Raw genomic sequence first — 55291 nt, 5'->3', positions numbered from 1 at the left:
GCGGGGTGCCCTTGCCGACCCTCACCAGGCGTTCATTGTCTTCGCGCGAGAGCATGGTTTGCCTCCTTCAATTGCGGGTGGTCGGACCGGCCGCACTACCCAGCAGCGCGGCGACGCGGTCGGAAAGCCCGAGGTCCTGTGCGGTCCAAAGCGGGTCGGATGCGGCGAGCGGCTTGCGTGGAATGGGAGGTTGCCTGCCCTCCTCCACCAGGCCGACGATCAGTTCGATGCGACGCCGCTCGAGCTCCCCGAGCGCGTCCTCGACGACGGCCGCCTCGGCCGTACATCCCGGCAGCTCCGGATAGGCGAGACGAACCCGCCAATGTCCCGGCTCGGTTTCGACCGCCTCGGCCTCAAGCAGATAGGGAATCGACAGCAGCTCGCGCAGCTCCAACAGCAACCTCCCTGAACGACACCTTCATTTGATACGTATACGTACTACATGATCGGATGGCTGACAAGGGCCGAAAGCCATTGCATCGCGCCGCGAACCGGCCAGGGTGCGATTGACCGCAGGGTTGAGGACGTCAGGCCAAGCTGCTAACGGCTAACGCAAATTCGTGAAATCGGGATCGAACAACGGCATGGCAGCCGACAAGGCGAAGAAGACCAGCTCGGCTGCAGACGTTGCGCGCGACTGGCAACTGGAAGGCGGCGTCGGATTTCTGCTGCGGCTGCTGGAGGCCCGCTACGACGGGCTCTATCAAAGCATGACGCGCCAGAGCGACATCACGCCGCGGCAGTTCGGCGTGCTGATGGCGCTGTACCAGTTGGGTCCGCTCACCCCCTCCGTGCTGGCGGACCGGATCAGTTGCGATCGCAACACGCTCAGCGAAATGCTGAAACGGATGGTGGCGCGCAAGCTGGTCGCGAAGAAGGACAATCCGGACGACCGCCGCTCGCTTCAGGTGCAGATCACCGCCAAGGGCGAGGAAGCGCTGCTGGCCGTGATCCCGGCCGCGGCCGAGTTGCAGGAGATCATGCTGGCTCCGCTGCGCAAGGAAGATCGCGCACATTTCCTGAAATGCCTGCTGGCGATCGCGAAGGCTCCACCGCCGGACGCGTCGTCCGATCGTTGAGATCCCGCTTAGGCCGCAGGCTTCCCAAACGTCCCCGCAGCAGCAAGCGCCGCGATGGCGTCGGGCGACAGTCCCAGGATCCGCGACAGCACGTCATCGCGCTGCGCCCCGATGCTGGGCACGTGGCTGCCGATCGGCGTATCGGCCCCGGACATCTGCCATGGCGCGCTGACGCCGACGAAATCACCGGCACCATCCGTGACCGTCCCGAATACCCCCCGCTGACGCAGATGGGGATCGGTCAGCGCCGCGCCCGGCGCCCGGTATTCGGCGCAGGGGACGCCGGCGTGATCCAGCGCTGCAATGCATTCGGCGGCGGTGTGACGCTCCGTCCATTTCTCGATCACCTGCATCATGGCGGTCCAGTTGGCGCCGCGCGCCGGAATGGTCGCAAAACGCGGATCGTTCGCCAGCTCTTCCTGCCCGGTGACCTCACACAGCGCGGCAAAATTGCGCGGTGTGACCGGCGCGATCAGGATGTCGCCGTCGCGGGTGCGCACCGGCCCATAGGTCGGGCGCGGCGCGCGGATCGGGAATTGCGCCTCCTGGAGTTCGTAGACCAGCAGGTTCAGCATGCAATCCATCAGCGCGACGTCGACGCGCTGCCCCTCGCCCGTCCGCGTGCGCTGGACCAGCGCAGTCTGGATCGCGGAATAGCCGAAGATGCCGCCGAGGATATCGGCGACAAAGATCGCTCCTGCCGCGGGACGCTCGCGGTCACCGGCATAGCGCATCAGCGAGGTATCGAATCCGCTCTCGGCATGCACGATCATGGCATAGGCCGCGCGTTCGGCGGCGGGGCCCGACTGTCCATAGCCCGAGATCGAGCAATAGATCAGCCGCGGATTGATGGCGCGAAGCGTCTCGTAGCCGAGGCCGAGCCGGTCCATCACACCGGGACGGAAATTCTCGACGAGGATGTCTGTCTCCGCGACCATGCGATGAACGAGCTTGATGGCGTCGGCGTTCTTCAGGTCCAGCGCCAGGCTGCGCTTGCCAGCATTGAGCTGGCCGAAATAGGTACTGTGGCCGTCGCGCAGCGGCGTTCGCAGCCGCATGTCGTCACCTTCCGGCGGCTCGATCTTGATGACCTCCGCCCCGACATCGGCAAGCAGCCGTGCGCAATAGGGGCCTGCCACCATGATGGAAAAATCGAGCACGCGTACACCCGCGAGCGGCGCCCTGTCGCCATCCTTCTGCATCCGATCTCTCCTATCTCGGCAGCCCGAGCGCGCGTTGCGCGATCAGGCTGCGCTGGATTTCGTTGGTCCCGATGCTGATGACCCACATCAGCGAATGCCGCAGGTTCTGCTCGAAGCGGCCGTTGTCGATCGCGCCCGGCATCTGCTCGGACAGCGCGGCGCGCATCCCGAGGATGTCGAGCGCAGCCTCGCCGAAGCGTTCCATCAGCTCGCCGGAAAACACCTTGCTGATCGCGCCATATTCCGGCGGCGTCACGCCATCGGCGGCAAGCTCGGCGCAATGCATCATCAATTGCCGGCCGATCTCGATCTCGGAGGCCAGCGTCGCCATCCTGTCGCGGACGATCGGGTCGCCGGCCAGCGACCGATCGCCTTCCCCCGCCATCACATGCGCGCGCAACTGCTCGAAGGCATGCGCGACCTTCAACACGATGCCGCCGCCGACCAGCCCGCGCTCGAACGCCAACGCGCCGGTCAACACTTTCCAGCCGCCATTGATCTCGCCGACGAGGTTCTCGGCGGGAATGCGGACATTGTCGTAGAAGATGTTGGCGAACGTGCCGTCATACATCGTTGCGGACGGACGTATCGTAATCCCCGGCGCATCCATCGGCACGATGAACATGCTGATGCCGGCGTGCGGCGGCTTGGCGTCCTTGTCGGTCCGCGCGGCGAGGAACATGTACTTTCCCCACCAGGTGGTGGTCCAGATCTTCTGACCGTTGATCACCCAATGATCGCCGTCCCTCACGGCGCTGGTGCGCAGCGCCGCAAGGTCGGAGCCCGCCTGCGGCTCGCTGTAGCCCATGCCATGCATCGCCTCGCCGCGCAGGATCTCCGGAAGGTACTGCTGCTGCTGATCCGGCGTGCCGAACATCATCAGCGCATTGGCCTGGATCGCCGCGCCGATCCGCGGCGCCTCGCCCTGCTCCATCGTCTCCATGAACGCGATCTGCTCCAGCGGGGAGCGTGCCTGGCCGCCGAACTGTTCCGGCCAGCCGAGGCCGATCCAGCCGGTGTCGCCGATATCGCGGGCGAAGCCGGCATCGAATTCGCGCTTGGCGAACGGCTTCTGATCGAACACGTCCTTCCGTCGTCCGGACCAGTTTTGCGCGAGCCAGCTTCGGACCTGCTCACGAAACGCATTTCCGGCAGTCCCGAGGTCGTATTGCGGCAGCCCTGCACCACCCGCATCCAACAGCCGGCTGGCCAGCCTGCGCTTTGCATCGGAGGCACCGCCGAGGGCGACCGTATCGAGATGCACGCGCTTGAAATGGATCGGCGCCTCGTGCTCCTCGGCATAGCCGATCGCTCCGAACGTATGCTGCGTCTCCAGCGCGACTTGCCGCAGCGCGCCGCCGGAGAAAGCCGATGCGCAATCGGCGAAGTAGCGCCAATCGACCTCGCCGCCATCGTGCAGCCTGGCGGTGTGATCGAGGATCAGCCTGACTCCTTCGAGCGCTATCAGGCAATTCGCCAGCTTGTGCTGGATCGCCTGGAACTTGCCGATCGGTTGCCCGAACTGGTGTCGCTCCCTGGCGTAGTCAACGGCCAGCTCGAACGCACGCCGCGCAGCGCCGCAAGCGCGCGCGGTCAACATCGCCTTGCCCTTGATGCGGAGCTCGTCCAGGTCGACGCCGCCCGCGGGAATGGGTGTGAGCGGGGCTGCGTTCAGCCGCACCTCATGGAGCCCCCACGCCCCCATCGCACGGGTGGCGACGCATTCGACGCCGGGGCCGCTGAGCTCGATCAGCGCAAGATGAGCCTGATCGAGTGCGACCAGGAGATGCGTGGCACTTCCCGCCGCCTCGACACAGCGGAGCACGCCCGTTGCCGCGCTGTTCGCGGCCTCGATCGAACCGGTGCCGCGATCCGGATCCAACGCGCCGAACGAGAAGGCGACGATCGCCGTCCCGGAATGCAGCCGCGCCAGCAGATCGGTCACGGCGTCGGCCTGCGATCCGGAAATCGCAAGATTGGCCAGTGCCGCCGACCACATCGGCGCCGGACATCCGACACGGCCAAGCTCGGCCATGACGACGAGGATTTCGGCGAGCCCGCCTTCATCCCCCTGCGCCCCGAGAGCGGCTACGCCCTGCCCGACCAGCTTGCGCCAGACCGCCGATATCTCGTCCGGCGAGGACGACGCCGTCGCGCCGCGCGGACGCCAATGCTCATCGAGGAATCCACGCAGGGAATCCCGCAGCATCGCCGTGACGTCGTCGGCTTGTTCGGTCGCCGTCATCGCCCGGCCTAGCCCTGACCGAACCTGGGCTTGCGCTTTTCCTTGAACGACATCGTCGCTTCCTTGTGGTCGGCGGTCTCGAACGTCACCTGCTCCAGCGCCATCGAGGCTTCCAGCAGCATGTTGACGCGCTCCTTGACGATCTGGTTGATCGAGAGCTTGGTCCAGCGAATGGCCCAGGTCGGTCCGTTGGCGAGCTCGATCGCGATCTCACGGGCCTTCGCCAACACCTCCGCGCGCGGCGCGACGTGATTGACCAGCCCGATCCGCTCGGCCTCCTTGCCCTTCAGCAGGGTGCCGCGGATCAGGAACTCCTTGGCCTTGTTGATGCCGATCAGCAGCGGCCAGATCACGGTGCCGCCGTCGCCTGCGACCAGGCCGACGCGGGAGACGTGGGTGTCGCCGATCCGCGCGTCCTCGGCCATCACGGTGATGTCGCAGAGCAGCGCATGGGTCGCCGCCAGGCCGATGGCGTCACCGTTGATCGCCGCGATGATCGGCTTGTCGAGCTCGAGCTGGCGCGTCACGCCGCGCCGGCTGATCATCGGATCGTGCACCTCGCCCTCTTCGAGCACGTCGCCGCCGGGCCGCTCCGACATCGCCTTCACGTCGCCGCCGACGCTGAAGAAGTCACCGGCGCCGGTCAGCACCACGACATTGACGGCGTGATCGTCGGCGAGGTCGTCCCAGATCGTGCGCAGCTCGCGGATCAGCTTCTGATTGATCGCGTTGCGCGCCTGCGGCCGGTTCAAGGTCACGGTCGCGACCTTGTCGGCGACCTCGACCGTCAGACATTCATACTTGGCGTAGTTAGACACGTTTGCCTCCATTGTTATTGCTGTTTGAGTGTTGATTTGTTCGCGGGCTGAGCGCGTTACCGGCGCATCCCGGGCTGCACGTCCGCCAATGCGACGTGGAGCGACATCGCCCCCGGGTCCTGCTCCAGCATCCGCTGCACGGATTCCAGGTGCGACCGCAGCAGCCGGCTCGCCAGCGCCACGTCTCGTTCGCTCAGCGCCGCCAGGAACTGGCGCCGCTTCTCCGTCAGCCGCGCCATCGCAACGCCGCTCGAGGCGACCTTGGCATAGACGAAGCGCATGTGGATCTCGGTGACCGAGTCCACGATCATCGCAATCACCTTGTTGCCGGTCGACGCTGCCAGCAGCTTGTAGAATTCGCGCGAGCATTCGACCCGGTCGAGCAGGCGCCCTTCCCTGGTCGCGAGTTCGGTCCGCTCGATATTGGCTTCCAGCGCATCGAGGTCGGCCCGGCGCGCGTTCGCGCAGGCGAGCTGCACCACGAGGTCGAGCACGTGGACCCGCGCCTCCGACAATTCCCGCACCGAGATCGTCCCGAGGCTCAGCATGTCGCGCATCACCTCGTTCATGCGTCGGGTGTCGCCCTGCTGGATGAAGGCGCCGCCTTTGACACCCTTCTGCAGCTTCAGAACGCCGGCCATTTCGAGGCTGCGCAGTGCCTCGCGCAGCACATTGCGACTGACGCCGAGCTGCTGCGCCAGCTCGCGCTCGGCCGGCAGCTTGTCGCCCGGCTTCAATACGCCGAGCGCCAGCTGCTCGCGAATCCGCTCGCAGATCTCCTCGAATGTCCGCCTTGTGTGGATCGGCTTGAATGTCGGCGCGGCTGCCGCTCCGGCGGCGCGCAGATCGGAGGCCCGCTCCCGCCGGTTCGGCGAGGCGGTACGGGGGCGCCGCGGCGCGCGAGGACTTGACTTGGTGCTCATGCGGTGAATTATTAAATGGATCACCCATTCAATGGAAGCCCCTTTTTCGGCTTCCAGCAAAGAAAACGACGGGGAGTCCGTATGAGTTTTTCCGAAGAGCAGGTCGCGTTCCGCGACAACGTGCGCAGGATGGTCGCCAAGCACGTGGCGCCGATCGCCGCCGAGATCGACGAGACCGACCGCTTTCCGCTGGAGCTGGTCAAGCTGTTCGGCGAGCTGGGGTTGATGCAGCTCTGGGTGCCGGAGCGCTATGACGGCCCGAACGGCAATCTGACCATGGCCTGCATCGCGCGCGAGGAGATCTCGAAGGTCTCGCCCGCCTGCGCCTCGATCGCGGCGCTCAACACCATGTTCATCATGCCGCTGCTGCATTTCGGCTCGGAAGAGCAGCGCCGCAAATACCTGCCGATCATCGCCAAGGGCGGCGTGGTCACGGCGATCGCGATCTCGGAGCCGCAGGCCGGCTCCGACGTCGCCGCGCTCAACACCCGCGCCCGCAAGGACGGCGACAGCTACGTCCTCAACGGCCGCAAGCAATGGTGCAGCTACGGTGTCGTCGCCGACTACATCGTGGTGATGGCGCGGACCAGTGACGGCGCCGGCGCCGACGGCATCAGCGCCTTCATCGTCGAGCCGAAGACAATGCCGGGCATCACGTTCGGCCGCCACGAGCGCAAGATGGGCTTTCGCGGCGCCCCCAATACGCCGATCTTCTTCGACAACGTCAGGGTCCCGGCCGAAAACCTCGTCGGCGAGGAGGGCAAGGGTTTCCGCGCGTCGATGCGCGCGCTCGACCTCAACCGCCCGACCATCGGTGCCCAGTCAGTCGGCCTCGCGCAGGGCGCGCTCGATGCATGCGTCGCCTACGCCAAGGAACGCAAGCAGTTCAAGAAACCGATCGCCGAATTCCAGGGCGTGCAGTTCATGCTCGCCGACATGGCGATGCAGATCGAGGCGGCGCGCGCGCTGGTCTATGAATGCGCCCGGGCCGGCGATGCCGGCGACTGGAAGCGGCTCAACGTGCTTGCCAGCATGGCGAAATGCGTCGGCAGCGACATGGCGATGAAGGTGACGACCGACGCGGTCCAGATCTTCGGCGGCTACGGCTACACCATGGACTATCCGGTCGAGCGCATGATGCGCGACGCCAAGCTGACCCAGATTTTTGAGGGCACCAACCAGATCCAGCGGGTGGTGATCGCCCGCGAGCTGCTGCGCTAACGCAGATTTCAACAAGAAACGAATTACAGGGAGAAACGACCTTGAACCACCTCATCGACCGGGCGTTGGCGGCGATTGCGCTGTCGGCCCTCCTGGCGGCGCCCGCCTACGCCCAGAAGGCCTATGGTCCCGGCGCCAGCGACACCGAGATCAAGCTCGGCCAGTCGACGCCGCTGAGCGGGCCGGCCTCCGCCTTCGGCGCCGGCGCCGGCCGCGCCGTGGTCGGCTATTTCGAGATGCTGAACGCGAAAGGCGGCATCAACGGCCGCAAGATCAACTTCACCCAGCTCGACAACGCCTACAGCGCGCCGAAGGCGGTCGAGCAATCCCGCAAGCTGATCGAGGATGTCGGCGTCCTGGCCGAGGTCGGCACGATCGGCACCGCGCCGAACGTCGCGATCCAGAAATACCTCAACGCCAAGCAGGTGCCGCAGCTGTTCATCACCGCCGGCGGACGGCGTTTCAACGATCCCAAGACCTTCCCGTGGACGGTCCCGCTCTACCCGGACTTCGAAACCGAAGGCCGCGTCGTCGCCAAGTACATCCTGACCGCAAAGCCGGACGCCAAGATCGGCGTGCTGTATCAGAATGACGACTACGGCAAGGACTATCTCAAAGGCCTCCGCGCCGGTCTCGGCGCGAAGACCGAGCTGATCGTCGCCCAGGCCTCCTACGAGCTCGCCGACCCGACGATCGATTCGCAGATCGTCCAGCTCAAGGCCGCCGGCGTCGACACGCTGATCGAGCAGTCGTCGTCGAAGGCCGCCGCGCAATCGATCCGCAAGGTCTACGAACTCGGCTGGAAGCCCCTGCACATCATCGGCGGCTCGACGGCATCGGTCGAGACCATCCTGAAGCCGGCGGGCCTCGAAGCCTCGAAGGGGCTGGTCACCACGCAATTCCTCAAGCAGCCCGGCGATCCGGCCTGGGCCAATGACGACGAGGTCAAGGCTTACAAGGATTTTCTGAAGACCTACGCGCCTTCGGCCAATCCGGACGACTATTCCGTGCTTGTCGCCTATATGAACGTGCACGCCCTCGAGCTGGCGCTGCGCAAATGCGGCGACGACCTGACCCGCGAGAACCTGATCAAGCAGGCGACCTCGCTGAACGGCGAGCGGCTGCCGATGATGCTGCCGGGCATCTCGATCGGCACACGCCCCGGCGACTACACGCCGTTCAGAACCCTGCGGATCGCGACATTCAATGGCGAAAGCTGGTCGCTGACCGGCGAACCGCTGTCGGCGGATTGAAGTGGTCGGCGAGGTCCTTTGAGCGGCGCCTCGCCGACGCCACCTCACGCCCGCAGGCTCGGAAGATCTAGGCCGTTGGCGCGCGCGCACTCGATCGCCGTCTCATAGCCGGCGTCGGCGTGGCGCATCACGCCTGTCGCCGGGTCGTTCCACAGCACGCGCTCGAGCCGGCGCGCCGCCTCCGGCGTGCCGTCGGCGACGATCACCATGCCGGCATGCTGCGAATACCCGATGCCGACGCCGCCGCCGTGATGCAACGACACCCAGGTGGCGCCGCTCGCACAGTTGAGCAGCGCATTGAGCAGCGGCCAGTCCGACACCGCGTCGGAGCCGTCGCGCATCGCCTCGGTCTCGCGGTTCGGGCTCGCCACCGAGCCGCTGTCGAGATGATCGCGGCCGATCACGATCGGCGCCTTCAGCTCGCCGCGCGCCACCATCTCGTTGAAGGCAAGGCCGAGGCGATGGCGATCGCCGAGGCCGACCCAGCAGATTCGCGCCGGCAGTCCCTGAAACTTGATGCGCGCCTTCGCCATGTCGAGCCAATTGTGCAGATGGCCATCGTTGGGCATCAGCTCCTTGACCTTGGCATCGGTCTTGAAGATGTCTTCGGGATCGCCGGACAGCGCCGCCCAGCGGAACGGCCCGACGCCGCGGCAGAACAGCGGACGGATATAGGCCGGGACAAAGCCCGGAAAATCGAACGCCTGCTTGAGGCCCATGTCCTTGGCCATCTGGCGGATGTTGTTGCCGTAGTCGAGCGTCGGGATTCCCTTCGCGTGGAAATCCAGCATGGCCTGGACGTGATCGACCATCGAGATCTTGGATGCCGTCTCGACCGCCTTCGGATCGGCGGCACGCCTGGCTTCCCACTCGGCGAGCGTCCATCCCTTCGGCAAATAGCCGTTGATCGGATCATGCGCGCTGGTCTGGTCGGTGACGATGTCAGGCCGCACGCCGCGGCGTACCAACTCGGGAAAGATCTCGGCCGCATTGCCGAGCAGGCCGACCGAGACCGGCTTTCCGGTCTTGGTCGCGTCGGCAATGATCGTCAGCGCCTCGTCGAGCGTCGCCGCCTGGCGATCGAGATAGCCCGTGCGCAGGCGCATCTCGATGCGGCTCGGCTGGCATTCGACGGCGAGCATCGAGGCGCCCGCCATGGTCGCGGCCAGCGGCTGCGCGCCGCCCATGCCGCCGAGGCCGGCAGTCAGGATCCATTTGCCGGCGAGGCTGCCGCCATAATGGCGGCGTCCGACCTCGACAAAGGTCTCGTAAGTCCCCTGCACGATGCCCTGGCTCCCGATGTAGATCCAGGAGCCGGCCGTCATCTGGCCGAACATCATCAGGCCCTGCCGGTCGAGCTCGTTGAAATGATCGAGCGTCGCCCAATGCGGCACCAGATTCGAATTCGCGATCAGGACGCGCGGCGCATCGGCATGGGTGCGGAAGACCCCGACCGGCTTGCCGGATTGCACCAGCAGCGTCTGATCGCCTTCCAGCTTGCGCAAGGAGGCAGCGATCCGGTCAAAGCTTTCCCAGTCGCGCGCCGCGCGGCCGATGCCGCCATAGACCACGAGCTCGCTCGGACGCTCGGCGACATCGGGATCCAGATTGTTCATCAGCATGCGCAGCGGCGCTTCGGTCAGCCAGCTCTTTGCGCTGATGTCGCTGCCGCGGGGAGCTCGGATGATGCGTTCATTGTCCAGTCGGCGATTCATGGCGGGTGCCCCTGTCGGCTAAGCGAATTTTGGAAACGGATCGGTGGAAAGGGCCGCGAGCGCGGCAGCGGGCAACGTGTCGGCTTCGATCAATCTCGCCGCCCGTGCGAGATCGTCGGCCATGTAGCGGTCCGCGGCGAGCGCCGGAACACGCGCGCGCAAGGCGGCAATCACCGCGCTGAGCGGCGCGCTGGTCGCATGCGGTGCTCGCAGCGTGATGCCCTGCGCCGCGACCAAGAGCTCGATGCCGAGAATGGACGCGAGGTTGTCGGCCATGTCGGACAGCCGGCGCGCAGCATGCGCGGCCATCGAGACGTGATCCTCCTGGTTGGCGCTGGTCGGCGTCGAATCGATCGAGCACGGCATCGCGCGCTGCTTGTTCTCGGCATAGAGCGCCGCCGCCGTGACCTCGGCGATCATGAACCCGGAATTGATGCCGGGTTCGGGCGTCAGGAACGGCGGCAAGCCGAAGTTCAAAGCGGGGTCGACCAGCGTCGCGATCCGGCGTTCGCTGGTGGCGCCGATCTCCGAGAGCGCCAGCGCGATCTGGTCGGCGGCGAATGCGACCGGCTCGGCGTGGAAATTGCCGCCCGAGACGATCTCGTCGGTCTCGACCAGCACCAGCGGATTATCGGTGACGGCATTGGCCTCAATGGTCAGCCCGCGCGCAGCCTGCACGAGCAGATCGAGCGCGGCGCCCACGACCTGCGGCTGGCAGCGCAGGCAGTAAGGGTCCTGCACGCGCTCGTCGCCTTCGAGATGCGACTGTCTGATATCGCTGCCATCAAGCAGCGCAGTCAAGGTCGCGGCCGCCGCGATCTGCCCATCATGGCCGCGCAAGGCCTGGATCTCGGGTCGAAACGGCACCGTGGAAGCCATTGCCGCGTCGACCGACAGCGCACCGGTCACCAGTGCGGCACACGCCAGCCGATGCGCGCGCAGCAGGCCCGAAATCGCATAGGCGGTCGAGAACTGCGTGCCGTTGATCAGCGCGAGCCCCTCCTTGGGGCCGAGCGTCAATGGCGCGAGGCCGGCGGCGGCCAGCGCTTCGTGACCCGGCACGATCTTGCCATCGCGGAACGCCTGTCCCTCCCCGATCATGACTGCGGTCATGTGGGCGAGCGGCGCGAGATCGCCGGAGGCGCCGACCGAACCCTGCTGCGGCACCAGCGGAGTGACGCCGCGTGCCAGCATGCCCTGCAACTGCTCGATGATTTCGCGCCGGACGCCGGACGCGCCGCGCCCGAGCGAGATCACCTTCAACGCCAGCATCAGGCGCACGATCGGCTCGGGCGTGGCCAGACCTACCCCGCAGCAATGCGACAGAATGAGGTTGCGCTGAAGCAGCGCGGTCTGATCGGGCGCGATGCGCGTCGATGCCAGCTTCCCGAATCCGGTATTGATGCCGTAGGCGGGAATGTCGGTCTGCGCCGCCTTCGCCACGATCTCCGCCGCGGCGTCGACGCGCGGCCAGAACGATGCGTGGAGCTCGACGCTCGCCCCCGCGAGCACGCGCGCGAGCACATCAAGGCCGACTGTCCCGGGCGTCACGACGATGGGCGCATCCCGATCGCTCATTGGCCCCTCCACACCCGGCGGTGCAACGGATTGAAGCCGATCCGGTAGACCAGTTCGGCGGGACGCTCGACGTCCCAGATCGCCAGATCGCAGGATTTGCCGGCCTCGAGCGTACCGGTCTCGGCGAAAAGGCCGAGCGCCCGGGCCCCTTCCCGCGTCACACCTGCGAGACATTCGGCGACCGTCATCCGGAACAGTGTCGCACCCATGTTCATCGCAAGCAGCAGCGAGGTCAGCGGCGAGCTGCCGGGATTGCAGTCGGTCGCCAGCGCCATCGGCACGCCGTGCTTGCGGAACAGCTCGACCGGCGGCATCTGCGTCTCGCGAATGAAATAGAACGCGCCGGGCAGCAACACGGCCGCTGTTCCTGCCTTCGCCATCGCAGCGGCGCCGGCTTCATCGGTATGCTCAAGATGATCGGCCGACAGCGCCGAGAATTTCGCGGCGAGTGCCGCACCGCCGAGATTCGACAGCTGGTCCGCGTGCAGCTTCACCGGCAATCCCAACGCGCACGCCGCCGCGAACACGCGAGCCGTCTGCTCTCCGGAAAATGCGATGCCTTCCATGAACGCGTCGACGGCATCGGCAAGGCCGGCCTTTGCCACGGCTGGGAGCATCTCGTTGCAAACCAGATCGATGTAGCGATCCTTGTCGCCATTGGCTTCCGGCGGCAGTGCATGCGCACCGAGGAAAGAGGTGCGGATCGCAACCTTTCGCAACCGGCCGAGCGCGCGGGCGGCCGCCAGCTGGCGCATCTCGGTCCCGGCATCGAGACCATAACCGGACTTGATCTCGACGGTGGTTGCGCCCTCACCGATCAACGCGTCGAGCCGCGGCAGCGCGCCGGCAACGAGCTCGGCTTCGGTCGCCTTGCGTGTTGCCGCCACTGTCGAGACGATGCCGCCGCCTGCGCGCGCGATCTCCTCATAGCTCGCGCCCTTGAGACGAAGCTCGAACTCATGCGCGCGATTGCCGCCAAATACGAGATGGGTATGGCAATCGACCAAGCCGGGCGTGATCCACCGGCCGGCGCAATCGATCCGTTCGACGGCATCCGCATCCACGGGAAAATCTGCCTGCGCGCCGGCATAGACGATGCGGCCGTCACGCGCCGCGATCAATCCTCGCTCGATCTCGCCGAGATCGGCGCGGTCGCCGCGCATCGTGGCGAGCCGGGCATTGTGCCAGATACGGTCGAAGCGCTCTGCCATGCGGACGTCCCCTCAAGGTGGGATGCTTGACTTATATGTCTAGACATATAATCGTGTCCGGGTTCTGTCCAGCCGGCATGGAAAAATGACCCGACTGCATTTCGCATTCGCGCTGCTGCCCTCCGGTTGGGCCAATGACGTGCGGGTCGAGCTCACCGGCGGCGCGATCGCCGCGGTGACGGCAGGTGTTGCGCCCGCCGCCGGCGACGAACGTCACCAATTGGCGGTTCCCGGATTGGCGAGCCTGCACAGCCACGCCTTTCAGCGCGGCATGGCCGGCCTCGCGGAACTGCGCGGCGATACGACCGACACGTTCTGGACCTGGCGCGAGACCATGTATCGCTTCGCGCTGACGATGACGCCTGACGACGTCGCTGCCGTTGCCACCCTGCTCTATGTCGAGATGCTCGAGCGCGGCTTCACCCGTGTCGGCGAGTTTCATTATCTCCACCATGATCGCGACGGCTCGCCTTACGCCAATCCGGCCGAGATGGCCGTGCGCATCGCGGATGCGTCTGAAGCCTCCGGCATCGGGCTCACTTTGTTGCCGAGCTTCTACGCTCACAGCACGTTCGGTGGCGCCGCGCCGCATGCCGGACAGCGCCGCTTCATCTGCTCGATCGACCAGTTCGCGGCGCTGATGGCGGCCTCGCGCGATGCGATCCGAGATCTGGCCGGCGCCAATATCGGCATCGCCCCGCACAGCCTGCGCGCGGTGGCGCCGGATGAACTCGCGGCGATCATTCCGCTTGCCGGAGCGAATCCGATCCACATCCACGCCGCCGAACAGGTGCGCGAGGTGGAGGATTGCGTCACCTGGTCGGGACAGCGGCCGGTGCAGTGGCTGCTCGAACACGCGCCCGTCGACCAGCGCTGGTGTCTGATTCACGCGACCCACATGACGGAGCAGGAAGTCACGGCGCTCGCCGGCAGCGGCGCTGTCGCCGGCCTCTGCCCCATCACCGAAGCAAGCCTCGGCGACGGTATCTTCTCGGCGCGTGAATTCCTCGCCGCGGGCGGCCGGTTCGGCATCGGAACCGATTCCAACGTGCTGGTCGGCGTCGCCGACGAACTGCGCCAGCTTGAATACGGCCAGCGGCTGAAGCACCGCGAGCGCAATGTGCTCTCGGGGCGCCCCGGCGCGTCCACCGGCCGTGCCCTGTTCGATCACGCACTCGCGGGCGGTGCGCAAGCTCTGGCACAGGCCAGGTCAGGACTTGTACCCGGCGCCCGCGCCGACATCGTCAGCCTCGACACCGCGCATCCGTCGCTGGCGGGACGGTCGGGCGATGCAGTGCTCGACGGCTGGCTGTTTGCGGCCGGCAGCGATGCGATCGACTGCGTCTGGGCCGGCGGTGACAGGCTGGTCGCCGGCGGACGACACCGGCTGCGCGACAGGGCGCGCGAGCGGTTCAACGCCAGCGTCCGGAGACTCCTCGCATGAGCCTCGCCTCCGATCGAGCCAAACCCAATGCAGCCAAGCCGACGCTGTACAAACGGATCCGGCTCGACATCGAGACACGGATCCTGACCGGCGAGTGGCCGCCCGGTCACCGCATCCCGTTCGAACACCAGTTGATGGCGCGCTATCGCTGCTCGCGGATGACCGTGAACAAAGCGCTGTCGGAACTGGCGCAGGCCGACCTGATCGAGCGGCGACGGCGCGCCGGCTCATTCGTGCGCCGTCCGCAGCATATGTCGGCGGTGCTCAAGATCGCCGACATCAGGGCCGAGATCACCGCCCTCGGCCGCGCTTACGGCTACCAGCTGATCGATTGCCGGCGCCGCACCGCGACGCCGGCCGATCGCGCCCGGCTCGGCGTCAGCACCGCCGGCAAGGTCATCGCGATCGCCTGCCGCCACAGCGCCGACAACGTGCCGTTCGCTGTCGAGGACAGGCTGATCGATCTCTCCACGGTTCCGGAAGCCGCGAAGGCCGATTTTGCGCGCGAACCGCCGGGATCATGGCTGCTGCATCACGTGCCGTGGACCGAAGCCGAACACACGATCAGCGCCGTCGTTGCCGATGATCACACGGCAAAGGCTCTCGACATCGCGGTCGGCGCGCCCTGCCTCGTGATCGATCGCTACACCTGGCGCAGCGCGCGCACGGTGACGGCGGTGCGGCTGCACTATCCAGGCGAGACGCACCGCTTGGTCGCGCGCTTCAAGGGGGGCTGACGGATCTTTGTTGCGGCATAATTCATGCAATGCATGATGCGCCACAACATGCTTCATGCGGCAATCCGCCGCGACTGACGTGAGACCATCAACAGGCTTCAATCCATCATTTCGCAAAGGGGGTAATCATGCGTTCTGTCAAAGTACTTCCAGCAATCATCGCTCTACTGGCGTCCACCGCCGCGTTCGCTGACGACGTCAAGGTCGGCGTCGGCATCTCCGGATGGACTGGCTTCGCGCCGCTGACGCTCGCCAAGGAGGCCGGCATCTTCAAGAAGAACGGCCTCGACGTCACCTTGAAGAAGATCCCGCAGAAGGACCGCCACCTCGCGATCGCTTCGGGCGACATCCAGTGCGCAGCGACGACGGTCGAAACCTGGATCTCCTGGAATGCCAATGGCGTCGCGACCAAGCAGATCTTCCAACTCGACAAGAGCTATGGTGCCGACGGGATGGCCGTGCGCAACGACGTCGCCGCGATCAAGGACCTCAAGGGCAAGACCGTCGCGGCCTCGGCGCCGGGCACCTCGCCCTATTTCGCGCTGGCCTGGATGCTGAAGAAGAACGGTCTCACGGTGAAGGACGTCACCGTGGTCAATTTGGAGCCGGCCGCCGCGGCGCAGGCCTTCGTCTCCGGCCAGAACGATGCCGCGATGACCTACGAGCCTTATCTGTCGACGGTGCGCGCCGCGCCTGACAAGGGCAAGATCATCGCCACCACGCTCGACTACCCGATCGTGATGGACACGTTCGGCTGCACGCCGAAATTCCTGACCGACAACCCGAAGGCGGCGCAGGCGCTGGCCAACAGCTACTTCGAGGCACTCGACATGATCGCCAAGGATCAGGCCAAGGCCTATGAGATCATGGGCGCGGACGTGAAGCAGACCGGCGAGCAGTTCGGCAACTCGGCCAAGTACCTGCGCTGGCAGGACAAGGCCGCCAACCAGAAATTCTTCGCCGGCGACTTCCTCTCCTTCAACAAGGACGCCGCCGAGCTCCTGCTCGAGGTCGGCATTATCAAGGCCGCGCCGAAGGTTGAGGACATCTACGACGCTAGCTTCATCAAGTGATGCGTCCTCTCGAACCGACTACATCGAGGCAGCGCGCGGCCTATGGCCTCGCGTTCTTCGTCCTGTTCGTCGCCCTGTGGTCCTGGGCGACGTTCGGCGGCCATGTCTCGAAGACCTTCCTCGCCAACCCGCTGACCATGGTTCAGGAAGGCTATGAGCTGCTCGCCAGGCAGGGCTTCCTGTTCGACATCGGCATGACGATCTGGCGCGTCATCGGCGGCTTTGCGCTTGCCGCCGTGATCGCGGTGCCGATCGGCGTGTTGATGGGCGCGTACAAGCCGATCGAGGCCTTCCTCGAACCCTTCGTGTCCTTTGCGCGCTATCTGCCGGCGTCCGCTTTCATTCCGCTGTTGATCCTGTGGGCGGGCATCGGCGAGCTGCAGAAGCTGCTGGTGATCTTTATCGGCGCCGTGTTCCAGATCATCCTGATGGTGGCCGTCACCGTCGGCGCCACACGCCGCGACCTGGTCGAAGCCGCCTACACGCTCGGCGCGGGCGACAGCGGCATCATCCGCCGCGTGCTGTTGCCCTCCGCCGCGCCCGAGATCGCCGAAATCCTGCGCCTGGTGCTGGGTTGGGCCTGGACCTACGTCATCGTCGCCGAGCTGATCGGCTCGTCGTCCGGCATCGGCCACATGATCACCGACAGCCAGGCGCTGCTCAACACCGGCCAGATCATCTTCGGCATCATCGTCATCGGGCTGATCGGCCTGATCTCCGATTTCCTGTTCAAGGCGTTCAACGCCTGGCTGTTCCCGTGGAAGCTCGCATGACCCTGCTTCGGATCGATCAGGTCTCGCGCACCTTCCCCGCCCGCGCCGGCAACGCGCCGACCCGGGCGCTGGAGCCGACCACGCTCGACGTCGGCGACAACGACTTCGTCACCATCCTCGGCCCGTCCGGCTGCGGCAAGTCCACACTGCTCCGGATCATTGCCGGCCTCGACCGGCCGACCAGCGGCCGCGTCACCCTCGACGGGCGCGAGGTCACCGGCCCAGGCGCCGATCGTGGCATGGTGTTCCAGTCCTACACGCTGTTTCCCTGGCTGACCGTGCGGGAGAACATCGCGTTCGGGCTGCGCGAGCGCGGCGCCACGCAAGCCGAACGCCATGAGATCGCCGATGCCTTCATCCGCCGGGTCGGGCTGTCGGGCTTCGAAAATCATTGGCCGAAGCAATTGTCGGGAGGCATGCAGCAACGCACCGCGATCGCCCGCGCGCTCGCCAACGATCCAAAAATCCTGCTGCTCGACGAACCGTTCGGCGCGCTCGACAATCAGACCCGCGCGTTGATGCAGGAAATGCTGCTCGGGATCTGGGAGCGCGACCAGAAGACGGTGCTGTTCGTCACCCACGATATCGAGGAAGCGATCTTCCTCGGCAGCCGCGTGATCGTGATGAGCGCACGTCCCGGACGCATCAAGGCCGAGATTGCGGTCGACCTGCCGCATCCCCGCTCCTACAAGATCAAGACCACGCCCGAATTCGTCACCCTGAAGGAGCGGCTGGTCGAGGAGATCCGCACCGAGGCCCTGAAGGTCGCCGAGCAGGCCTGACGATCAGCCACTCATTCCTCTGGTTTTTGACGCGCTTTCTTGACGCGAACCGGTATCCACTTCGCTCGAAAACGCTCTAGTGGCTGATCATCCAGGGACGCGCGGTCGGAAAGCCCTTGGCGCCGCTCTTGGTCTTGGTCATCAGCCGCGCCGGCTTCTTCTTTCCCGACGACGAGCAGCAACCGCAGCCCGGGCCATGCGCCGCTTTGTACTGGTCGAGCGTCTTCGGCGCGTGCCGGCTCTGCTCGTTGGTCGCGTGCGCCTTGCGCTTGTCCGACGGCATGCAGAAGAACGCCGGTGCGGTCAGGATCACACGCGGTGAGGTCGTCTCGCATTGCGGGCAATCCTGCGGCAGGTCGCATTCCGCCATCGGCCGCATGTCGGTGAACGGCCCGCAGTCGTTGCAGAGATATTCGTAGATCGGCATCGTCATATCCTTGCGCAGTCGTGTGACATCCGGCGATGGATGCGGGGCGGCCAGTACGTAGCCGTCCCGCACCCTTCGCGCAGGGATTCACTTGTCGGGTGAGATCGGCATCTGCACGTCGCCCTTGATGTGCTTGATCGGTCCTGCCGACGACGGCATGATGTCGAAATCGAAGATCTCCGTCGGCAGCCATAGTGTGGCGCAGGCGTTGGGCACGTCGACCACGCCGGAGATGTGGCCCTGGCACGGCGCGGTACCGAGGATCGAGTAGGCCTGGGCGCCGGAGTAGCCGAACTTCTTCAGATATTCGATCGCGTTCAGGCAGGCCTGGCGATAGGCGATGTGAACGTCGAGATAGTGTTGCTTGCCCGCCTCGTCGACCGAGATGCCTTCGAAGATCAGATAGTCCTTGTAGTTCGGCGTGATTGGCGACGGCTTGAACACGGGATTCTTGATGCCGTATTTCGAGACGCCGTCCTTGATCACGTCGACCTTGATGTGCAGCCAGCCGGCCATTTCGATGGCGCCGCAGAAGGTGATCTCGCCGTCGCCCTGGCTGAAATGCAGATCGCCCATCGAGAGGCCGCCGCCGGGCACATAGACCGGGAAATAGATCTTCGAGCCGCGCGACAGGTCCTTGATGTCGCAATTGCCGCCATGCTCGCGCGGCGGCACGGTGCGTGCGCCTTCCAGCCCGATCTTGGCCTTGACGTCGCCCTTGGCCTGTCCGGCATGCGCGGTCGGCGCGAACGGCGGATTGGCGAGGCCCGGCACCCGGGTCGGATTGGTCGCGATCAGTTCGGCTTCGCGCGCATTCCACGCCGCCAGCATCTTGGCATCGGGCAGACAGCCGATCAGGCCGGGGTGGATCAGGCCGGCGAAGTTGACGCCGGGGACGTGACGCGACGAGGTGTAGAGGCCCTTGATGTCCCAGATCGACTTCTGCGCCAGCGGGAAATGGTCGGTGAGGAAGCCGCCGCCATTCTGCTTGGAGAAGAAGCCGTTGAAGCCCCACAGGCTCTCCTTCAACGGACCGACATCGAGCAAGTCGACGACCAGGAGATCGCCGGGCTCGGCGCCCTTGACCCCGATCGGGCCGGACAGGAAGTGCACGATCGACAGATCGATATCGCGCACGTCATCGGCGGAGTCGTTGTTCTTGATGAAGCCGCCGGTCCAGTCGACGGTCTCGATGATGAAGTCGTCGCCGGGGCTGACCCACTCGACGATCGGAACCTCGGGATGCCAGCGGTTGTGAATCTTGTCGTTCTCATAGGCCGACTTGCTGAGATCGACCTTGATCAGTGTATCTGGCATCGCATTGCTCCCCTTCGTTTACTGGTGGTGGTTACACAGACAGATATTTCGAGATCTGCGCGGCATCGACGCTGTCGCGCGGATCGTCGCGGACGATCTCGCCGTTCTCGATGACGAGCACGCGGTCGGCGATGTCGAGCGCGAAGCTCAGGACCTGCTCGGAGACGACGATCGACAGCCCCCGCTCGTCGCGGATGCGTTTCAAGGTGCGCGCCATGTCCTTGATGATCGACGGCTGGATGCCCTCGGTCGGCTCGTCGAGCAGCAGCACCTTCGGCTTGGTCGCCAGCGCGCGGGCGATCGCGAGCTGCTGCTGCTGCCCGCCGGAGAGATTGCCGCCGCGGCGGCCCTTCATCTCCAGCAGCACCGGAAACAGCTCGTAGATATCGCCGGGCACCTCGGAACCGCCTGAGACCACGAGTCCAGTCTCGATGTTCTCCTTCACCGTCATGGTGGAGAAGATCATGCGGCCCTGCGGCACGTAAGCCAGCCCCTTCGCGACCCGCTCGTAGCTCTTCATCGCGCCGAGCTCGGTGCCGTCCATGGTCACCTTGCCGCTCTTGGCCGGCAGGATGCCCATCAGCGACTTCATCAGCGTGGTCTTGCCCATGCCGTTGCGGCCCATGATCGCGACGATCTCGTTCGACGCGACCTTGACGTTGAGGCCATGCAGCACCTCGCTCTGGCCATAGGCGACGTGAAGATCATTGATTGCCAGCATCGACGCCGCTCCTTAATGGCCGAGGTAAACTTCGATGACCTTGGGGTCGTTCTTGACGTGCTCCATGGTCCCCTCGGACAGGATCTGCCCCTGGTGCAGCACCGTGACTTTGTGGGCGATGTCCTCGACGAACTTCATGTCGTGCTCGATCACCAACACCGAGCGGTCTTTGATGATGCGGTTGAGCAGCTCGGCGGTCTTGGCGCGCTCCGACACGCTCATGCCGGCGACCGGCTCGTCGAGCATCAGGAGGTCCGGGTCCTGGATCAGCAACATCCCGATCTCGAGCCACTGCTTCTGGCCATGGCTGAGCTGGTCGGCATAGGTGTTGAGCCGGTCCTTCAGGAAGATCATCTCGGCGACCTCCTCGACCCGTTGCTTGACGGTATCGTCGCGCTGGAAGGTCAGCGAGCCGAACACGGTGCGGCCACGCGGGAAGGAGATCTCGAGGTTCTCGAACACGGTCAGATCCTCGAACACCGACGGCGTCTGGAACTTGCGCCCCACGCCCGCCTGCACGATCTCGTTCTCGCGCAGCTTGGTCAGCTCCTGGCCGCGGAACTGGATCGAGCCGGATGTCGCGCGGGTCTTGCCGCAGATCAAATCGAGCACCGTGGTCTTGCCGGCGCCGTTCGGGCCGATGATGACGCGGATCTCGTTCTCCTCGACATAGAAGGAGAGATCGTTGACGGCCTTGAAGCCGTCAAAGGACACGGTGAGACCGGAGACCGCGAGCAGGAAGTCTTTTGGCTGATGGCCGACGAGCATGATGATCCCTCCTCACTCGGCCGGTGCGCCGTCGGCGATCATGCCGGCCGCCGATTTCGATTTGCGTGACGCCAGCAGGCGATCGATGCGGGGCTGAATATGATCCGCCCAGATGCCGGACAGCCCGTTCGGGAACGCCAGCACGACCGCGATGAACAGCGCGCCGAGACCGAACAGCCAGAGCTGCGGGAAGGATTCCGAGAGGCTGGTCTTGGCGAAATTGACCAGCAGCGCGCCCCACACCGCGCCGAAGATCGACATCCGGCCGCCGACCGCGGTGTAGATCACCATCTCGATCGACGGCACGATGCCGACGAAGGACGGCGACATGAAGCCGACCTCGAGCGTGAACATGGCGCCGCCGATCGCAGCGAACACCGCCGCGGCACAGAACGCGAAGATCTTGAAGTTGGCGACGCTGTAACCGGAGAAGCGCACGCGATCCTCCTGCTCCCGCATTGCCACCAGGATGCGCCCGAGTTTTGTCAGCCGGATGAATTGCGCGGCGCCGATGCATCCGAACAGCAGCACAACCTCGACGAAATACAGAATGAACTTGGCGTGATCAGTGCGGATGTCCCAACCGTGCAGCGTGCGCAAATCGGTAATGCCGTTGATGCCGCCGGTGTAGCCCTGCTGCCCCACGATCAGGATGGTGAGGATCGCGGCGATCGCCTGCGTGATGATCGCAAAGTACACGCCGCCGACCCGGCGCTTGAACATCGCCGCGCCGATGATCAGCGCGAAGAACGCGGGAACCACCAGGATCGCCAACAGCGTGACCGGGAAGCTGTGGAATGGCTTCCAGAAGAAGGGCAACGAGGTGAGCTGGTTCCAGTCCATGAAGTCGGGAATCCCCGGCGTCGACTGGATCTTGGTGTTCGCCACCGACGAAGCCTCAAGCTTGAGGTACATCGCCATGCAGTAGCCGCCGAGGCCGAAGAACACGCCCTGCCCCAGGCTCAGGATGCCGCCATAGCCCCAGCACAGCACGAGGCCGATGCCGACGAAGGCGTAGGTCAGATATTTGGCGACCAGGTTGAGGCGGAAAATATCCAGCGACAGCGGCAGGATCAGAAACAGCAGCACCGCGAGCGCAAGGAAGCCGAGCAGTTCGGAGCGATTGAAAAAGCGCGAGTTGATCATGACCAGCCTGCTTGTTCTTATTTGCGGACCTTGAGCGCGAAGAGGCCCTGCGGACGCACCATCAGGATCGCGACGATCGTGAGCAGCGTGATCACCTTGGCCATCGATCCCGACAGGAAGAATTCCAGCGTCGACTGGGTCTGCGAGATCGAGAAGGCGGAGGCGATGGTGCCGAACAGCGAGGCGGCGCCGCCGAACACCACGACCAGGAAGGTGTCGACGATGTAGAGCTGGCCGGCGGTCGGCCCGGTCGAGCCGATCATGGTGAAGGCCGAGCCGGCGATCCCTGCGATGCCGCAGCCGAGCCCAAAGGTGTAGCGATCGACCCTCTCGGTGTTGATGCCGACGGCGCCCGCCATGACGCGGTTCTGCACCACGGCCCGCACCTGCTTGCCCCAGCTCGACCAGAACAGGATGTAGAAGACGACGATCGTGATCAGGATCGTCAGCCCCATCACGAACATGCCGTTGATCGGGATCTGGATCGAGTCGGTCGCCTGCCAAGAGCCCATCATCCATTCCGGCAGCTCGACGCCGACCTCACGTGCGCCGAAGATCGAGCGATAGGCCTGCTGCAGGATCAGGCTGAGGCCCCAGGTCGCGAGCAGCGTATCGAGCGGGCGTTTGTAGAGATGGCGTATCAGCGCCCATTCGACCAGCATGCCGAGCGCGCCGGAGGCGATGAACGCCAGGATCATCGCGATGAAGAAGTAGCCGGGGAACAGCCAGGGCGCGACGTGCTGCACGGCGTTCGACGTCATCCAGGTGACGTAGGCACCGAGGATCATGAACTCGCCATGCGCCATGTTGATGACGCCCATCTGGCCGAAGATGATGGCAAGCCCGAGCGCCATCAGCACGTAGACGGAGAACAGGATGAGCCCGGCAAATCCCTGCATCGCGAGGATGGCACCGAGGTCGCTGATCGAATAGTCGCCGAACATCTGGTTCTCCAGTCCAAGGGGCCAGCGCCGCGACACAGCGGCGTCCGATCGGCGGCGTGGGCGGTGACGTCCACGCCGCGATGCGTTTGAAGTGAGATTGCGCGTTACGCGAAAGAACTCACTGGTAGCCCTTGGGGAACGGATTCGGCTCGACCAGATCGGCGGTCTCGTAGATCAGCTCATACTGGCCGTCAGCCTTGGCGCGTCCGACGCGGGTCTTCGACCAGAGGTGATGGTTCTCGTGGATCCGGACGTAGCCTTCCGGCGCGCCCTTGAACTCGACGCCGGGGGAAGCCGCCGCGATCTTGTCGATGTCGAAGCTCTGCGCCTTCTCTACCGTCAATTTCCACAGCCACGGGCCGAGATAGGCAGCCTGTGTGACGTCTCCGATCACGGTCTTCTCGCCCCACATCTTCTTGAACGCAGGCACGAAGGCCTTGTTGTTCGGATTATCGAGCGACTGGAAGTACTTCATGCAGGCATAGGCGCCCGCGATGTTCTCGCCGCCGATGCCGTCGATCTCGTCTTCGGTGACCGAGATGGTCAGCAGCGTCTGCTTCGACAGGTCGATGCCGGCCGCCTTGAGCTGCTTGTAGAACGCGACGTTCGAGCCGCCGACGATGATCGCGTAGATCACGTCGGGCTTGGTCAGCTTGATCTTGTTGATGACCGAGTTGAACTGGGTCGAGCCGAGCGGGAAGTATTCCTCGCCGACCACCTTGCAGCCCTGCAGATGGTTCTCGATGTGCTTGCGCGCGATCTTGTTCGAGGTGCGCGGCCAGATGTAGTCGGAACCGAGCAGATAGAAGCTCTTGGCGCCCTTGGTCTTGTTGACCCAGTCGAGGCCGGCGATGATCTGCTGGGTCGCCTCCTGGCCGGTGTAGATCACGTTCTTGGACTGCTCGAGGCCTTCATAGAAGGTCGGGTAGTACAGCATGCCGTTGTACTGCTCGAACACCGGCAGCACCGCCTTGCGTGAGGCCGAGGTCCAGCAGCCCATCACCGCGGCGCATTTGTCGTTGACCAGCAGCTTTTTCGCCTTTTCCGCGAAGGTCGGCCAGTCGCTCGCGCCGTCCTCCTGGATGAACTTGATCTTGCGGCCGAGCACGCCGCCGGCGGCGTTGATCTGCTCGATCGCGAGCTTCTCGGCCTCGACCGAGCCGGTCTCGGAGATCGCCATGGTGCCGGTGACGGAGTGCAGGATGCCGACCGTGACTTCGCTATCGGTGACTGCAAGACCGGTGGTATTGACCGCGGAAGTTGCAGGAACGTCGGCAAAGGCGGGCCGGCCCAGCATCGACATGGCCGGCAATGCCGCCATTCCCATCAAGAGCTTACGGCGGAGCGGCGACGGCAGTCCTGGTTTTGTTTCGTCTGACATGAGCACCCCATCTGGTTCGAGAACGCTTATTGATGGGGCGAGGATTGCTCACTTTTGTGCAGCGCACTGATACGTGAGATCGCGTATACTGCACCGCAAAATAGCGACGTAGGTTTTTGGTACGGGATTTGCCCGCGATCAGCGCATCGTGGACCAGGAGTTAGAACGAGTGGCAGGGCGGCAGCGGATAGACCGCGTCAGGCGCCAATATAATCAATGGGTCGCCAACCAGACGCTGGAAGACTACGCGCTGCGCTTCACCGCCAAGAGCGCACGGCGCTGGTCTGCCGCCCGCGTCGCCAACACCGCGCTCGGCGCGATCTCCTTCCTGGCGCTGGAGGCGATCGGCGGCACCATTACCCTCAACTATGGGGCAATGAACGCCTCGGCCGCGATCCTGGTCGTCAGCGTCATCATCTTTCTGTGCGGGCTGCCGATCGCCTACCATGCCGCAAAGAGCGGCATCGACATCGACCTACTGACCCGTGGCGCCGGCTTCGGCTATATCGGCTCGACCATCACCTCGCTGATCTACGCCTCCTTCACCTTCATCTTCTTCGCGATCGAGGCGGTGATCCTCGCCAGCGCGCTCGACATGTGCTTCGGCATCCCGCGGCCGATCGGCTATCTGATCAGCGCAGTCGTGATCATTCCGCTGGTCATCTACGGCATCACGCTGATCAGCCGGTTCCAGCTCTGGACCCAGCCGTTGTGGATCGTCCTCCACATCATGCCGTTCGCGGCGATCGCCTGGGCCAATCCGCATTCCTTCACCGAGTGGCGGAAATTCGCCGGCGAGCACGGCGATCCCGCTGGCAATCTCGACCTCCTGCTGTTCGGCACCGCGGCCTCGGTCGTGTTCGCGCTGGTGGCGCAGATCGGCGAGCAGGTCGACTTCCTGCGCTTCCTGCCGCGCGACCGCCGCACCTCGCGCAAGGCGTGGTGGATCGCGTTGCTCTCTGCCGGCCCCGGCTGGATCGTGCTCGGCGCGCTCAAGCTGCTGGCCGGCTCGTTCCTGGCCTTCTTCGCGCTCAGCCACGGCGTCTCGGCGGAGCATGCGGCCGAACCTGCCAACATGTATCTCGAAGCCTTCCGCTATGTGCTGTCGCAGCCTGACCTCGCGATGGCGCTGACCGGCACATTCGTGATCCTGTCGCAGGTCAAGATCAACGTCACCAACGCCTATGCCGGCTCGATCGCCTGGTCGAACTTCTTCTCTCGCCTCACCCACTCGCATCCCGGCCGCGTGGTGTGGCTGGTGTTCAACGTCGTGGTCGCGCTGCTCTTGATGGAGATCGGCGTCTACAAGGCGCTGGAGCAGACGCTGGCGCTCTACTCCAACGTCGCGATTGCCTGGGTCGGCGCACTGGTGGCCGATCTCGTCGTCAACAAGCCGCTCGGCCTGCGGCCGCAGCACATCGAGTTCAAGCGCGCCCATCTCTGCGACATCAATCCGGTCGGCGTCGGCGCCATGACGATCGCGACCGTGGTCTCGATCAGCGCGTTCTACGGCCTGTTCGGCCCGACCGCCAAGGCGCTGTCCGCCTTCGTCGCGCTCGCGGTCGCCTTCATCGCGGCCCCCCTGATTGCCTGGGCGACGGACGGCAAGTACTACATCGCGCGCAAGCCGAAGCGGAGCTGGCAGAACATTGAATCGATCCAGTGCTGCATTTGCGAGCATGCGTTCGAGCCCGAGGACATGGCCGCCTGCCCGGCCTATGCCGGCCCGATCTGCTCCTTGTGCTGCTCGCTCGACGCGCGCTGCCACGACCTCTGCAAGCCGCTTGGGCGGATCGGCGCACAGGTCGCGGAAGCCCTGGGCAAGGTGATGCCGCAACCGATCTACGCCCGCATCAACTCGCAGCTTGGCCATTACCTCGGCGTGTTCGCGGTCTCGGCCGGCCTCGTGGCGCTGGTGCTCGGCCTGATCTATCTGCAGACCACGGCAGCCGTGCATGCCAATGAATTGTTGGCCGATGTGCTGTGGAAAGTGTTCTTTGCGCTGACCCTGATCATCGGTGTCGTTGCGTGGCTGTTCGTGCTGGCGCAACAGAGCCGGCGCGCCGCCGAGGAAGAGACGCGGCGGCAGACCACGCTGTTGATCCAGGAGATCGACGCCCACAAGCGCACCGACGCCGAGCTGCAGCGCGCCAAGGAAGTCGCTGAATCGGCCAACCTCGCCAAGAGCCGCTACGTGGTCGGCCTCAGCCACGAGCTCCGCTCGCCGCTCAACGCGATCTCCGGCTACGCGCAGCTGTTGGAGCAGGATGACAGTCTCCACATACGTCCGCGCGAGCAAGTGCGCGTGGTCCGCCGCAGCGCCGATCATCTGTCGGGCCTGATCGACGGCATTCTCGATATCTCCAAGATCGAGGCCGGCCGGCTCTATCTGTCGCGCGACGAGGTGCGGCTGAACGATTTCCTCGAACAGCTGGTCGGAATGTTCCGCCTGCAGGCCGCAGCCAAGGGCATCGACTTCGTGTTCAAGCGGCCTGCCGTGCTGCCGGTCGTGGTCTACGCCGACGAGAAGCGGCTGCGGCAGATCCTGATCAACCTGCTCTCGAATGCAATCAAGTTCACGCAATCCGGCCAGGTGCAGTTCGTGGTGCATTACCGCAGTCCGGTCGCCGAGTTCGAGGTGATCGATACCGGGCCGGGCATCCAGCCCGACGACCTCGAGCGGATCTTCGCGCCGTTCGAGCGCGGCGCGCTCGGCGTCACCCAGCCGCAGACCGGCACCGGACTTGGCCTCACCATCAGCCGCCTGCTCGCGGGCGTGATGGGCGGCGACATCAAGGTCTCGAGCACGGTCGGCACCGGCAGCACCTTCAAGGTCAAGCTGCTGCTGTCAGAAGTGACCAATCCGCGCCGCGATGCGCCGGTCGACGCTCCCGTGTACGGCTATCACGGCCCGCGCAAGACCATCCTGATCACCGACGATGACCCGACTCATCGCGACCTGTTGCGCGAGATCCTGGCGCCGCTCGGCTTCATCCTGCTCAGCGCGCCGGATGGACCGGGCTGCCTTGCGCTGGCGCAACACTGCCGGCCGGACATGTTCCTGCTCGACATCTCGATGGCGGGCATGGACGGCTGGACGGTCGCCGAGACCTTGCGCTCCGAAGGCCATCACCAGGCGCGCATCCTGATGATCTCGGCAAGCGCGCTGGAGGCCCATGGCGCGCCGCTGGCGCAGCCCTTCCACGACGGCTACTTGATGAAGCCGATCGACATCCCGCGGCTGCTCGAGACCATCCGCCAATTGCTCAAGATCGAGTGGCAGTATGAGGCCGAGCCGTCGCCGCCTCCGCAATGGAAGCCGGATAGCGGTTCGCGTCCGCCGGTTAAACATGTCGAGGAGCTGATCAGCCTTGGCCAGCTCGGCTATATCAGAGCGATTCAGCTCAAGCTCGACGAGATCGGCAATGAACATCCCGAACATGCCGATTTCGTCGGCCAGATGCGCACGCTGATCGACCGGTTCGATCTCGATCAATATATGGCGACGTTGAAGACATTGCACAGCTATGACCATTGAACAAAGAAAGCGCGACGTCGCGCTCGTCGTCGACGACTCGCCGGAGACGTTGCGGCTGCTGACCGACGCGCTCGACGGCGCCGGCATGACCGTGATGGTCGCGCTCGACGGCGCCTCCGCGATGCGTATCGTCGAGCAGATCACCCCTGATATCGTGCTGCTCGATGCCGTGATGCCCGGCATGGACGGGTTCGAGACCTGCCGGCGGCTGAAGCGCGATGCCGGGCTCGACGGCGTCCCGATCATCTTCATGACGGGCCTCGCCGAAACCGAGCACATCGTGCGTGGACTGGAGGCCGGCGGCGTCGACTATGTCACCAAGCCGATCGTGATCGAGGAGATGCTGGCCCGCATTCGGGTCCACCTCGCCAACGCACGGATGACACAGAGCGCCCGCGCCGCGCTCGATGTCTCCGGCCGCTATTTGCTCGCGGTCAACAGATCAGGCGCGCTGCTATGGGCGACGCCGCAGGCCCAGAAACTGCTGTCGGATACGCTCGCCGACGCCGCCGATGATTTCGTCTTGCCGGATCCGATGCCGCAATGGCTCGAACAGGCACAGAAGGGCATGGCGGGAAAGAAGACCGCGACCGTGGCGTCATTCCCCGGCAATGAGCAGCTTCGGCTGCAATATATGGGCAAGCTCGGTCCGAACGAGTTCCTGCTGCGGCTGGCAAAAGACACCAGCGGCGACATGCCCGCGGAATTCTCCAGCGAGCTCGGCCTCACCACCCGCGAGGGCGAGGTGCTGTCCTGGCTCTCCAAGGGCAAGACCAACCGCGATATTGCGCAGATCCTGGGCCTCAGCCCACGCACCGTCGACAAGCATCTCGAGCAGATCTACGCCAAGCTCGGCGTCGAGAACCGCACCGCCGCCGCCGCGATCGCGGTCAACGCAAGGCATCGCAAGTCGTAGCCTGCCCGCCCCTGCCGCCTGCGCGTGCCTGGAAATGGCCATTCGCTCCGACCCGTGACAGGATGGGCTGTATTGCTCATTCCTGCGGAGAATAGCCATGGATCGCCTGGCGGCGATGGAGACGTTCGTGCGGGTGGTCGAGACCGGCTCGTTCTCCGGCGCGGCGCGGCAGCTTCGGATCGGCCAGCCGGCGGTCTCGAAGTCCGTCGCACAGCTTGAGGAATTTCTCGGGGTCAAGCTGCTGACGCGCTCGACCCGCGGCCTCGCTCCGACCGAAGCGGGGCTCGGCTACCTCGAGCGCGCCAGGCGCGCGCTTGAAGAGGCGGCCGAGGCCGAGATCGCCGCGCGCGGCGCCGGAGCCGGCCTCAAGGGACGATTGCGGATCTGCGCCGCCGTCACCTTCGCCCGCATCCATCTCATTCCGATGCTGCCGAGATTCCTCGCGCAGAACCCGGAACTTGAGCTTGAGGTCGTGCTCGACGACCGTCAGATCGATCTGGTGCAGGAGGGCATCGACGTCGCCCTGCGGATGGGAAAGATGACGGATTCGACGCTAACCGCGCGCCGGGTCGCAAGATGCAAGCGCCTCGTGCTGGGCACGCCGGCCTATTTCGAGCGATCCGGCACACCGTCCACGCCGGGCGAACTGAGCCGGCACCAGGCCGTCGTCTATCTGCGCGAGGGCAGCGTGTGGTCATTTCAACGCGAGAGCACCGAACTCGCCGTCACTGTGCGGAGCCGGCTGCGGGTAAGCGCCGCCGAAGGCGTTCGGGCTGCAGTGCTGTCCGATGCCGGGCTCGCAATCGCCTCAGAATGGATGTTCACCCCCGAGCTCAAATCGGGCGCTGTGCGAGCCGTCCTGCCGGAGTGGAGCCTCCCCGCGCTAGATCTCTGGGCCGTGCTTCCGACCGGCCGCGCCGCGACCGCCAAGGCCCGTGCATTCGTGAACTTCTTCGAGCGGAGCTTCAATGCGTGACGCGTCATCCGGCGGGTGAAACAATCAGCGTACTTATTCCGAACAGGAATAAGTATTAGGTCGACGGCAGCGCTACCCCGCACAGCCGTTTTTTCCCTAGCTTCCCAGGTGTGAGTTCAACCAACAGACGGCGCCGCCGTCCTCCACCCTGAAATCAAGGGAGATCACTATGTCGCTTCAAGCCAGGCTCGACGCTTTCAAGGCGGACTTCGAGGCCGGAAAACCGCCCTACAACGTTCCGCGCACTGTCATCGACATCGTGCACCGCGCCACCGCGGAGCTGATCGCATCCGGCGCCGCCCAGCGCGCCAGGAAGGCCGGCGATGTCTCCCCCGCCTTCGCACTCCGGGATCCCGACGGCAACATCGTCAGCTCGGTCGACCTGCTGAAGCGCGGCCCGCTGGTGCTCAGCTTCTACCGCGGCGTCTGGTGCCCGTATTGCAACATGGAGCTGCAGGCACTGGAAGCCGCCAAACCGGAATTCGACAAATACGGCGCTTCGCTGGTCGCGATCTCGCCGCAGACCGCGCCGAACAGCCGGAAGTCAGTGCGCCAGAACAGACTCTCCTTCCCTATCCTGTCCGACGTGAAGGGACAGGTCGGCGACGCCTTCGGACTGCGCTTGCACCTGCCCGACTATCTGGTCGAGCTCTACAAGCAGCTGAAGAACGATCTGCCGACCTTCAATGACGATCCGAGCTGGACATTGCCGATGCCGGCCCGCTACGTCATCGGACAGGATGGCCTGATCCTCTACTCGGAGGTGAATCCCGACTATACCCGCCGCCCGGAGCCAGAAGATATGATCGCGGTTCTGCAGCAGGCGGCCGCCGTGAAGGCATGACAGCGCACAACGCGGCCTGTGGCGGCAAGCCATCGGCCGCCTGCCCGTCGCGGGTCAGACTTCCAGGGCGCGCGACGGATCATCCCGTGCGGCGCCCCTCGTCACCGCCACCCGGCTCGGACGATTGCGCCTTTCGCCACTGCGCCGGCGTCACGCCCATATGGCTCTTGAAGGCGCGCTGAAAGGCGGCCTCGGATTGGTAGCCGGCCATTTCCGCGACCGCGCCGGTCGAAAGCGATGAACTCCTCAATTCGTTCGCCGCCAGCGTCATCCTGATATCGGTGAGCAGATCGCTGGCAGATCGTCCGAGCTTGTCCTGGAACTGTCGTGCAAGCGTGGCGCGCGACATGTTGCATAGCCGCGCCAGTTCCGGTAGCGACCATGCGCGTGCCGGATCATTGAACATGGCGGCAACCGCGGGCGCGATGCGAGGATCGCCGACCAGCGCAAGAAGACCACGTGGCGCGGCCCCCGTTTCGCTCGCAAGCCGCAGCGCAAGCGCAAACATCGCCGTCGACAGTGCGTTCAGCATGGCGCGGCCGCCGAGATGATCGTCGGCGGTTTCGCTGCGCATCAGGGCCACGAGGCCGGCGAGCTGTGCGGCCGTCCCCTTTCCGATCCGCGGGCCGGCATGCACGACAAGACGCGGCGGAAGATAGCTGCGCAACAGACGGTCGTGCGGAGGTGCAATCGCGAAGTGTCCGCACAGCAGGTCGAGCCGTTCGTCCGACCCCAGGTTTTCGCTGATCGTGAAATTCTGCGCCGCCCGGTTGCGCGGCGGCAGCGGCGCCGCTCCGCTGCCGTCATGCATCACGTGTCGCGGGTTGCCCGGTAGCAGAAGGATGTCGCCGGTTTTCAGCAGCAGCGGCTGACCGCCTGCGGGATCGTCCAGGATCGCCGAGCCGGCCAGCACCGCATGATAGGGGATCTCGTTGGTCGCACCCGGGCCCTGCTCGATGCGCCAGGGCACGCTGTAACTGCAGCGAATATCGAGCCGCCCGCGCACCGGCATCATCTCGAACAGCCGGCTGAGCCAATCCATCGCCAATACCCTCGAGGCAGTCCATGAGATGATTGAGCATATAATCGAGCTGTATGAACATTCAATGTCTCAAACCTCGATCCTATTGTCACTCCGCAATCGTTCACCAACCCCAGCAAGGAGTGCCACCATGTCTCGTCTTTCAGTCCCCAATCTCGAAACCGACACCGGCCCGTCCGGCCAGATCTACGCCCAGATCAAGAGGGCGGTCGGCAGCGTCCCGAATGCCTATACGGCGATCGCCGCCCACAGCCCGGCCGCGCTCAAGGCGATGGTCGCCGCCGATGCAGTGCTCGCCGGCGGCAGCCTGTCCAAGCGTGATCAGGAGATCATCAAGACCGTGGTCAGTGCCGTCGGCGGCTGCGATTACTGTGTCGCCGCGCATTCGCACTTCGCCAAGCTCGCCGGCGTGAAGGCCGATGCGCTGAAGCAGATCCGCGACGGCGAGCCGACCGGTGATGCCAAGTACGATGTGCTGATCGATTTCGTTCGCAAGCTCGCGCGGTCGAGCGGCACCGTCAGCGACGAGGATTTCGCCGCGATCAAGGCTGCCGGCTACAGCGATGCGCAGCTGGTCGAGATCAGCCTGGCGTTTGCGACCATCGTCTTCACCAACGTCTTCAACCGCATCAACGACACCGACATCGACTTCCCCGCCGTCGCATGACGCGGCCGAAGTCAATCGAAAGGATCGCGATCATGACTACACTTTCCAGCACCCAGCAAGGTCCACTTGTCCGCGCCCTCTACCGATCCGGCCTGCTCGCGGAGGATCTCGACTATCACGTTGTCCGGGCCTCGATGGTCATCATGTTCCTGTTCTTCGGGTACCAGAAATGGTTCCCCTACGAATTCGAACGGCTGGTCCCGTTCATCAGCAACGGGCCGCTGATCTGGTGGCTATATCCAGTCTTCGGTCACGCCGGCGCCAGCTATTTCCTCGGCGCCTCGGAATGGACGTTCGGCTCGCTGCTTCTGGCAGGCTTCTGGGACAAGCGGCTCGGCATCCTCGGCGCGCTCGGCTCGACCGGGACGTTCATCGCGACGGTCACCATCATCCCGTTCATGCCCGATGGCTGGGACGTTGCCGCCGGAGGCTTCCCCGCGATGACCGGCAACGTGCCTTTCCTGATGAAGGACGTCGTTCTGCTCGCGGTCTCGCTCTATTTGCTGAGGCAGGACGTGGTTCGCCTGACGCGGTAATAGGTGGCATCCGCTGATGGCGATGGATCGCCGGCGAACCCTGCGTTCGCCGGCGATCGCGCGTTGTCGGGCAATTGAGCAGACGCAACATCTGCCTCGAGCGCTGCAACATGGCAGCCATTATCGCCGCGCAAATCGATTTCCCTATCGCTCTTTAAGGCCGCATCGTAACCCGTTGCCGAGTTTGCGGAATGCGCTGAAATTGGCCAACTGTAAAGCGCGACCGGCTGCGCGGCGTTCCGCTCGACGCGGACGATTGTTTTATTCCCATGCAGGAAATGATCCGTAGTTCTCCGCCCGTGAACATAGTTCCGCCGCGCAGTCTGCGCTAAAGAAGGACCGCCGGTGTTGTTCTGGGGTGAGTTGATGAAGAAGGACGACGTCACGTGTCCGCGCTGCGGGGCCGGATTCCGACGGCTTGAGCTGGCATCCGGCTCAGCAAGCCAGGGCGAGTATCGCTGCCCGGTCTGCGAGACGACACTCGAGCAGTTCGGTGGTGACAAGCTCGTCGCCTACCGCCTGACCATCCAACCCTCGATTCGCGGCTTGAAGACCTAAAGCGCGATGAGATTAGGTTGAATCGTCATCGCGCCTTAGCCTTTTATTTGCGTATGATCCTTTCGGAAAACCGCTTCGCACTTTTCCGGATCATGCTCTAGCAGCGCCCGCTGCAGGCAATCTCTCGATCACGAACTCCGCTTCAGGACGTAGCAGTCCATGATCCAGCCATGCTGTTCGCGCGCATCCCGACGCACGGCGACGATGCGGGGGCCGACCTCCGCGAGCTCCCCCGCCAGGATGATCTGATCGGGCATGCCGAGATAGGCGCCCCACCAGATCCTCAGGCCCTCAGGATCGAGCGTCTGGAAGGCGGCGCCGCCGTCGAGCATCACGACGATGGTATCGACACCAGGCGGCCAGCCGCCCTCGCGCAGCCGCCGGCCCGTCGTGACAAGGAAGGGCTCGCCGATCTCGTTGAGCGGCAGCGCATGCGCCGCGCACAGCGCCTGGATCGACGTGATGCCTGGGATCACGTCGATCGACGGCAGCGGATCGAGCCGTTGCGCAATCCGCAGGCTGGATTCGTAGAGCGAGGGATCGCCCCAGATCAGCAAAGCGACGCGGCCCTCGCGGCCGAGATGGCGCGCGATTTGCTCCGACCAGCTCGCGGCGACCGCATCGTGCCAATCGTCCACGCCCTTGCGATAGTCCTCCTCGCCGGCGTCACGCACCGGCAGGTCGAACTCAGCAATGCGCGTACGGTCGTTGTTCAGCGCCTCTGCGCAGATCGTTCGGCGCAATTCGGCGAGGTCCGACTTCGCGCTCCCCTTGCGCGGGATCAGGATCAAGTCGGCGGCATTGATCGCGGCCGTTGCAGCGAGGGTGAGCTGCCGGGGGTCGCCACAACCGATACCGATCAGGGACAGCGTCAACATGGCCGCATCAACCTTGATCCGGCGCCAGCGCACCGAACAGAATAATCGAAGCTGTCGTGGCAGCGCCCGCGTGCGCGAGCTGTTCGGCCAGCCCTGCGATCGTGGTCCGATGAAGCTGCTCGTCGGCATGGCCGAGCGACTCCGCGAGCAGTGCGGGCGTCTCGGCCGAAAGGCCGTGCGCGACCAGCTTCGCGGCCAAGGCCGGAAAGGTGCGTCGGCCCATATAGACGACCGTGGTCGCTTCGGGATCGGCCAGCGCCGCCCAGTTCAAATCCGCCGGCAATTCGCCGGTGACATCGGCGCCGGTCACGAACTGGACCCGGCGCGAGGTCAGCCGCCGCGTCAGCGGAATGCCGGCCTGCGCTGCGGCAACCGAGGCCGAGGTCACGCCGGGGATGATCTCGTAGCCGATGCCGGCATTGCGCAGCGCCTCGATCTCCTCCTCGAGGCGGCCGAAAATGCCGGCATCGCCAGATTTCAGCCGCACCACGCGCACGCCCGCCGCCGCGTAGTCGACCAGCAGCCGGCTGACGTGATGCTGTTTCGCCGAGAGGCGGCCGGCGCGTTTGCCGACCGCGACGAGATTGGCGCCGGAGCGCGCGAGATCGAGGATCGCGCCCGCGGCAAGATCGTCATAGAGCACCACGTCGGCCTCGCGCAGCCGCGCCGCTCCCTTGATGGTCAGAAGCTCGGGATCGCCGGGGCCGGCGGAAACGAAGGAGACGAAGCCGCTCATCGGTCCTCCGCGATCAGATGGAAGAAGGTGCCCGTCGCGTTGCTCCGCCGCGATCCGGTTTCCGCGACGATCGCGCCGGTCGCATCGCGCACCACCGCAAGCGGCGTGTCGGGCTGCGCGACGATGGTCGAGTAGTGAAACTCGTGGCCGCGCAGCCGCACGCCTGGACGGTGCCCGGGCATGGGTGCGGCAAGTTCGGCGAGCCGATAGCCCAGATGCATGCGACGCTTGGCGTAGCTCGTCTCGAGGCCGAGCAGGCCGGCCATCTCATGGCGCACACCCTCGGCATCGATGAGCGCGGCGCCCAACACCATGTAGCCGCCGCACTCGCCATGTAGCGGTCTTGTCTCGGCGAAGGTGCGCAATCCGCCAATAAATCTCCTGTTGGCGGCAAGCCGGCCGGCATGCAGTTCAGGATAGCCACCGGGCAGCCAGCACACATCGGCGTCCGCATCGGGGCCTTGATCGGCAAGCGGTGAGAACGTCACGATCTCGGCGCCGGCGGCGCGCCATGCTTCCAGCATGTGCGGGTAGACGAAAGAGAACGCGGCGTCGCGCGCGAGCGCGATGCGCTGGCCGGGCGGTGTGATGTCCAGGCTGCGCGCGGCTGGTTGCGGCAACCAGACCTGGGCCGCTTGCAACACGGCATCGAGATCGACATGCCCAGTGACGAAGCGTGCGGCCTCGCTGATCAGGCCATCGATCTCGGCCTGCTCTTCGGCCTGCACCAGGCCGAGATGGCGCTTCGGCAAGGCGATCTCGGCGTGGCGCGGCAGCGCGCCCAGCACGGCAATGCCCGCCCCCGCCATGGCATCGCGCACCAGCGCTTCGTGCCGCGCACTGGCGACACGGTTGAGAACGACACCCGCCAGCCGCACGCCGGCGCGAAAATCGCGCAGCCCCGCCGCGATCGCCGCCGCCGTCTGGGCCTGGCCGGAGGGATCGATCACCAGCAGCACCGGCCATCCCGTCATCTCGGCAATGTCGGCCGTGGCCCCGGTGCCCGAGACGCCGCGCGCGGCGACGCCGTCGAACAACCCCATCGAGCCTTCGGCCAGCACGAGATCGGCATCCGCACCGCGGCTTGCCAGATGAGCGATCGCATCTGACGCCATCGCCCAGCTATCGACGTTGACAGAGGCGCGTCCGGTCGCGACGGCATGGAACGCCGGATCGATGTAGTCGGGCCCGCTCTTGAGGCATTGCACTTTGAGCCCGCGATTGCGGTAAGCGCGCGCCAAGGCCAGGGTCAACGTCGTCTTGCCGACGCCAGATGCCGGTGCGGAGATCACAAGCCCCGCGGTCATTGCGATGATTCCGGCGCTGATTCCGGAAAGCGTGGTGCTTCGCCCACCGGGCGGTAGCGGCGGTCATAATCGGCCGCATACAGGCGGCTTTCGGCGAACTCATCCGCGCCGAGGGTCTTGCCGACCAGGATCAGCGCGGTGCGTTCGAGCTCGGGGCCAAGCGCGGCATCGAGCGTCGCAAGCGTGGCGCGCACGATACGCTGGTCCGGCCAGCTCGCGCGCCACACGATCGCCACCGGGCAGTCCGCGCCATAATGCGGCGTGAGCTCGGTCACGACCTTGTCGAGCAGATGGATCGACAGATGGATCGCGAGCACCGCGCCGGTCGTGGCGAACGCCGCCAGCGTCTCGCCATCCGGCATCGCACTCGCCCGGCCCGGCGTGCGCGTCAGCACCACCGATTGCGCAAGGCCGGGCAGCGTGAGCTCGGCCTCCAGTGCCGCAGCGGCCGCCGAGAACGCCGGCACGCCGGGCGTCACCGAATACGGAATCTGCAGCGCGCGCAGCCGGCGCAGCTGTTCCCCCATCGCCGACCAGATCGATAGATCACCCGAGTGCAGCCGCGCGACGTCCTTGCCCTCTGCATGCGCCGCGGCAATCTCGGCGATGATCTCGTCGAGCGACATCGATGCCGTGTTGACGATGCGCGCATCCTTTGGGCAATGCGCCAGCACGCCTGGAGGCACCAGCGATCCGGCATAGAGACATACCGGGCACGAGGCAATGAGATCGCGCCCGCGCAAGGTCAGCAGATCGGCGGCGCCCGGTCCTGCGCCGATGAAATGCACCGTCATTCACCGTCTCCTTCCGCGATTGCTGCGGTCGCCATTCGATCTCGCGAAACAGCCCTCGCCGAGATCAGCCGCGCACCACGTCCTGCCGCGGCGATCGCCGCGGCTTCTGCGACCGAGCCTGTGCCAAATGCGGCACGGATCAACTCGGACTGCGTCACGGTTTCGATCTCGGTCAACGCCTCGGCGGGGATGCTTCGGATCAACAGCCCGAGTTGCTGCGCCAGGACTCTCAACGCCGTTGCATCCGCCTTGTCACTCAGCGTTGCAAGCGCCGCAAGACCTTCAGGACCGCCGGCCGCGTCGAGCGCTTCACGTAAGGACGCAACACCAGCTTCGCGCCTGAATCCCAGACCCGCGACCTTCATCTGATCACGCTCCATTGCACGATCGGCCGCGCGGCCTTCCAGGCGCGATAGCGGCCGAGCGGCTCGGCTTGCGCGATCTCGACGCGCATCAGTTCACCGCCATGCCGCTGATGCAGGTCTGATAGCAGCGCCTCGGTTTCCAGGGTCACCGCGTGCGCGACCAGCCGCGTTCCCGGCGCGATGCGCGACCAGATCGCATCGAACATATCGGCATCGAGGCCGCCGCCGATGAACACGGCATCGGGGGCCGCGAGCTCCGGCAGAATGCCGGGCACCTCACCCTCGACGATCGTGATCCGGTGCGTCAGGCCGAAGCTCGCGGCATTGCTGCGGATGTTTGTGGCGCGTTCGCCGCGCACCTCGACGGCAACGGCCGTCCCGCCGCAGAGCGCCCATTCGATCGAGATCGAGCCCGAACCGGCGCCGATATCCCACAGGCGCTCACCGGGCCGCGGCGCAAGCGCCGACAGCGCAAGCGCGCGGACCGGCCGCTTTGTCAGCTGGCCGTCATGCATGAATAATGCATCAGGAAGACCGGAGCTGCGCGCGAGCCCTTGCGTTCCCCGCGCCTCCAGCGCGACTGCGACCAGGCTGTCGCCTGAATCTCCTGCATAGGAGTCGGCGCGATGCTGCGTAATGGACTCCCGCGGTCCGCCGAGCGCGGACAGCGTCCACGTCGCTGACGCCCCCCAGCCACGCTCCGTGAGCCAGCGCGCGAGATCGGCGGCCGCGTTGCCATCGCGCACCAGACAGATGATCCGTGCATCGCGCGAAAGATGCGGCACCAGCCGTTCAAACGGTGCGGCATGAAGGCCAAGGCAGACGGCATTCTCGAGCCGCCAGCCCAGGCGTGCCGCCACAAGCGAGAACGTCGACGGCGCGGAATGTGCGACCCACTCGCCAGCCTGCAATTTCTCGACAAGGCTTCCGCCGGCGCCATGCCAGAACGGATCCCCGGAGGCGAGCACAGCAGTCGGACGGCCGCGGCAGCCGAGCACGATGTCCGCGTCGAACGGCACCGGCCAGGCGCGGCCCCGATCGGTAATCCCGGCCAGTGCAAGGTGCCGCTCGCCGCCGAAAACTGTTTCCGCTTCACCAAGCGCCTTTCGGCTTGCGTCCGACAGCCCCGCAAGGCCATCTTCGCCGATACCGATGATGGTCAACCAGGGATTACCCATGACGCGCGCCCTGATCCTGGGCGGAACGGCCGACGCCAATTTGCTCGCCGCTGCGATCGCGCGCGCGGGCATTGACGCGGTCTATTCCTATGGCGGACGCACCCATGCGCCGGCCGCGCAGCCTTTGCCGACCCGGATCGGCGGCTTCGGCGGCATCAGTGGTCTTGCCGACTATCTGCGGAGCGAAGGCATCTCGCATGTGATCGACGCGACACATCCCTTCGCGGCCGACATGAGCCGCAACGCGATCGCAGCCTGTGCGCAAACCGCAACGCCGTTGCTCGCGCTTGAACGCGCACCGTGGGAGAAAACCTCCGGCGATCATTGGATCGAAGTCGCTGACGTCGCAGCCGCGGCCGCTGCACTGCCGGAGCGCCGCGCCAGCGTGTTTCTCGCGATCGGCCGCCAGCACATCGCGCCGTTCGGTGCCCTGCCGCAGCATGCCTATACGTTGCGCTTCGTGGACCCACCAGGTGAAACGCTGCCACTGCCCGGTGCGGACGTCATCGTCTCGCGCGGACCATTCACGCTCGAGGCCGAGCTCGAGATGATGCGCGCGCGCAGTATCGAATGGATCGTCGCCCGCAATTCCGGCGGAACCGGCGCTCGCGCCAAGATCGACGCCGCCCGCGCCCTCGGTCTTCCCGTCATCATGATCACGCGGCCGCTGCTGCCCGAACGGCCGCAGGTGCAAAGCGTCGAAGCCGTGATGCGATGGCTCGGTCATCGGACCTGCCTCGGCGCATAGACCCAGCGGCCGACGCGCCGCGTCGCCGAATTGCCGACGATCACGAGTGTCCGCATGTCGGCCATCTCGGGCCGCGCGTCGCGCAACTCGACCGTTTCGATCCGCTGGTCTGATGTCGAGACGGCGCGCGCGAAAATCACAATGCGTTTGCCGCAACCAGCTACGTTCAAGATCTCGAGCGTGCGCGCAAAACCTTCCGGCCGGCTCGCCGAGCGCGGATTGTACATCGCGATGGCAAAGTCGGCCTCTGCCGCGAGCCGCAGGCGCTTCTCGATCAGCGACCATGGCTTGAGATTGTCGGAGAGGTTGATTGCGCAGAAATCGTGGCCGAGCGGCGCGCCGACGCTCGCGGCCGCCGCCAGCATTGCCGTGACGCCGGGCAGCACGCGAATCGGCAGCTCGTGCCATTGCGGTGCATCCTCCAGCGCCTCGAACACGGCGGATGCCATCGCGAACACCCCGGGATCGCCTGAGGACACTACGACAACGTGATGTCCCGCGGCCGCAAGCCGCAGCGCCTCGCCGGCGCGCTGCAATTCCACACGATTGTCGGACGGATGCAGCGTCAGGCCGGCGCGCGGCGGCACGCGCGAAACATAGGGTGCATAACCGATGATGTCGGTCGCCGCCGCGAGCGCAGCGGAGACTTCCGGCGTGATCAGCGCCTCATCGCCCGGCCCCAATCCCGCGATGGTCAGCGTGCCGCTCATTGGCCCGCCTCTCTGCGCCGCCCCTGCCCGTGCACCAGCACGATCGCGAAGTACGGACAGTCGGCCTCACCGATATCAGCGAGCCGGGCGATCCGCTGATCCGGCATGGTGCCGCGCTCGACCAGCCACGCGTCGTCGAGACGGCTGGCGGACACGAGCGCGCGGCGGATCTTCGGAAGATTGCGGCCGGTCTTCATCACGACCAGCGCGTCGGAACTGCGCATCCGCTGCGCGAGCTCCGCCTCCGGCAGCGTACCCATCAGGACGGTGGAGACATCGTCGGCCAGCGCAATGGGCTGGCCGATCGCATTCCAGCAGCCGACCATGCCGGGAATGCCTGCGATCACCTCGATCTCGGCACGGCCCTGCAGCCGCGAATAGAGGTGCATGAACGAGCCATAGAAATAGGGATCGCCCTCGCACAGCACGACCACGTCGATCTCGCGCGCAAGCCGCGCCAGCCGCTCGGCCCATGCATCGTAGAATTCGGCCAGCAGGCGCGCATATTCGGGATTGTCGAACGCGATCTCCGTGGTGACCGGATATTCCATCGGATACTCGCTGACGTCAGCGGCAAGCAAGCCTTCCACGATGCGGCGCGCCTGCCCGAGTTGCCCCTTCTTGCGGAAATAGGCGACATGCCTTGCCGAGCGCACGATGCGGTCGGCACGCACGCTCATCAGGTCCGGATCGCCGGGGCCGAGCCCGCAGCAGATGATGCGTCCCATCGCTATTCGCTCCGGCTCGCCAGCGCATTGACGGCGGCAACCGTGATCGCCGAGCCGCCGAGCCGCCCCTCGACGGTCAGCGCCGGCACGGGCGGCTCGGCGATCAATGCCGCCTTCGACTCGGCCGCGCCGACGAAGCCGACCGGGCAGCCGATGATTGCCGCCGGCTTCGGGCAGTCAGCCTCCTCCAGCATGTTGAGCAGGTGAAACAGCGCCGTCGGCGCGTTGCCGATTGCGACGATCGCGCCGGCCAGATTCGGCCGCCACAGCTCCAGCGCAGCGGCCGAGCGCGTGTTGCGCATCGATTGCGCGAGCGCGGGAACGGCGGCGTCACCGAGCGTGCAGATCACCTCATTGCGGGCCGGCAGCCGCGCGCGCGTAATTCCCTCCGACACCATGCGCGCGTCGCAGAGGATCGGCGCGCCCTCCTGCAAGGCTGCCCGTGCGCGGGCGGCCATGCCGGGCGTGAAGCGAATATGGGCTTCCAGGCCCACCATGCCCGCGGCATGGATCATGCGCACCACCACCGGCTCCTCGTCCGGCGTGAAGCGGGCAAGGTCGGCCTCCGACCGGATGGTGGCAAAGGACTGGCGATAGATCGCCGCGCCGTCGGTCTCATAGACGTGCGGCATCAATCGCCTCCCGACAGTAGCGAAGGATTTGCGACGAGATACGAGCTGCTCAGTCCTCGCGCGACCGGCGCATCCCGCGTCGTGCCGCCGCGGATCAGGTCGAAACCCTTGCGCGAGGCAACGAGGGTGACATCGGCAGCGCCGGACTGGGCGCAGCCCTTGGCGCAGCCGGAGACGTGAAGCCGGGCACCGGCCGGGATAAACGAGGCGAGCGCGGATGCCAATGCGCGCGTATCGGCATGCGCCTCACCGCAGCGCGGCGCGCCGCTGCAAGCGATCACCCGGAGCGCCGGATCATCGGGATCAATGATGAGGTCCGCCCCACGCGGCATTTCATGGATCCCTTCGGCCAACATCATCCGCCACGGCGTCATGCGAAGTGCCTGCGCGCAGGTGGCGAGATGGCCGAGCGTCTGGTACGGCATCTGCCCGAAAGCCACGCCGACCATCGCACCGGTCGGAGTGAGACCGGGAACAGGGTTTGCCGATCGAGCCACCGGCGCGGCGTCGCCCCGAAGCGGCTCGGGAAGGCTCGCACCGGCGGTCAGATGCGCCGCCATTCGTCGCTTCTCACCGCTGGCTCCGCCGGAAGCAATGAACCATTCGGCCAGCGCCAGCGCGACCTGCACGGCCTCGCTCCGCGTGACACTGAGCCCGACTTGTGCGCCATCGGCGCGCACCAGCAAGCCTCCGTTGCAAGCGCGTTCGATCCTGATATCGGCCGACGCGCCAGCCAGCACCCGCTCGCTGCCGTCATCGATCGCGAAGCCGAACTTGGTCGGAAGATCGAGCGAAGCGCCGGCGAGCGCTTGTTCCAGCTCGGCCGCGAGCGAGCGTGTATCGTCTTCGGTGGTCCAGAACGGCGTCACCAGAACGTTGCGCCGCGCTTCTGTGTCCGGGTCAGCGTCAAGCAAGCCGAGCCCGGCGAGCCCATCGATCAAGGCCGGATAACCTTCCTCGCTGACGCCGCGGATCTGGAGATTGGCGCGGCTGGTCAGGTCAATCAGGCCGTTGCCATATCGCGCAGCAAGCTCGGCGATCCGCGCCGCCTGCATTGCGTCCAGCCGGCCGCCGCGCGGGCGAATGCGCACCACGAGGCCATCGCCCGACTGCATCGGCCGCAGCGCACCGGGACACCAGCCCTTGATCGCGACCGCGCTCATGAGACCTCCTGCAACGCCGCCGCAATCGAGTTGCGCCGCGTTTGCCACAGCGAGGCTTCGTGCAACCGGGTGAAGCAGGTTTCGATCGCAGCCAACGCGGCCGGATTCTCGCGCGCCATGAAGCTGCGAACCTCGTCATTGCCGAGCGTCGCGTCGTAATAGAGGTCGAACAGGTGCGGCGGCACCGCACCGGCGAGGTGCGCGAATGCCGCCATGTGTTCCAGCGTCGCCGTGATCTCGGCAGCACCGCGGAAGCCATGCCGCATCATGCCGGCGATCCATGCCGGATTGGCGGCGCGCGCCCGCACCACCCGCGAGATCTCCTCGGTCAACGAGCGAGCGTGCGGCTGATCCGGCCGCGTCGCATCGAGGTGATAGAGCGATGGGACTGTTGTGCCGAGCCGGCGCGCCGCCGCAGCAATGCCGGCCTCGTGCGCAGCATAGTCCGCCGCCAGCAGCAGATCGGTCTCCGGCAAGTCCTGGGTATGGACAAAACTGTCGGCGGCAGCGAGCCGCGCCTCGATGGCGGCGCGATCCGGGTGGATCTCGCCGTCGGACGCAATGGCCCAGGATGACGCCGACAGCCAGGCCTCCCCGGCCGCCTCGCGAGCCTCCTGCGTGAAGACATCCGGGACCGCCGCAATGCCGGCACCATAATGTCCGGGGCGAGGACCGAACACCCGTGCGATGCGCTGCCGGTAGGGATTCTCGTCCGCCTCCTCGCTGCGTTCGGACAATGCTTCCGTCGCGGCTTCGAACAGCTGGGCCAATCCCGAAAACACGTCGCGGAACAGGCCTGACACGCGCAGTGTCACGTCGATGCGCGGGCGGCCGAGCTCCGCCGGCGCGATGATGTCGTAGCCCGACACCCGGCCCGACCCGTGATCCCAGCGCGGCGCGATGCCGGCAAGGTGCAGGGCCATCGCAAAGTCCTCGCCCGCGGTGCGCATCGTCGACGAGCCCCAGAGATCGACGACGAGCCCCTTCGGCCAGTCGCCGTGATCCTGTAAATGACGGCGCAGCAGCTCCTCAGCGAGCTTCACGCCCTGCGCATGCGCCGAGGGCGTCGGCACCGCGCGCGGATCGACGGCAAACAGGTTGCGTCCCGTCGGCAGCACGTCGCTCCGCCCGCGATAGGGCGAGCCTGACGGCCCTGGCGCAACACGCCGGCCGGCAAGCGCATCACGCAGTGCTGCCCTTTCTGCATCGCCGCAAGCGCCCTGCCCGAACACGTGCAGGCCGTCGCCGAACTGGCTTTCCTTAAGATCGCAGACGAAACGATCGATCTGTGGAATGGCCTCGGCCGCGGAGACTGACGCCGCGAGACCGAGATCGTCCTCCAACCCGGCAATGCGCGCTTCTTCGCGGATCGCGGCAATCAGGCGCTGCCGCCGCGCCGGATCCAGACCGTCCGCGGTGGAGTATTCATCAAGCAACTGCTCAAGCCGGCGCAAGCCCTGCGGCACGGCGGCCTGCGCCAGCGGCGGCGGCAGATGGCCGATCGTCACGGCACCGATCCGGCGCTTGGCCTGCGCGGCCTCGCCGGGATCGTTGACGATGAAGGGATAGATCACAGGCAGATCGCCGATCAATGCCTCCGGCCAGCACGCCGATGACAGCGCAACCGATTTGCCGGGCAGCCATTCCAGCGTTCCATGCGCACCCATGTGGACGACGGCATCGAAGCCCTGCTGCCGAAGCCACAGATAGAACGCGACATAGCCATGGCGCGGCGCGCGCGAGAGATCGTGATAATCGGCATCGCGATGACCGGCCTCGCCGCGCTCCGGCTGAACGGCAATGATCGACCTGCCGCACCGGATCGCCGCGAAATGAAACGCACCGTCGCGGCAATCGGGATCGCTTTCCGGGGCACCCCATGTGCGCGCAAGATCGTCCTGGAGCTGCTGCGGAATGCTGGCCATTGCCGCGCGATACTCGGCCACGCCCCAGGCCAGTTTCCGGCACAAGAGCGCGTCGCCCAGCGACTCTGCCGGCGCGAGAGCAAAACCTGCAGCCGCGAGATCGGCAAGCAACGTCTCCACCGAAGCAAGCGCATCAAGGCCAACGGCATGCGCGATCTGGTGCGGGCGGCCAGGATAGTTCGAGAGCACCAGCGCAAGCTGCTTGTCCTGCGCCGGCTTGCCGGCAAGCCGGTGCCAGGCTGCGACGCGCGCGGCAATCGCCGCGACGCGCTCGGCGTCCGGCCGATGCGCAAGATGCGCGAATTGCAGATCGGGATCGCGCTCGCCTGCTGACTTGAAGCTCACGACGCCGGCGAAGAGGCGGCCATCGACTTCCGGCAACACCACATGCATGGCGAGATCGCCGGGCGAGAGACCACGCAGCGACAGAGCCCAATCCTCGCGCCGCGCGGTGGACAGGCCAACCTGGAACACCGGGCACGACACGGCATCGAACGGCGTCGTGCCGTCGTCAGCGGCCGCGGAGAACGCGGTCGCGTTGACGATGGCGGCCGGGGGACATGGTGCGAACTGCGCGCGCAGCCAGCCGGCGACGCCTGCCGCCTTCAACGAGGTGACGAAGACACCGTGGGCATCAAAACCCTTCGCGCGCAACGCATCGGTCAATGCGTCGACCGGCGCGGTGTCGCCGACCGCCAGATACGAGCGATAGAAGGTCACCAGCACCCGCGGCCGACCATCCGGTGGCGGCAGCGATGCGACGGCGCCAAGTCGGGAATCGTAGACGCCGATCTCGGGCAGATCGATCTCGCCGACCACAGGTCCGGCATAGAGTCCGGACGCCAGCGCCAGTTGTGCGATCACGGCCTGCGCGGCCACGGGGCCGCCCTTGTCGCACAGCACCTTCAGACGGCGCAGCGTCGAGACCGGCAGCGTCGAAAACTCATCCAGCCGCAGATCATCGCGGCCATCCGCCGGCAGCACCACCAGGGCGATGCCGCGCTCCTTGGCCAGCCGATGTACCGCTGACAGCCCGTAGGACCAATAGGGTTCGCCGCCGATCAGTCGCACCAGGATGCCGCGCGCATGCGACAGCGTCCGCTCGATATAAGTATCGACCGACAGCGGATGGCGCAGCTCCGCGAGATTGGCGAGCCGCAGCGACGGCAACGTGGCGCGGCCGCGCCGCCAGCCGGCCGCGAACGCCGCGAGATCGCTGTCGGAAAACGACAACACCACGAGATCGGCCGGATCCTGGCCGAGGTCTCTTGGTGTCGCGGTCTCCTCAAGGCCGCGGCTCTCGCGGAAGATGACGTGCATCAGACACCAAGCCGGGCCCTGATGGCGGCTTCATCGATATCACCGTGTTCGCCGATCACGACGAGCTTGGACTGTCGCGTCCGCACGCCCCAGGGCATGTCGAACTGATGCCGCACCCGCTCGCCGACCGACTGCACCAGCAACCGCATCGGCTTGCCTTCGACCGCAATATAGCCCTTGGCGCGCAGCACGTTCTGCTCGCGCGCCAGCCCCTTGATCGAGGCGACCAGCGCGTCAATGTCGACAATCTCCGGAAGATCGATCACTACCGAATTGAAGTCGTCGTGCTCGTGCTCTTCTTCGCCGTCGTGATGAGAGGGACGCGATGCGAGGTCATTTTCGGCCGCGGCGCCAAGCCCGAGGATCACGCGCGCGTCGATGGCGCCGTCGACGACGGGCAACATCGGCACCTCGCGCGGCATCTCGGCCGCGATCACCGCCTTGGCCGCGCTGATGCCTTCCGATCCGGCGAGATCGGCCTTGGTCAGCAGCACGATGTCGGCGCAGGCGATCTGGTCTTCGAACACTTCGGACAGCGGCGTCTCGTGGTCGAGATTGTCGTCGGCAGCACGCTGCGCATCCACCGCAGCCGGATCCGGCGCAAAGCGGCCGGCGGCAACGGCCTCTGCATCGGCCAGCGCGATCACGCCGTCGACGGTGATCCGCGAACGGATTTCGGGCCAGTCGAACGCCTTGAGCAGCGGCTTCGGCAGCGCGAGGCCCGATGTCTCGATCACGATGTGATCGGGCTTCACAGGCCGTGCCAGCAACTGCTCCATCGCCGGGATGAAATCGTCGGCGACGGTGCAGCAGATGCAGCCATTGGCGAGTTCAACGATGTTCTCGGTCGGGCAATTGGCATCGGCGCAGGATTTCAGGATGTCGCCGTCGACGCCTTCGCTGCCGAATTCGTTCACCAGCACCGCAAGCTTCTTGCCGTTGGCATTGCGGATCAGGTGCTGGATCAGCGTCGTCTTGCCGGACCCGAGAAAGCCGGTCACGACGGTGACCGGAACCTTGGCGAGTGTAGTCATTCTGCGGCCTCCGGCACGACGGGAAGAGGTGGAATGCGGGCAAGCGATTGCTTGCGGAAGATTTCCGGGCGGCTGCGCCACGGCACGATGCCGTCGGGCGCCGATGCGTAGGCGGAGGCACCGGCGATCACATCCCTGGCATTGGCTTCGGACAGGCGCCCGTAGACATAGGACCACCGGCCGGGCGCGCTGAGCGCAACCGAGCAGCCCTGGCTGCAAGCCGACAGGCATTCGACGGGAACCAGATTGACATCGTCGGGCACACCGGCCTCGACAAGCGCGGCATGCAGACGCGCACCGGGCGCGACTTCACCTTCCGCCAGCGTTTGGCCGGCGCGACAGGTGATACAGACATGAAGAGTAACGCTCATCGGCCTTCCTGGATTGACAGCGGGAAGCGATGAGGCACACGAACCGATCTTGCATCGGTCCGTTCCCCGTCGCGGAACACCCCGTCCGCCGGTCTCACAACATGCTGCGCTGGCAGGTCTCCCGGCTTGCGGAGTAGGATTTCTCCTTTGATGCCCACCTTCCCGACTCCTTACGGAATCAGTGGCTTGGGCATCTCTCCGGTCACGGTCGCGGGGGCGGCTGCGTTTCAGGCCGACCTTGCGGTCTCAGCCCTATCGCATTCCCTGTTCGCCTGTCGTAGGACAGGAACCAACGCGGGCCCACCATTCGTCCAAGCCTCGCACTTGTCAAGCCGAAGGAACGTGATGATTTCTGATGGAAACGACGCTGAGGACGGCGCCGTCGGCACCGACCCATCGCTGGACGCGCGCCACGCCGACAAGATGGCGAAAAAGAAGGCTGCCAGGGATCGCATCATGGCGACCAAGAGCGGCGAAAAAGGCCTGATCATCGTTCATACCGGCGCCGGCAAAGGAAAATCGTCCTCCGCCTTCGGCATGATCATGCGCTGCGTGGCGCACGGCTTTCCCTGCGCCGTGGTGCAGTTCATCAAGGGGGCCTGGGATACCGGCGAGCGCCGCCTGCTCACCGGGCATTTCGGCGATCTCTGTCAATTCCACGCGATGGGGGAAGGCTTTACCTGGGAGACGCAGGATCGCGCCCGCGACATCGCGGCGGCGCAAGCCGGCTGGGAAAAGGCCAAGCAGCTGATCGCAGACGAGAACCTGCGCATGGTGGTGCTCGACGAGATCAACATCGCGCTTCGCTACGACTATCTCGCGATCGCCGACGTCGTCGACTTCCTGACCACGTCCAAGCCGCCGATGACGCATGTCGTGCTCACCGGTCGCAACGCCAAGGACGAGTTGATCGAGATCGCCGACCTCGTCACCGAGATGACACTGGTGAAGCATCCGTTCCGCTCCGGCATCAAGGCCCAGCCGGGCGTCGAGTTCTAAGAGCCGAACGCCATGGCGCGCGCATTGATGATCCAGGGAGCCGGCTCGGACGTGGGCAAGTCGCTCATCGTCGCCGGCCTCGCGCGCGCCGCCACGCGGCGCGGCCTGCGCGTGCTGCCGTTCAAGCCGCAGAACATGTCGAACAATGCCGCCGTGACCGTCGACGGCGGCGAGATCGGACGCGCGCAGGCCTTGCAGGCGCTGGCCGCCGGCGTCGAGCCCCACACCGACATGAACCCGGTGTTGCTGAAACCCGAAACCGATGTCGGCGCCCAGGTCATCGTGCAGGGCAAGCGGATCGCCACCGCCCGCGCGCGCGAATATGCCGGCATGAAGCCACAGCTGATGGGCGCAGTGCTGGAGAGTTTCGAGCGGCTGAAGGCGCGTGCCGACCTCGTGCTGGTCGAAGGCGCCGGCAGTCCCGCCGAGGTCAACCTGCGGAGGTCCGACATCGCCAATATGGGCTTTGCGCGCAGGGCTGACGTGCCCGTGGTGCTGGTCGGCGACATCGACCGCGGCGGCGTGATCGCGCAGCTCGTCGGCATCAAGACGGTGGTCGATCCCGACGATGCCGCAATGGTCCACGGCTTCGTCATCAACAAGTTCCGCGGTGATCCCTCGCTGTTCGACGACGGCTACCGCCTGATCGAAGCCCGCACCGCCTGGCGCGGCTTCGGCGTGCTGCCCTGGTTCGCTCGCGCCGGCGAGTTACCTGCCGAAGACGCACTCGGGCTCGCCGACGCCCGCAAGCCCGGCCGGTGCAAGATCGCGTTTCTGGCACTGTCACGGATCGCCAATTTCGACGATCTCGATCCGCTCAAGCTCGAACCCGGTGTCGATCTCGTGATGGTGCGTCCCGGTGAAGCCATCCCCGGTGATGCCAGGCTCGTCATCCTGCCCGGCTCGAAATCGACCCGCGGCGACCTCGCCTTCCTGCGCGCGCAGGGCTGGGATATCGATCTCGTGGCGCATCATCGCCGCGGCGGCCATGTCCTCGGCCTGTGCGGCGGATACCAGATGCTTGGGCAGAGCGTCACCGATCCCGACGGGATCGAAGGCCCCGCCGGCGAGACGCGCGGCCTCGGCCTGCTCGATGTCACCACCACCATGACCGAGCAGAAGACGCTGACCCGCGTCAGCGCCGTGCACGCTGCGACCGGTCAGCCGATCAGCGCCTACGAGATCCATATCGGCCGCACCGACGGTCCGGATCGCGCCCGGCCTTTTGCACGGCTCGACGGCGTCGCTGAAGGTGCCATTTCCGGCGACGGGCGGGTTCACGGCAGTTATCTGCACGGCCTGTTCACGTCAGACGAATTCCGCAAGGCATTCCTTGCGCAGCTCGATATTCCAGCGGCGGATCAGCCGTACGGCGCCAGGGTCGAGAGCGCGCTCGACGCGCTTGCCGAGCACATCGAGACCCATCTCGATGTCGCAGGCCTGCTCGCGCTGGCACGCTAAAGCGTTTCGAGCGAAGTGGACACCGGTTCGCGTGAAGAAAACGCGTCAAGAAATCAGCGCGACAAGGCGGCCGAGAGGCGGGACCATTCAACCTCATTGCCGGGCAGACCGAGGCGCAGCCATCCCGGCTTCTGCTGGAAGACGCGCGACCAGATCTGGCCGCGGGCAAGCGTCTCTTGCGCGGCGAGTGCATCGCCGGTCTCGTAGAGCCGGAACAGCGGCGTGCCGCCGACCGGCGTCCAGCCGCGCGATTGTGCCGCTGCGTCGAGCCTGACGCAGTCGTCCGCCAAACGCGCGATCGTTGCCCTCGCCCAGTCGCGATCGAGCAGGGCCCGCCGTCCGATCGCAATCGCCGCCCCCGAGATCGGCCATGGGCCTGTCATCGCCGCAAGCGTGGCAATGTCGCGCTCGTTGCCGACAGCGAAGCCGAGCCGCAAGCCGGCGAGCCCGTAGAACTTGCCGAAAGAGCGCAGGATCAGGAGACCGGCGCGTCCTGCGTCTGGCGCAAGCGAGATGCCGGATACGGCGTCCGCAAAACTCTCGTCGATGACGAGCCGGCCGACGCGCGGCAACAGTGCCAGCAGCTCGTGCCGATCATGGCGCTGCCCATCCGGATTGTTCGGATTGACGACGACGGCAATGTCCGCGCCCGCGAGCGCTGCGAGCTCGGACACTTCGGCAACGTCCCAGCCCGCCGCCGAGAACACGCCGGCATACTCATTGTAGGTCGGCGCAAGAATGCGCGCTTGCCCGCGCGACGCCAGGCTCGGCAGCAACTGAATGGCGGCCTGTGCGCCGCCGATCGCCACGATCGGCGCGTCGGTGCCGTAGGCCTGCCGCGCAGCCGCGTGAAGGGATTCGATCTCGGATCGCGACGGCAACGCGCTCCATTGCCGCGGCTCCACGCCGACGTCAGGATACGGCGCCCGATTGATCCCGGTCGACAGATCAATCCAGTCTTCCGCGGCGCCGCCGAAGCGTTGCTGGGCGACATCGAGATTTCCGCCATGCTCACGCATCCACCGCTCCTTCACGCCAGCGCCAGGGCCACGAACGCCGCGGCCAGCACTATCATGGCGTAACGATACAGTTTCAGCCCGGTGAGGACATCAGCGGCGGCCGGATCGCGCGCCGCCTCGTTCAGCCAGGGCTCGTCCGCGATGCTGCCGTGATAGATACGCGGCCCGCTGAGCCGCACCCCGAGTGCGCCGGCCATCGCCGCTTCCGGCCATCCGGCATTCGGTGAGCGATGCCGTCGCGCATCGCGCAACATGCATGACCACGCCTGCGCGCGGTTTGGCGCGAGCAGCACGAACAGGAGGCCGGTCAGCCGCGCCGGAATGAGGTTGGCGAGATCATCGATCCGCGCGGCGGCCCAGCCGAAGGCTTCGTGCCGCTCGGTGCGATGGCCGATCATCGAGTCCAGCGTGTTGATCGCCTTGTAGCCGAGGATTCCCGGCAGGCCGAACAGCGCGCCCCAGAACACCGGCGCCACGATGCCGTCGGATGCATTCTCGGCAAGGCTCTCGATGGTCGCGCGCGCGATGCCGGCGTCGTCGAGCGTGGCCGGATCGCGCCCAACGATCTGCGCAACCGCTGAACGCGCGGCCGCGATGTCGCCGGATGCGAGTGGATGGGCCACCGCGGTGACATGGTCATGCAGCGAGCGCAGCGCCACCAGCGGCCAGGCCAGGACGCCCACGACAACGACATGCACCCACCCGGATGCGAGCAGGGACTGAACGGCCCAGCCCAGCGCCGTCGCCAGCGCAATCACCAGCACGGCCGTCGCAAGGCCGGCGGCGCGGCGCAGCCCCGGCCGATCGGAGGCCCGGTTCCAGCTGGTATCGAGCAGATGGATCAACCGGCCGAGCCAGGTCACGGGATGACCGATGCGGGCAAACAGCCACGCCGGCCAGCCGATCAAGGCGTCCACAGCCATCGCCACTGCCATCGCTCCCGCAAATCCCACTTAACCCTCTCCTCGCCGCGATCCCCCTGATGCGCAAGACATTGGGCGAGTGCAAGCCCTCCGCGGGTGGATTTCGGCTTTGTCTTTCATCGCGATTGGTGGTTAGAGCGTTTCGAGCGACGCGGATACCGGTCGCGCAGGAGATGAGATGGCGGTCATTCTGATCACGGGCGGAGCCCGGTCCGGCAAAAGCCGGCGCGCCGAACTTCGCGCGCGCTCGCTTCCGGGCCAGCCGGTGTATATTGCCACCGCCGAGGCGCTGGATGCTGAAATGGATGAGCGGATCGCTAGGCATCGCGCGCGGCGCGGCAACGACTGGATCGAGCGCGAGGTGCCGCTCGATCTCGTCGCGGCATTGACCGAGACCGACGGCGGCGGCGCAAGGCTGGTCGATTGCCTGACGCTCTGGCTGTCCAACCTGCTGCATGCGGAGCGCGATTGGTCGCAGGAAGTGACGCGCCTTGCCGAGGCGCTGCCGCGCCAGCACAGCCCGGTCATCCTGGTCACCAACGAGGTCGGCCTCGGCATCGTGCCCGACAACGCGCTGGCGCGGACTTTTCGCGACGCGGCCGGCCTGATGAACCAGGCCGTCGCCGGCGCTGCCGACGAGGTCGAGTTCGTCGTTGCCGGCCTGCCGATGAAACTCAAATGAACTCCGAGATCGATCCTGCCAAAGGCCCCGCGATGGTCTCATTCGACGATGCGTTTCGCCGGCAACTGCATGAGCTTTTCGTGTGGCGGCGCGACGTGCGGCGCTTCCGGACCGATCCACTGCCCGATGGGTCGATCGAGCGCCTGATCGAGATCGCCTGCCTGTCGCCTTCGGTCGGGTTGAGCCAGCCCTGGCGGTTCGTCATCGTCGACGACGCGGAACGGCGCCGCGCTGTCATCGAGGATTTCAAGGCATGCAACGCCGACGCGCTGCGCTCCTACTCAGGCGAACGTGCCACAAAATATGCGGCATTGAAGCTGTCAGGTCTTGAAGAGGCGCCAGGCCACCTCGCCGTGTTCGCCGAGAAGAGCGACCAGATCGGCTCCGGTCTCGGCCGCGCGACGATGCCGGAGACGTCTGAATATTCCGTGGTGGCCGCGATCTGCTCGATGTGGCTTGCCGCACGTGCTGAAGGCATTGGACTCGGCTGGGTATCGATCCTCAATCCGGGCCGGGTTCGTGAGATCCTGGAGGTACCGGACGGCTGGAAGTTTATCGGCTACCTCTGCATCGGCTACCCTCAGGCAGAATGTGACCGTCCGGAGCTCGAGCAGGCCAGGTGGGAATCGCGGCGAGGTCCCGGTGAATTCACCATCCGGCGCTGACGAATCTCCGACCGGCAGCGGCGCCGCGAAAAACGCCGCCCAGTGGCGCGCCGACATCGCCTCCCTGGTGTTTCCCGTCCCGGAGCACGGCGCGATCTGCGCGGTACATCGGGGGGCGTTTCGGACGCTGCTTGGCGCGGAGCCGGTGCCCGAGGCCTGCCTCAGCTATTTCGAGCGTCATGCAGACTCGCTCAGGGCCGCGGCCCGCGCCAAGATCCTGCGCAAGGGCATCCCCGTTGGAACAAATCTGCATCTTACCAGTCGCGATATCGCCCGAAAGCTGCTAGAAGCCGACCAAATCGAATGTGGAGAACGATGATGAGCCAGTCCCAGACCGCGCAAGCCCAGCATCTGCCGGTTGCCACCCGACAGGTCGGCCGGCTTACCCAGTCCCTGATGGCCATGACGCTCGGCCTGTTCATCGTCGGCGTGGTCGGCTTCTCGCACATCGACGTGATCCACAATGCCGCGCACGATGTGCGCCACTCCAACGCATTCCCCTGCCACTGACCACGTCGGCATGAATACGTTTCGCTCGATCGTCTTCTCGTCGGTCATCGCGGGATTCATCGTCGGCCTGATCGTCACCGCGGTCCAGCAGTTCGGCACCGTTCCCCTGATCCTCAGGGCCGAGGTCTATGAGAAGGCGGCCGAGCACAAGCACGAAGCCTCGGCGCCGCCGCACGCCATCCTCGTCCACGATCACGCCGATCATGATCATGGCGCACAGGCCTGGGAGCCGAAGGACGGGCTGGAGCGCAATCTCTACACGGCGGGCGCGAACATCCTGACCGCGATCGGCTTTGCGCTTCTGCTCTGCGGCTTCTTTTCGGTTCGCAGCGGCGCCACTGGCGAGGCGATCTCCTGGCACGAAGGACTGATGTGGGGGCTCGCCGGCTTTGCCGTCTTCACCATCGCCCCCGGCCTTGGGCTGCCGCCTGAATTGCCGGGTGTGCCCACCGCTCCGCTGCTCTCGCGTCAGATCTGGTGGACGATCGCGGTGCTGGCGACAGCAGCCGGCCTCGGGCTGATCGTATTTCGCCGCTCGATGCCGGCCGCGATCGCCGGCGTGGTCCTGATCATGCTGCCGCATCTGATCGGCGCGCCCGAGCTCGATCATGTCGAGAGCAACGTGCCCTCGTCCTTGTCGCATCAGTTCGTGGTCGCCGTCACCCTGACCAGCCTGGTGTTCTGGTCCCTGCTCGGCGGCCTGACCAGCGCCGCGTTCGCCTATTTCGATCGGCCCGCGTCGGCGTAACCGCCGCAGGTCTGATCGCGGCACGGCTCAGCCCGTCTGCCTGAGCGGCCTGCCGGCCCGCAACTCCCTGTCCTGCACCAGCACCTTCTCCGCATAGAGCTGGTCGATCTCCTGCCCGGACAGTCCGAGTTCGCCCAGGATCTCCTCATTGTGCTCGCCGAGCAGGTCGGCCGTCAGCTCACTGCGTTGCGGCCATTCCGAGAAGCGCATCGGCGCACCGGGAATCGCAAATTGGCCGATCCTGGGATCGCTGACATGGCGGACCGTGCCGCGCTCGATCAGATGCGGCTGGGCCATGGCGTCATTCAGCGTCAGCACCGGCGCGCAGGGAATCCGCTCCTGCTCCAATGCAGCAATCGCCGCCTCGCGCGACGGGAAGCTCTTGAGCCAGGCTTCGACGATCTCGCCCACCAGCACCCTGTTGTCGGCGCGGGCGCGCGCGGACTCGAACCGCGGATCGTTCTCGAGCTCCGGCCGCCCCAACGCGCGGACCATTTGCGGCCATTGATGCGCCAGCGCGCAGATCACGAGAAACTCCCCCCGACCGCAATCGAACACCC

General features: G+C 65.8%; 56 protein-coding genes and 1 riboswitch (2 of these 57 cut by a window edge). Of the genes, 23 read left to right on the top strand and 33 right to left on the bottom strand.

What is annotated here, in order from left to right; translation table 11 throughout:
* Together CK489_RS23250 and CK489_RS23245 are read right to left on the bottom strand one after the other, a co-directional pair.
* Positions 1-55, bottom strand: the 5' end (the start) of a protein-coding gene (locus tag CK489_RS23250) for a Rieske 2Fe-2S domain-containing protein (protein WP_095733941.1). The gene continues 1265 nt to the left of window position 1, outside the view; 55 of the gene's 1320 nt are visible here — the first part of the coding sequence; the start codon lies at positions 53-55; its stop codon lies off the left edge, out of view.
* A gap of 12 nt (positions 56-67) precedes the next feature.
* Entirely contained in the window at positions 68-394 is a 327-nt protein-coding gene (locus CK489_RS23245; RefSeq protein ID WP_095734625.1) for a hypothetical protein, read from the bottom strand.
* A 190-nt stretch (positions 395-584) separates the two neighbouring features.
* Here CK489_RS23245 and CK489_RS23240 point away from each other — a divergent pair, with 190 nt between their 5' ends.
* On the top strand, positions 585-1079 hold the full coding sequence (locus tag CK489_RS23240; protein ID WP_050627878.1) for a MarR family winged helix-turn-helix transcriptional regulator: 495 nt from the start codon (positions 585-587) through the stop codon (positions 1077-1079).
* A gap of 8 nt (positions 1080-1087) precedes the next feature.
* Here the strand turns inward: CK489_RS23240 and CK489_RS23235 are convergent, their stop codons facing one another.
* From CK489_RS23235 to CK489_RS23220, 4 genes are read right to left on the bottom strand one after another with little or no spacing between them, the layout of a single operon-like run.
* The gene (locus CK489_RS23235; RefSeq protein ID WP_095733940.1) at positions 1088-2281 is read right to left on the bottom strand and encodes a CaiB/BaiF CoA transferase family protein; all 1194 of its coding nucleotides are present in this window, start codon (positions 2279-2281) and stop codon (positions 1088-1090) included.
* Between the two features lie 10 nt (positions 2282-2291).
* A complete protein-coding gene (locus tag CK489_RS23230; RefSeq protein ID WP_095733939.1) occupies positions 2292-4526 on the bottom strand; it encodes an acyl-CoA dehydrogenase family protein in 2235 nt (744 codons plus the stop codon).
* Between the two features lie 8 nt (positions 4527-4534).
* A complete protein-coding gene (locus CK489_RS23225) occupies positions 4535-5344 on the bottom strand; it encodes an enoyl-CoA hydratase/isomerase family protein (protein ID WP_245350482.1) in 810 nt (269 codons plus the stop codon).
* A 56-nt stretch (positions 5345-5400) separates the two neighbouring features.
* Positions 5401-6267: a FadR/GntR family transcriptional regulator gene (locus tag CK489_RS23220; RefSeq protein ID WP_095733937.1), complete on the bottom strand. Its 867-nt coding sequence runs from the start codon at positions 6265-6267 to the stop codon at positions 5401-5403.
* Between the two features lie 81 nt (positions 6268-6348).
* Between CK489_RS23220 and CK489_RS23215 the strand changes: the two genes are divergently transcribed.
* Together CK489_RS23215 and CK489_RS23210 are read left to right on the top strand one after the other, a co-directional pair.
* Positions 6349-7488 carry an acyl-CoA dehydrogenase family protein gene (locus tag CK489_RS23215; RefSeq protein WP_095733936.1) on the top strand — a complete coding sequence of 380 codons (1140 nt, stop codon included), beginning with the start codon at positions 6349-6351 and terminating at the stop codon, positions 7486-7488.
* A gap of 53 nt (positions 7489-7541) precedes the next feature.
* Positions 7542-8741 carry an ABC transporter substrate-binding protein gene (locus CK489_RS23210; RefSeq protein ID WP_198961047.1) on the top strand — a complete coding sequence of 400 codons (1200 nt, stop codon included), beginning with the start codon at positions 7542-7544 and terminating at the stop codon, positions 8739-8741.
* Positions 8742-8785: 44 nt separating this feature from the next.
* Here CK489_RS23210 and hutU read toward each other — a convergent pair whose 3' ends face one another.
* The 3 genes from hutU to hutI are packed head-to-tail and all read right to left on the bottom strand — an operon-like array spanning position 8786 to position 13245.
* Positions 8786-10456, bottom strand: coding sequence for a urocanate hydratase (hutU, locus tag CK489_RS23205; protein ID WP_095733934.1), 1671 nt, complete (start codon positions 10454-10456; stop codon positions 8786-8788).
* Between the two features lie 18 nt (positions 10457-10474).
* Complete coding sequence (gene hutH / locus CK489_RS23200; protein ID WP_095733933.1) at positions 10475-12034, bottom strand: histidine ammonia-lyase; 1560 nt, start codon at positions 12032-12034, stop codon at positions 10475-10477.
* A complete protein-coding gene (hutI, locus tag CK489_RS23195; protein ID WP_050627870.1) occupies positions 12031-13245 on the bottom strand; it encodes an imidazolonepropionase in 1215 nt (404 codons plus the stop codon). Before hutI ends, hutH begins: the two co-directional genes overlap by 4 nt.
* An 85-nt stretch (positions 13246-13330) precedes the next feature.
* Between hutI and CK489_RS23190 the strand changes: the two genes are divergently transcribed.
* The 5 genes from CK489_RS23190 (at position 13331) to CK489_RS23170 (ending at position 18054) form a co-directional block, all read left to right on the top strand.
* Positions 13331-14689: a formimidoylglutamate deiminase gene (locus tag CK489_RS23190; protein WP_050627869.1), complete on the top strand. Its 1359-nt coding sequence runs from the start codon at positions 13331-13333 to the stop codon at positions 14687-14689.
* A complete protein-coding gene (gene hutC, locus CK489_RS23185; RefSeq protein ID WP_095733932.1) occupies positions 14686-15426 on the top strand; it encodes a histidine utilization transcriptional repressor HutC in 741 nt (246 codons plus the stop codon). The genes CK489_RS23190 and hutC overlap by 4 nt, the downstream gene beginning before the upstream one ends.
* 128 nt (positions 15427-15554) lie before the next feature.
* The gene (locus tag CK489_RS23180; protein ID WP_095733931.1) at positions 15555-16499 is read left to right on the top strand and encodes an ABC transporter substrate-binding protein; all 945 of its coding nucleotides are present in this window, start codon (positions 15555-15557) and stop codon (positions 16497-16499) included.
* Positions 16499-17272, top strand: a complete 774-nt coding sequence (locus CK489_RS23175; protein ID WP_095733930.1) for an ABC transporter permease — start codon at positions 16499-16501, stop codon at positions 17270-17272. Before CK489_RS23180 ends, CK489_RS23175 begins: the two co-directional genes overlap by 1 nt.
* Positions 17269-18054 (top strand): ABC transporter ATP-binding protein, encoded by a 786-nt coding sequence (locus CK489_RS23170; RefSeq protein WP_198961003.1) that lies wholly within the window; start codon positions 17269-17271, stop codon positions 18052-18054. Before CK489_RS23175 ends, CK489_RS23170 begins: the two co-directional genes overlap by 4 nt.
* Before the next feature lie 76 nt (positions 18055-18130).
* Here the strand turns inward: CK489_RS23170 and CK489_RS23165 are convergent, their stop codons facing one another.
* The 7 genes from CK489_RS23165 to urtA form a co-directional block, all read right to left on the bottom strand.
* Positions 18131-18481 (bottom strand): FmdB family zinc ribbon protein, encoded by a 351-nt coding sequence (locus CK489_RS23165; protein ID WP_050627942.1) that lies wholly within the window; start codon positions 18479-18481, stop codon positions 18131-18133.
* An 87-nt stretch (positions 18482-18568) separates the two neighbouring features.
* On the bottom strand, positions 18569-19798 hold the full coding sequence (gene fmdA, locus CK489_RS23160; RefSeq protein ID WP_095733928.1) for a formamidase: 1230 nt from the start codon (positions 19796-19798) through the stop codon (positions 18569-18571).
* A 31-nt stretch (positions 19799-19829) separates the two neighbouring features.
* Positions 19830-20519 carry an urea ABC transporter ATP-binding subunit UrtE gene (gene urtE / locus CK489_RS23155; protein ID WP_050627863.1) on the bottom strand — a complete coding sequence of 230 codons (690 nt, stop codon included), beginning with the start codon at positions 20517-20519 and terminating at the stop codon, positions 19830-19832.
* A 12-nt stretch (positions 20520-20531) separates the two neighbouring features.
* Entirely contained in the window at positions 20532-21287 is a 756-nt protein-coding gene (urtD, locus tag CK489_RS23150) for an urea ABC transporter ATP-binding protein UrtD (protein ID WP_024579726.1), read from the bottom strand.
* A 12-nt stretch (positions 21288-21299) separates the two neighbouring features.
* Positions 21300-22433: an urea ABC transporter permease subunit UrtC gene (gene urtC / locus CK489_RS23145; RefSeq protein WP_095733927.1), complete on the bottom strand. Its 1134-nt coding sequence runs from the start codon at positions 22431-22433 to the stop codon at positions 21300-21302.
* Positions 22434-22450: 17 nt separating this feature from the next.
* Positions 22451-23377, bottom strand: a complete 927-nt coding sequence (gene urtB, locus CK489_RS23140) for an urea ABC transporter permease subunit UrtB (RefSeq protein ID WP_095734624.1) — start codon at positions 23375-23377, stop codon at positions 22451-22453.
* A 118-nt stretch (positions 23378-23495) separates the two neighbouring features.
* Positions 23496-24758 (bottom strand): urea ABC transporter substrate-binding protein, encoded by a 1263-nt coding sequence (urtA, locus tag CK489_RS23135; protein WP_050627860.1) that lies wholly within the window; start codon positions 24756-24758, stop codon positions 23496-23498.
* A 169-nt stretch (positions 24759-24927) separates the two neighbouring features.
* Between urtA and CK489_RS23130 the strand changes: the two genes are divergently transcribed.
* From CK489_RS23130 to CK489_RS23115, 4 genes are all read left to right on the top strand, one after another.
* Positions 24928-28296, top strand: a complete 3369-nt coding sequence (locus CK489_RS23130) for a hybrid sensor histidine kinase/response regulator (RefSeq protein WP_095733926.1) — start codon at positions 24928-24930, stop codon at positions 28294-28296.
* The gene (locus tag CK489_RS23125; RefSeq protein ID WP_095733925.1) at positions 28286-29212 is read left to right on the top strand and encodes a response regulator; all 927 of its coding nucleotides are present in this window, start codon (positions 28286-28288) and stop codon (positions 29210-29212) included. The genes CK489_RS23130 and CK489_RS23125 overlap by 11 nt, the downstream gene beginning before the upstream one ends.
* Before the next feature lie 97 nt (positions 29213-29309).
* Entirely contained in the window at positions 29310-30188 is an 879-nt protein-coding gene (locus CK489_RS23120; RefSeq protein WP_050627857.1) for a LysR family transcriptional regulator, read from the top strand.
* A gap of 169 nt (positions 30189-30357) precedes the next feature.
* Positions 30358-31032 carry a peroxiredoxin-like family protein gene (locus CK489_RS23115; protein ID WP_095733924.1) on the top strand — a complete coding sequence of 225 codons (675 nt, stop codon included), beginning with the start codon at positions 30358-30360 and terminating at the stop codon, positions 31030-31032.
* A gap of 79 nt (positions 31033-31111) precedes the next feature.
* Here CK489_RS23115 and CK489_RS23110 read toward each other — a convergent pair whose 3' ends face one another.
* On the bottom strand, positions 31112-32074 hold the full coding sequence (locus tag CK489_RS23110; RefSeq protein ID WP_095733923.1) for an AraC family transcriptional regulator: 963 nt from the start codon (positions 32072-32074) through the stop codon (positions 31112-31114).
* 130 nt (positions 32075-32204) lie between these two features.
* Here CK489_RS23110 and CK489_RS23105 point away from each other — a divergent pair, with 130 nt between their 5' ends.
* The 3 genes from CK489_RS23105 (at position 32205) to CK489_RS23095 (ending at position 33835) form a co-directional block, all read left to right on the top strand.
* Complete coding sequence (locus CK489_RS23105) at positions 32205-32741, top strand: carboxymuconolactone decarboxylase family protein (protein WP_095733922.1); 537 nt, start codon at positions 32205-32207, stop codon at positions 32739-32741.
* Positions 32742-32773: 32 nt separating this feature from the next.
* The gene (locus tag CK489_RS23100) at positions 32774-33277 is read left to right on the top strand and encodes a YkgB family protein (RefSeq protein WP_050627941.1); all 504 of its coding nucleotides are present in this window, start codon (positions 32774-32776) and stop codon (positions 33275-33277) included.
* Positions 33278-33643: 366 nt separating this feature from the next.
* Entirely contained in the window at positions 33644-33835 is a 192-nt protein-coding gene (locus CK489_RS23095) for a hypothetical protein (RefSeq protein WP_050627853.1), read from the top strand.
* A gap of 128 nt (positions 33836-33963) precedes the next feature.
* Here the strand turns inward: CK489_RS23095 and cobF are convergent, their stop codons facing one another.
* Genes cobF through cbiE form a run of 6 tightly spaced genes read right to left on the bottom strand, consistent with a single transcriptional unit; the run spans position 33964 to position 39093 of the window.
* Positions 33964-34713 (bottom strand): precorrin-6A synthase (deacetylating), encoded by a 750-nt coding sequence (gene cobF, locus CK489_RS23090; RefSeq protein ID WP_095734623.1) that lies wholly within the window; start codon positions 34711-34713, stop codon positions 33964-33966.
* 7 nt (positions 34714-34720) lie between these two features.
* The gene (gene cobA / locus CK489_RS23085) at positions 34721-35449 is read right to left on the bottom strand and encodes a uroporphyrinogen-III C-methyltransferase (protein ID WP_095733921.1); all 729 of its coding nucleotides are present in this window, start codon (positions 35447-35449) and stop codon (positions 34721-34723) included.
* Complete coding sequence (locus tag CK489_RS23080; RefSeq protein ID WP_095733920.1) at positions 35446-36756, bottom strand: cobyrinic acid a,c-diamide synthase CobB; 1311 nt, start codon at positions 36754-36756, stop codon at positions 35446-35448. Before CK489_RS23080 ends, cobA begins: the two co-directional genes overlap by 4 nt.
* Positions 36753-37550 (bottom strand): precorrin-4 C(11)-methyltransferase, encoded by a 798-nt coding sequence (cobM, locus tag CK489_RS23075; RefSeq protein WP_095733919.1) that lies wholly within the window; start codon positions 37548-37550, stop codon positions 36753-36755. Before cobM ends, CK489_RS23080 begins: the two co-directional genes overlap by 4 nt.
* Positions 37547-37915 (bottom strand): cobalamin biosynthesis protein, encoded by a 369-nt coding sequence (locus tag CK489_RS23070; RefSeq protein ID WP_198961002.1) that lies wholly within the window; start codon positions 37913-37915, stop codon positions 37547-37549. The genes cobM and CK489_RS23070 overlap by 4 nt, the downstream gene beginning before the upstream one ends.
* A complete protein-coding gene (cbiE, locus tag CK489_RS23065) occupies positions 37912-39093 on the bottom strand; it encodes a precorrin-6y C5,15-methyltransferase (decarboxylating) subunit CbiE (protein WP_095733917.1) in 1182 nt (393 codons plus the stop codon). Before cbiE ends, CK489_RS23070 begins: the two co-directional genes overlap by 4 nt.
* On the opposite strand from cbiE, the gene CK489_RS23060 reads away from it, so the two are divergent.
* Entirely contained in the window at positions 39092-39841 is a 750-nt protein-coding gene (locus CK489_RS23060) for a cobalt-precorrin-6A reductase (protein WP_095733916.1), read from the top strand. The two genes, cbiE and CK489_RS23060, sit on opposite strands and share 2 nt — an antisense overlap.
* On the opposite strand, the gene cobJ is transcribed toward CK489_RS23060, so the two are convergent.
* Genes cobJ through CK489_RS23025 form a run of 7 tightly spaced genes read right to left on the bottom strand, consistent with a single transcriptional unit; the run spans position 39817 to position 47724 of the window.
* A complete protein-coding gene (cobJ, locus tag CK489_RS23055; RefSeq protein ID WP_095733915.1) occupies positions 39817-40551 on the bottom strand; it encodes a precorrin-3B C(17)-methyltransferase in 735 nt (244 codons plus the stop codon). The two genes, CK489_RS23060 and cobJ, sit on opposite strands and share 25 nt — an antisense overlap.
* On the bottom strand, positions 40548-41279 hold the full coding sequence (locus tag CK489_RS23050) for a precorrin-2 C(20)-methyltransferase (RefSeq protein ID WP_095733914.1): 732 nt from the start codon (positions 41277-41279) through the stop codon (positions 40548-40550). The genes cobJ and CK489_RS23050 overlap by 4 nt, the downstream gene beginning before the upstream one ends.
* Before the next feature lie 2 nt (positions 41280-41281).
* Positions 41282-41911 carry a precorrin-8X methylmutase gene (locus tag CK489_RS23045; protein WP_095733913.1) on the bottom strand — a complete coding sequence of 210 codons (630 nt, stop codon included), beginning with the start codon at positions 41909-41911 and terminating at the stop codon, positions 41282-41284.
* On the bottom strand, positions 41911-43074 hold the full coding sequence (gene cobG / locus CK489_RS23040; protein WP_095733912.1) for a precorrin-3B synthase: 1164 nt from the start codon (positions 43072-43074) through the stop codon (positions 41911-41913). The genes CK489_RS23045 and cobG overlap by 1 nt, the downstream gene beginning before the upstream one ends.
* Positions 43071-46319, bottom strand: coding sequence for a cobaltochelatase subunit CobN (cobN, locus tag CK489_RS23035; RefSeq protein ID WP_095733911.1), 3249 nt, complete (start codon positions 46317-46319; stop codon positions 43071-43073). The genes cobG and cobN overlap by 4 nt, the downstream gene beginning before the upstream one ends.
* The gene (gene cobW / locus CK489_RS23030; RefSeq protein WP_095733910.1) at positions 46319-47353 is read right to left on the bottom strand and encodes a cobalamin biosynthesis protein CobW; all 1035 of its coding nucleotides are present in this window, start codon (positions 47351-47353) and stop codon (positions 46319-46321) included. Before cobW ends, cobN begins: the two co-directional genes overlap by 1 nt.
* Positions 47350-47724, bottom strand: a complete 375-nt coding sequence (locus CK489_RS23025; protein WP_050627843.1) for a DUF1636 family protein — start codon at positions 47722-47724, stop codon at positions 47350-47352. Before CK489_RS23025 ends, cobW begins: the two co-directional genes overlap by 4 nt.
* Positions 47725-47818: 94 nt before the next feature.
* A riboswitch (cobalamin riboswitch) is annotated at positions 47819-48033 on the bottom strand.
* A gap of 36 nt (positions 48034-48069) precedes the next feature.
* Here CK489_RS23025 and cobO point away from each other — a divergent pair.
* Complete coding sequence (cobO, locus tag CK489_RS23020; RefSeq protein WP_095733909.1) at positions 48070-48723, top strand: cob(I)yrinic acid a,c-diamide adenosyltransferase; 654 nt, start codon at positions 48070-48072, stop codon at positions 48721-48723.
* Between the two features lie 12 nt (positions 48724-48735).
* The gene (locus CK489_RS23015) at positions 48736-50184 is read left to right on the top strand and encodes a cobyric acid synthase (protein ID WP_095733908.1); all 1449 of its coding nucleotides are present in this window, start codon (positions 48736-48738) and stop codon (positions 50182-50184) included.
* 53 nt (positions 50185-50237) lie between these two features.
* On the opposite strand, the gene cobD is transcribed toward CK489_RS23015, so the two are convergent.
* On the bottom strand, positions 50238-51203 hold the full coding sequence (gene cobD / locus CK489_RS23010) for a threonine-phosphate decarboxylase CobD (RefSeq protein WP_095734622.1): 966 nt from the start codon (positions 51201-51203) through the stop codon (positions 50238-50240).
* 11 nt (positions 51204-51214) lie between these two features.
* Positions 51215-52138, bottom strand: coding sequence for an adenosylcobinamide-phosphate synthase CbiB (gene cbiB / locus CK489_RS23005; protein WP_095733907.1), 924 nt, complete (start codon positions 52136-52138; stop codon positions 51215-51217).
* Between the two features lie 166 nt (positions 52139-52304).
* On the opposite strand from cbiB, the gene cobU reads away from it, so the two are divergent.
* From cobU to CK489_RS22980, 5 genes are read left to right on the top strand one after another with little or no spacing between them, the layout of a single operon-like run.
* Entirely contained in the window at positions 52305-52808 is a 504-nt protein-coding gene (gene cobU, locus CK489_RS23000; RefSeq protein ID WP_095733906.1) for a bifunctional adenosylcobinamide kinase/adenosylcobinamide-phosphate guanylyltransferase, read from the top strand.
* A 32-nt stretch (positions 52809-52840) separates the two neighbouring features.
* Positions 52841-53473, top strand: a complete 633-nt coding sequence (gene bluB, locus CK489_RS22995; RefSeq protein ID WP_095734621.1) for a 5,6-dimethylbenzimidazole synthase — start codon at positions 52841-52843, stop codon at positions 53471-53473.
* On the top strand, positions 53451-53792 hold the full coding sequence (locus CK489_RS22990; RefSeq protein WP_095733905.1) for a DUF1488 family protein: 342 nt from the start codon (positions 53451-53453) through the stop codon (positions 53790-53792). Before bluB ends, CK489_RS22990 begins: the two co-directional genes overlap by 23 nt.
* Positions 53789-53983, top strand: a complete 195-nt coding sequence (locus tag CK489_RS22985) for a CbtB domain-containing protein (protein WP_502694139.1) — start codon at positions 53789-53791, stop codon at positions 53981-53983. The genes CK489_RS22990 and CK489_RS22985 overlap by 4 nt, the downstream gene beginning before the upstream one ends.
* A 10-nt stretch (positions 53984-53993) precedes the next feature.
* Positions 53994-54731, top strand: coding sequence for a CbtA family protein (locus CK489_RS22980; protein ID WP_095733904.1), 738 nt, complete (start codon positions 53994-53996; stop codon positions 54729-54731).
* Positions 54732-54758: 27 nt separating this feature from the next.
* Here CK489_RS22980 and CK489_RS22975 read toward each other — a convergent pair whose 3' ends face one another.
* A protein-coding gene (locus CK489_RS22975; protein ID WP_095733903.1) for a CaiB/BaiF CoA transferase family protein crosses the window boundary here: on the bottom strand, positions 54759-55291 show its final stretch. The gene runs 739 nt beyond the window's last position; the window shows 533 of its 1272 coding nt (coding positions 740-1272); the start codon falls outside the window, past its right edge; it ends in the stop codon at positions 54759-54761.

It is taken from the genome of Bradyrhizobium sp. UFLA03-84, from assembly GCF_002289535.1.
Lineage (GTDB): Bacteria > Pseudomonadota > Alphaproteobacteria > Rhizobiales > Xanthobacteraceae > Bradyrhizobium > Bradyrhizobium viridifuturi.
Note: the sequence above shows the minus strand (reverse complement) of the source record. Positions and strands in the feature narration are given on the sequence as shown.

Bases quoted from the DNA above. Each gene is read 5' to 3' on its own strand.
- CK489_RS23110 (WP_095733923.1), bottom strand. From the start codon at position 32,074: ATGGATTGGCTCAGCCGGCTGTTCGAGATGATGCCGGTGCGCGGGCGG.
- CK489_RS23190 (WP_050627869.1), top strand. From the start codon at position 13,331: ATGACCCGACTGCATTTCGCATTCGCGCTGCTGCCCTCCGGTTGGGCC.
- CK489_RS23050 (WP_095733914.1), bottom strand. From the start codon at position 41,279: ATGGGACGCATCATCTGCTGCGGGCTCGGCCCCGGCGATCCGGACCTG.
- CK489_RS23170 (WP_198961003.1), top strand. From the start codon at position 17,269: ATGACCCTGCTTCGGATCGATCAGGTCTCGCGCACCTTCCCCGCCCGC.
- urtD (WP_024579726.1), bottom strand. From the start codon at position 21,287: ATGCTCGTCGGCCATCAGCCAAAAGACTTCCTGCTCGCGGTCTCCGGT.
- CK489_RS23240 (WP_050627878.1), top strand. From the start codon at position 585: ATGGCAGCCGACAAGGCGAAGAAGACCAGCTCGGCTGCAGACGTTGCG.
- CK489_RS23180 (WP_095733931.1), top strand. From the start codon at position 15,555: ATGCGTTCTGTCAAAGTACTTCCAGCAATCATCGCTCTACTGGCGTCC.
- cobD (WP_095734622.1), bottom strand. From the start codon at position 51,203: ATGCGTGAGCATGGCGGAAATCTCGATGTCGCCCAGCAACGCTTCGGC.
- CK489_RS23215 (WP_095733936.1), top strand. From the start codon at position 6,349: ATGAGTTTTTCCGAAGAGCAGGTCGCGTTCCGCGACAACGTGCGCAGG.
- cobO (WP_095733909.1), top strand. From the start codon at position 48,070: ATGATTTCTGATGGAAACGACGCTGAGGACGGCGCCGTCGGCACCGAC.
- urtE (WP_050627863.1), bottom strand. From the start codon at position 20,519: ATGCTGGCAATCAATGATCTTCACGTCGCCTATGGCCAGAGCGAGGTG.
- hutU (WP_095733934.1), bottom strand. From the start codon at position 10,456: ATGAATCGCCGACTGGACAATGAACGCATCATCCGAGCTCCCCGCGGC.
- CK489_RS23120 (WP_050627857.1), top strand. From the start codon at position 29,310: ATGGATCGCCTGGCGGCGATGGAGACGTTCGTGCGGGTGGTCGAGACC.
- urtB (WP_095734624.1), bottom strand. From the start codon at position 23,377: ATGTTCGGCGACTATTCGATCAGCGACCTCGGTGCCATCCTCGCGATG.
- CK489_RS23230 (WP_095733939.1), bottom strand. From the start codon at position 4,526: ATGACGGCGACCGAACAAGCCGACGACGTCACGGCGATGCTGCGGGAT.
- CK489_RS23045 (WP_095733913.1), bottom strand. From the start codon at position 41,911: ATGCCGCACGTCTATGAGACCGACGGCGCGGCGATCTATCGCCAGTCC.
- cobW (WP_095733910.1), bottom strand. From the start codon at position 47,353: ATGACTACACTCGCCAAGGTTCCGGTCACCGTCGTGACCGGCTTTCTC.
- hutH (WP_095733933.1), bottom strand. From the start codon at position 12,034: ATGAGCGATCGGGATGCGCCCATCGTCGTGACGCCCGGGACAGTCGGC.
- CK489_RS23220 (WP_095733937.1), bottom strand. From the start codon at position 6,267: ATGAGCACCAAGTCAAGTCCTCGCGCGCCGCGGCGCCCCCGTACCGCC.
- cbiE (WP_095733917.1), bottom strand. From the start codon at position 39,093: ATGGGTAATCCCTGGTTGACCATCATCGGTATCGGCGAAGATGGCCTT.
- CK489_RS23235 (WP_095733940.1), bottom strand. From the start codon at position 2,281: ATGCAGAAGGATGGCGACAGGGCGCCGCTCGCGGGTGTACGCGTGCTC.
- cobU (WP_095733906.1), top strand. From the start codon at position 52,305: ATGGCGGTCATTCTGATCACGGGCGGAGCCCGGTCCGGCAAAAGCCGG.
- CK489_RS23105 (WP_095733922.1), top strand. From the start codon at position 32,205: ATGTCTCGTCTTTCAGTCCCCAATCTCGAAACCGACACCGGCCCGTCC.
- CK489_RS23060 (WP_095733916.1), top strand. From the start codon at position 39,092: ATGACGCGCGCCCTGATCCTGGGCGGAACGGCCGACGCCAATTTGCTC.
- cobJ (WP_095733915.1), bottom strand. From the start codon at position 40,551: ATGAGCGGCACGCTGACCATCGCGGGATTGGGGCCGGGCGATGAGGCG.
- urtA (WP_050627860.1), bottom strand. From the start codon at position 24,758: ATGTCAGACGAAACAAAACCAGGACTGCCGTCGCCGCTCCGCCGTAAG.
- cobA (WP_095733921.1), bottom strand. From the start codon at position 35,449: ATGAGCGGCTTCGTCTCCTTCGTTTCCGCCGGCCCCGGCGATCCCGAG.
- CK489_RS23095 (WP_050627853.1), top strand. From the start codon at position 33,644: ATGAAGAAGGACGACGTCACGTGTCCGCGCTGCGGGGCCGGATTCCGA.
- fmdA (WP_095733928.1), bottom strand. From the start codon at position 19,798: ATGCCAGATACACTGATCAAGGTCGATCTCAGCAAGTCGGCCTATGAG.
- CK489_RS22980 (WP_095733904.1), top strand. From the start codon at position 53,994: ATGAATACGTTTCGCTCGATCGTCTTCTCGTCGGTCATCGCGGGATTC.
- CK489_RS23165 (WP_050627942.1), bottom strand. From the start codon at position 18,481: ATGCCGATCTACGAATATCTCTGCAACGACTGCGGGCCGTTCACCGAC.
- cobG (WP_095733912.1), bottom strand. From the start codon at position 43,074: ATGAGCGCGGTCGCGATCAAGGGCTGGTGTCCCGGTGCGCTGCGGCCG.
- CK489_RS23070 (WP_198961002.1), bottom strand. From the start codon at position 37,915: ATGAAGGTCGCGGGTCTGGGATTCAGGCGCGAAGCTGGTGTTGCGTCC.
- CK489_RS23115 (WP_095733924.1), top strand. From the start codon at position 30,358: ATGTCGCTTCAAGCCAGGCTCGACGCTTTCAAGGCGGACTTCGAGGCC.
- urtC (WP_095733927.1), bottom strand. From the start codon at position 22,433: ATGATCAACTCGCGCTTTTTCAATCGCTCCGAACTGCTCGGCTTCCTT.
- CK489_RS23080 (WP_095733920.1), bottom strand. From the start codon at position 36,756: ATGACCGCGGGGCTTGTGATCTCCGCACCGGCATCTGGCGTCGGCAAG.
- cobF (WP_095734623.1), bottom strand. From the start codon at position 34,713: ATGTTGACGCTGTCCCTGATCGGTATCGGTTGTGGCGACCCCCGGCAG.
- cobM (WP_095733919.1), bottom strand. From the start codon at position 37,550: ATGACGGTGCATTTCATCGGCGCAGGACCGGGCGCCGCCGATCTGCTG.
- CK489_RS23100 (WP_050627941.1), top strand. From the start codon at position 32,774: ATGACTACACTTTCCAGCACCCAGCAAGGTCCACTTGTCCGCGCCCTC.
- CK489_RS23015 (WP_095733908.1), top strand. From the start codon at position 48,736: ATGGCGCGCGCATTGATGATCCAGGGAGCCGGCTCGGACGTGGGCAAG.
- CK489_RS23175 (WP_095733930.1), top strand. From the start codon at position 16,499: ATGCGTCCTCTCGAACCGACTACATCGAGGCAGCGCGCGGCCTATGGC.
- CK489_RS22985 (WP_502694139.1), top strand. From the start codon at position 53,789: ATGATGAGCCAGTCCCAGACCGCGCAAGCCCAGCATCTGCCGGTTGCC.
- CK489_RS23025 (WP_050627843.1), bottom strand. From the start codon at position 47,724: ATGAGCGTTACTCTTCATGTCTGTATCACCTGTCGCGCCGGCCAAACG.
- hutI (WP_050627870.1), bottom strand. From the start codon at position 13,245: ATGGCAGAGCGCTTCGACCGTATCTGGCACAATGCCCGGCTCGCCACG.
- cobN (WP_095733911.1), bottom strand. From the start codon at position 46,319: ATGCACGTCATCTTCCGCGAGAGCCGCGGCCTTGAGGAGACCGCGACA.
- bluB (WP_095734621.1), top strand. From the start codon at position 52,841: ATGGTCTCATTCGACGATGCGTTTCGCCGGCAACTGCATGAGCTTTTC.
- cbiB (WP_095733907.1), bottom strand. From the start codon at position 52,138: ATGGCAGTGGCGATGGCTGTGGACGCCTTGATCGGCTGGCCGGCGTGG.
- hutC (WP_095733932.1), top strand. From the start codon at position 14,686: ATGAGCCTCGCCTCCGATCGAGCCAAACCCAATGCAGCCAAGCCGACG.
- CK489_RS23125 (WP_095733925.1), top strand. From the start codon at position 28,286: ATGACCATTGAACAAAGAAAGCGCGACGTCGCGCTCGTCGTCGACGAC.